At 72.1% G+C, this 44,770-nt stretch carries 39 protein-coding genes, 1 tRNA gene and 1 pseudogene (1 of these 41 running past the window's edge); 21 read left to right on the top strand and 20 right to left on the bottom strand.

Going from position 1 to position 44,770, the window contains the following annotated elements:
* Nucleotides 1-80: 80 nt before the first annotated feature.
* On the bottom strand, nucleotides 81-965 hold the full coding sequence (locus tag OJ962_RS06455; protein ID WP_202956291.1) for a cytochrome d ubiquinol oxidase subunit II: 885 nt from the start codon (nucleotides 963-965) through the stop codon (nucleotides 81-83).
* Between the two features lie 2 nt (nucleotides 966-967).
* Nucleotides 968-2,350, bottom strand: coding sequence for a cytochrome ubiquinol oxidase subunit I (locus tag OJ962_RS06450; RefSeq protein ID WP_202956290.1), 1,383 nt, complete (start codon nucleotides 2,348-2,350; stop codon nucleotides 968-970).
* A 106-nt stretch (nucleotides 2,351-2,456) separates the two neighbouring features.
* Here OJ962_RS06450 and OJ962_RS06445 point away from each other — a divergent pair, with 106 nt between their 5' ends.
* Nucleotides 2,457-3,500 (top strand): sensor histidine kinase, encoded by a 1,044-nt coding sequence (locus tag OJ962_RS06445; RefSeq protein ID WP_202956289.1) that lies wholly within the window; start codon nucleotides 2,457-2,459, stop codon nucleotides 3,498-3,500.
* Entirely contained in the window at nucleotides 3,481-4,062 is a 582-nt protein-coding gene (locus OJ962_RS06440; RefSeq protein WP_202956288.1) for an ANTAR domain-containing response regulator, read from the top strand. The genes OJ962_RS06445 and OJ962_RS06440 overlap by 20 nt, the downstream gene beginning before the upstream one ends.
* Before the next feature lie 15 nt (nucleotides 4,063-4,077).
* On the opposite strand, the gene OJ962_RS06435 is transcribed toward OJ962_RS06440, so the two are convergent.
* Together OJ962_RS06435 and tadA are read right to left on the bottom strand one after the other, a co-directional pair.
* Nucleotides 4,078-4,167 (bottom strand) — tRNA-Ser (locus tag OJ962_RS06435).
* On the bottom strand, nucleotides 4,146-4,658 hold the full coding sequence (tadA, locus tag OJ962_RS06430; protein WP_407697498.1) for a tRNA adenosine(34) deaminase TadA: 513 nt from the start codon (nucleotides 4,656-4,658) through the stop codon (nucleotides 4,146-4,148). The genes OJ962_RS06435 and tadA overlap by 22 nt, the downstream gene beginning before the upstream one ends.
* Before the next feature lie 119 nt (nucleotides 4,659-4,777).
* Here tadA and OJ962_RS06425 point away from each other — a divergent pair, with 119 nt between their 5' ends.
* The gene (locus OJ962_RS06425; protein WP_202956287.1) at nucleotides 4,778-6,118 is read left to right on the top strand and encodes a S8 family serine peptidase; all 1,341 of its coding nucleotides are present in this window, start codon (nucleotides 4,778-4,780) and stop codon (nucleotides 6,116-6,118) included.
* 221 nt (nucleotides 6,119-6,339) lie between these two features.
* On the opposite strand, the gene OJ962_RS06420 is transcribed toward OJ962_RS06425, so the two are convergent.
* From OJ962_RS06420 to OJ962_RS06410, 3 genes are all read right to left on the bottom strand, one after another.
* The gene (locus OJ962_RS06420) at nucleotides 6,340-6,783 is read right to left on the bottom strand and encodes a universal stress protein (RefSeq protein ID WP_202956286.1); all 444 of its coding nucleotides are present in this window, start codon (nucleotides 6,781-6,783) and stop codon (nucleotides 6,340-6,342) included.
* A gap of 158 nt (nucleotides 6,784-6,941) precedes the next feature.
* Nucleotides 6,942-7,385 carry a hypothetical protein gene (locus OJ962_RS06415; RefSeq protein WP_202956285.1) on the bottom strand — a complete coding sequence of 148 codons (444 nt, stop codon included), beginning with the start codon at nucleotides 7,383-7,385 and terminating at the stop codon, nucleotides 6,942-6,944.
* A 61-nt stretch (nucleotides 7,386-7,446) separates the two neighbouring features.
* Nucleotides 7,447-11,025, bottom strand: coding sequence for an OmpL47-type beta-barrel domain-containing protein (locus OJ962_RS06410; RefSeq protein ID WP_270006243.1), 3,579 nt, complete (start codon nucleotides 11,023-11,025; stop codon nucleotides 7,447-7,449).
* A gap of 56 nt (nucleotides 11,026-11,081) precedes the next feature.
* Between OJ962_RS06410 and mobA the strand changes: the two genes are divergently transcribed.
* Nucleotides 11,082-11,687 carry a molybdenum cofactor guanylyltransferase gene (mobA, locus tag OJ962_RS06405; protein WP_202956283.1) on the top strand — a complete coding sequence of 202 codons (606 nt, stop codon included), beginning with the start codon at nucleotides 11,082-11,084 and terminating at the stop codon, nucleotides 11,685-11,687.
* Nucleotides 11,684-12,655 carry an NAD(P)/FAD-dependent oxidoreductase gene (locus OJ962_RS06400; RefSeq protein WP_202956282.1) on the top strand — a complete coding sequence of 324 codons (972 nt, stop codon included), beginning with the start codon at nucleotides 11,684-11,686 and terminating at the stop codon, nucleotides 12,653-12,655. Before mobA ends, OJ962_RS06400 begins: the two co-directional genes overlap by 4 nt.
* Here OJ962_RS06400 and OJ962_RS06395 read toward each other — a convergent pair.
* Nucleotides 12,645-13,367, bottom strand: coding sequence for a hypothetical protein (locus OJ962_RS06395; RefSeq protein WP_202956281.1), 723 nt, complete (start codon nucleotides 13,365-13,367; stop codon nucleotides 12,645-12,647). The two genes, OJ962_RS06400 and OJ962_RS06395, sit on opposite strands and share 11 nt — an antisense overlap.
* 62 nt (nucleotides 13,368-13,429) lie before the next feature.
* Between OJ962_RS06395 and OJ962_RS06390 the strand changes: the two genes are divergently transcribed.
* Both OJ962_RS06390 and OJ962_RS06385 read left to right on the top strand, forming a co-directional pair.
* Complete coding sequence (locus OJ962_RS06390) at nucleotides 13,430-13,786, top strand: DUF188 domain-containing protein (protein ID WP_202956280.1); 357 nt, start codon at nucleotides 13,430-13,432, stop codon at nucleotides 13,784-13,786.
* Nucleotides 13,783-15,153, top strand: a complete 1,371-nt coding sequence (locus OJ962_RS06385) for a UTP--glucose-1-phosphate uridylyltransferase (RefSeq protein WP_202956279.1) — start codon at nucleotides 13,783-13,785, stop codon at nucleotides 15,151-15,153. Before OJ962_RS06390 ends, OJ962_RS06385 begins: the two co-directional genes overlap by 4 nt.
* Here OJ962_RS06385 and OJ962_RS06380 read toward each other — a convergent pair.
* From OJ962_RS06380 to OJ962_RS06370, 3 genes are all read right to left on the bottom strand, one after another.
* Nucleotides 15,143-15,937, bottom strand: a complete 795-nt coding sequence (locus tag OJ962_RS06380; protein ID WP_270006242.1) for a YncE family protein — start codon at nucleotides 15,935-15,937, stop codon at nucleotides 15,143-15,145. The genes OJ962_RS06385 and OJ962_RS06380 overlap by 11 nt on opposite strands.
* A gap of 268 nt (nucleotides 15,938-16,205) precedes the next feature.
* Nucleotides 16,206-16,877 (bottom strand): YceH family protein, encoded by a 672-nt coding sequence (locus tag OJ962_RS06375; RefSeq protein WP_202956277.1) that lies wholly within the window; start codon nucleotides 16,875-16,877, stop codon nucleotides 16,206-16,208.
* Nucleotides 16,877-18,118 (bottom strand): acyl-CoA dehydrogenase family protein, encoded by a 1,242-nt coding sequence (locus OJ962_RS06370; RefSeq protein WP_202956276.1) that lies wholly within the window; start codon nucleotides 18,116-18,118, stop codon nucleotides 16,877-16,879. Before OJ962_RS06370 ends, OJ962_RS06375 begins: the two co-directional genes overlap by 1 nt.
* 12 nt (nucleotides 18,119-18,130) lie before the next feature.
* On the opposite strand from OJ962_RS06370, the gene OJ962_RS06365 reads away from it, so the two are divergent.
* Genes OJ962_RS06365 through OJ962_RS06355 form a run of 3 tightly spaced genes read left to right on the top strand, consistent with a single transcriptional unit; the run spans nucleotide 18,131 to nucleotide 20,936 of the window.
* Entirely contained in the window at nucleotides 18,131-18,919 is a 789-nt protein-coding gene (locus tag OJ962_RS06365) for a DNA-3-methyladenine glycosylase family protein (protein ID WP_202956275.1), read from the top strand.
* Nucleotides 18,920-18,926: 7 nt separating this feature from the next.
* Nucleotides 18,927-19,952: an L-glyceraldehyde 3-phosphate reductase gene (mgrA, locus tag OJ962_RS06360; protein ID WP_202956274.1), complete on the top strand. Its 1,026-nt coding sequence runs from the start codon at nucleotides 18,927-18,929 to the stop codon at nucleotides 19,950-19,952.
* 27 nt (nucleotides 19,953-19,979) lie between these two features.
* Entirely contained in the window at nucleotides 19,980-20,936 is a 957-nt protein-coding gene (locus OJ962_RS06355) for a lipase family alpha/beta hydrolase (protein ID WP_202956273.1), read from the top strand.
* A gap of 75 nt (nucleotides 20,937-21,011) precedes the next feature.
* Here the strand turns inward: OJ962_RS06355 and OJ962_RS34570 are convergent, their stop codons facing one another.
* From OJ962_RS34570 to OJ962_RS06345, 3 genes and pseudogenes are all read right to left on the bottom strand, one after another.
* A complete protein-coding gene (locus tag OJ962_RS34570) occupies nucleotides 21,012-22,499 on the bottom strand; it encodes a ThuA domain-containing protein (RefSeq protein WP_456115350.1) in 1,488 nt (495 codons plus the stop codon).
* Nucleotides 22,497-29,024 (bottom strand): annotated as a pseudogene (locus OJ962_RS06350) (ThuA domain-containing protein); the annotation flags it as partial. The pseudogene OJ962_RS06350 and the gene OJ962_RS34570, both read right to left, overlap by 3 nt.
* A 160-nt stretch (nucleotides 29,025-29,184) precedes the next feature.
* The gene (locus OJ962_RS06345; protein ID WP_270006241.1) at nucleotides 29,185-29,937 is read right to left on the bottom strand and encodes a TetR/AcrR family transcriptional regulator; all 753 of its coding nucleotides are present in this window, start codon (nucleotides 29,935-29,937) and stop codon (nucleotides 29,185-29,187) included.
* A gap of 31 nt (nucleotides 29,938-29,968) precedes the next feature.
* On the opposite strand from OJ962_RS06345, the gene OJ962_RS06340 reads away from it, so the two are divergent.
* Genes OJ962_RS06340 through OJ962_RS06315 form a run of 6 tightly spaced genes read left to right on the top strand, consistent with a single transcriptional unit; the run spans nucleotide 29,969 to nucleotide 34,709 of the window.
* Nucleotides 29,969-30,895, top strand: coding sequence for an ATP-binding cassette domain-containing protein (locus tag OJ962_RS06340; RefSeq protein WP_202956270.1), 927 nt, complete (start codon nucleotides 29,969-29,971; stop codon nucleotides 30,893-30,895).
* Nucleotides 30,892-31,665: an ABC transporter permease gene (locus OJ962_RS06335; RefSeq protein ID WP_202956269.1), complete on the top strand. Its 774-nt coding sequence runs from the start codon at nucleotides 30,892-30,894 to the stop codon at nucleotides 31,663-31,665. Before OJ962_RS06340 ends, OJ962_RS06335 begins: the two co-directional genes overlap by 4 nt.
* Nucleotides 31,662-32,570, top strand: coding sequence for an ADP-ribosylglycohydrolase family protein (locus OJ962_RS06330; protein WP_202956268.1), 909 nt, complete (start codon nucleotides 31,662-31,664; stop codon nucleotides 32,568-32,570). Before OJ962_RS06335 ends, OJ962_RS06330 begins: the two co-directional genes overlap by 4 nt.
* Nucleotides 32,567-33,091, top strand: coding sequence for a GNAT family N-acetyltransferase (locus tag OJ962_RS06325; RefSeq protein ID WP_202956267.1), 525 nt, complete (start codon nucleotides 32,567-32,569; stop codon nucleotides 33,089-33,091). Before OJ962_RS06330 ends, OJ962_RS06325 begins: the two co-directional genes overlap by 4 nt.
* Nucleotides 33,088-33,963: a beta-1,6-N-acetylglucosaminyltransferase gene (locus OJ962_RS06320; protein WP_202956266.1), complete on the top strand. Its 876-nt coding sequence runs from the start codon at nucleotides 33,088-33,090 to the stop codon at nucleotides 33,961-33,963. The genes OJ962_RS06325 and OJ962_RS06320 overlap by 4 nt, the downstream gene beginning before the upstream one ends.
* Nucleotides 33,960-34,709, top strand: coding sequence for an FkbM family methyltransferase (locus OJ962_RS06315; protein WP_202956265.1), 750 nt, complete (start codon nucleotides 33,960-33,962; stop codon nucleotides 34,707-34,709). Before OJ962_RS06320 ends, OJ962_RS06315 begins: the two co-directional genes overlap by 4 nt.
* Here the strand turns inward: OJ962_RS06315 and OJ962_RS06310 are convergent.
* Nucleotides 34,683-35,603 carry a sigma-70 family RNA polymerase sigma factor gene (locus OJ962_RS06310; protein ID WP_202956264.1) on the bottom strand — a complete coding sequence of 307 codons (921 nt, stop codon included), beginning with the start codon at nucleotides 35,601-35,603 and terminating at the stop codon, nucleotides 34,683-34,685. The genes OJ962_RS06315 and OJ962_RS06310 overlap by 27 nt on opposite strands.
* A gap of 91 nt (nucleotides 35,604-35,694) precedes the next feature.
* On the opposite strand from OJ962_RS06310, the gene OJ962_RS06305 reads away from it, so the two are divergent.
* Nucleotides 35,695-37,119, top strand: a complete 1,425-nt coding sequence (locus OJ962_RS06305; protein WP_270006240.1) for an MFS transporter — start codon at nucleotides 35,695-35,697, stop codon at nucleotides 37,117-37,119.
* Here OJ962_RS06305 and OJ962_RS06300 read toward each other — a convergent pair.
* Nucleotides 37,015-37,494: a GNAT family N-acetyltransferase gene (locus tag OJ962_RS06300; RefSeq protein WP_202956262.1), complete on the bottom strand. Its 480-nt coding sequence runs from the start codon at nucleotides 37,492-37,494 to the stop codon at nucleotides 37,015-37,017. The two genes, OJ962_RS06305 and OJ962_RS06300, sit on opposite strands and share 105 nt — an antisense overlap.
* A gap of 31 nt (nucleotides 37,495-37,525) precedes the next feature.
* Here OJ962_RS06300 and OJ962_RS06295 point away from each other — a divergent pair, with 31 nt between their 5' ends.
* Nucleotides 37,526-38,080, top strand: a complete 555-nt coding sequence (locus OJ962_RS06295) for a helix-turn-helix domain-containing protein (RefSeq protein ID WP_202956261.1) — start codon at nucleotides 37,526-37,528, stop codon at nucleotides 38,078-38,080.
* On the opposite strand, the gene OJ962_RS06290 is transcribed toward OJ962_RS06295, so the two are convergent.
* From OJ962_RS06290 to OJ962_RS06280, 3 genes are read right to left on the bottom strand one after another with little or no spacing between them, the layout of a single operon-like run.
* Nucleotides 38,064-38,399, bottom strand: a complete 336-nt coding sequence (locus OJ962_RS06290) for a TraR/DksA family transcriptional regulator (RefSeq protein ID WP_202956260.1) — start codon at nucleotides 38,397-38,399, stop codon at nucleotides 38,064-38,066. The two genes, OJ962_RS06295 and OJ962_RS06290, sit on opposite strands and share 17 nt — an antisense overlap.
* Before the next feature lie 18 nt (nucleotides 38,400-38,417).
* Nucleotides 38,418-40,739, bottom strand: coding sequence for an ATP-dependent helicase (locus OJ962_RS06285; protein ID WP_202956259.1), 2,322 nt, complete (start codon nucleotides 40,737-40,739; stop codon nucleotides 38,418-38,420).
* Nucleotides 40,740-40,759: 20 nt separating this feature from the next.
* Nucleotides 40,760-41,107 carry a VOC family protein gene (locus tag OJ962_RS06280; protein ID WP_202956258.1) on the bottom strand — a complete coding sequence of 116 codons (348 nt, stop codon included), beginning with the start codon at nucleotides 41,105-41,107 and terminating at the stop codon, nucleotides 40,760-40,762.
* A 30-nt stretch (nucleotides 41,108-41,137) separates the two neighbouring features.
* Between OJ962_RS06280 and OJ962_RS06275 the strand changes: the two genes are divergently transcribed.
* The 3 genes from OJ962_RS06275 to OJ962_RS06265 are packed head-to-tail and all read left to right on the top strand — an operon-like array spanning nucleotide 41,138 to nucleotide 43,435.
* A complete protein-coding gene (locus OJ962_RS06275; RefSeq protein WP_202956257.1) occupies nucleotides 41,138-41,662 on the top strand; it encodes a GNAT family N-acetyltransferase in 525 nt (174 codons plus the stop codon).
* Nucleotides 41,663-41,717: 55 nt separating this feature from the next.
* Entirely contained in the window at nucleotides 41,718-42,671 is a 954-nt protein-coding gene (locus OJ962_RS06270) for an ATP-binding cassette domain-containing protein (RefSeq protein ID WP_202956256.1), read from the top strand.
* Nucleotides 42,668-43,435, top strand: a complete 768-nt coding sequence (locus tag OJ962_RS06265; RefSeq protein WP_202956255.1) for an ABC transporter permease — start codon at nucleotides 42,668-42,670, stop codon at nucleotides 43,433-43,435. Before OJ962_RS06270 ends, OJ962_RS06265 begins: the two co-directional genes overlap by 4 nt.
* Here the strand turns inward: OJ962_RS06265 and OJ962_RS06260 are convergent.
* Nucleotides 43,409-44,770, bottom strand: the 3' end of a protein-coding gene (locus OJ962_RS06260) for a BTAD domain-containing putative transcriptional regulator (RefSeq protein ID WP_202956254.1). 1,596 nt of this gene lie beyond the right edge of the window; only the last 1,362 of its 2,958 coding nucleotides appear in the window; the start codon falls outside the window, past its right edge — the gene reads right to left on this strand; its stop codon occupies nucleotides 43,409-43,411. The genes OJ962_RS06265 and OJ962_RS06260 overlap by 27 nt on opposite strands.

Raw genomic sequence — 44,770 nt, 5'->3', positions numbered from 1 at the left:
CCCGCCGCCCTCGCCGCGCTGCCCCGCCGCCTCGCCGCGCCCACCCGCGCCGCGCCGCCCCGCGCCCTCGCCGCGCGCGCTCATCGCAGCTGCTCCATCCCGCGGCGCATCAGCTCGACGAGCGAGCCGGGCTCCCGCTTGAAGCGCGAGTACGCGAACGCGTGCGCCGCGAGGATCAGCGGCAGCACGAGGGCCGCGATCACCGTCATCAGCGTGAGCGTGTAGTCGCCGGACGCCTCAACGCGCAGGTCCACACCCGCGACCCTCGGGGATGCCGCCGCGAGCACCGCCAGCGGCACGATCGCCGCCGCGAGCCCCGCGCCCCAGAGCGCGAGCCGCGGCACGAACGCGAGCACCACCAGCCCGGTCCAGGGCGACTCGAGCGCGATACCCGCGAGCACCGCGAACACCAGCGCGAGCGGGACCGTCCGGCGGCGCGCCTCAGCGCCCACGCCGACCCGGCGCTCCAGGTACGCCGCTCCCGCCACCCGGCACGCGAGCGCGAGCGCCACGCCGGCCAGCACGGTCTGCGCCGAGAGCACGGAGCCGCCGCGCAGCATCCACGCCCACACCATCCCCCAGCCGATCGCGGTCGCCCACGCGGACACGACGATCGCGCGCGACCACCACTCCCCCGCGCGCGCCGACACGTGCCCGATCAGCTCGATCCCCGCGTGCCGGACGATCAATGCCAGCACGATCACGACGACGAGCACGTACAGCTCGCTCAGCCACGCCGCGTACCAGCCCGGGAACGCGCCCAGCGTCGCGGCGACCGCGATCACGAGCCAGACGTCGTTCGTCGCCCACGTCGCGCCGTTGGAGCGCAGCACCGCCGTGCGGTCCTCGAAGCGCCGCGTGAGCATCGAGACGCCCAGGTCCGCGCCGCCGAGCCCCAGATACAGCGCCCAGACGACGCCCAACAGCAGCAGCCACAGCGCCGGAAGTCCCTCGAGGCCGAACATGCTCAGTACCCCAGGGCGAGGTCGGCGGTGGCGCGCGGGGCGGGCCTGGCAGCCGGCAACCCGTGCGACAGCTCGCTGCGCAGCACGCGCGCCGCGGTCCAGAACACCACCGCGTACACGGCCAGGAACGCGCCCAGCGAACCGGCCACGGCCCACACGCTCACGTCGGAGGAGGCGACGTCCGTGCGCAGGAGCCCGTCGACCACCCACGGCTGGCGGCCGCCCTCACGCAGCAGCCAGCCGCCGGCCTGGGCGGCGAACGGGATCGCCATCGCGCACATCGCCGCCCGCAGGAACCAGCGCGAGCGCTCCAGCCGGCCCGTCGCCGCAAGCCGGCAGCCGACCGCGAACAGCGCGATCAGCAGCACGCCGCCACCGACCATCACGCGGAAGCTCCAGTACATGAGCGCGACGAACGGCGTGTAGTCGCCGGGCCCGTAGCGCGCCTCGGCCTCGCGTTGCAGCTGCTCGATCCCGCGCACCTCGCTGCTGAGCGAGAAGTTGTTCAGGAAGCTCAGCGCCGCCGGCACCTTCACGTTCAGGAACGGCGGGACGGACTCCGTCGAAAGCCCGCCGAGCGCGAACAGCGACAAGCCGGCGGGCGCCTCGGTCTCGTAGTGCGCCTCCGCCGCGGCCATCTTCATCGGCTGCTGCTCGAGCGCCAGCACGCCCTGGAAGTGGCCCGCGCCGGCCGCGGCCAGCGCGGCCACGAGCCCGATCACGGTCGCCATCCGCGCGACGGCGCCGAACGCGCTCACCTCGACGCCCCGCTTGAGCTGAACACAAGCGATCCCGAGCACGATCACGGCGCCGGTCATCAGCGAGGTGAAGAGCACGTGCGCGACCGTCAGCCCGATGGTCGCGTTGAACATGACCGCGACTACGTCCGTGAGCTGCGCGCGCCCGTCGACGATCTCGTAGCCGACCGGGTGCTGCATCCACGAGTTCGCGACGAGGATCGAGTAGGCGCTGATCATGGTCGCCGCGCTCACGATCCAGATGCATGCAAGATGGATACGCGGCCGCAGCTTGCCCGCCCCGAAGATCCACAGCCCGAGGAAGACGGACTCCACGAAGAACGCCGCCAGCCCTTCCAGCGCGAGCGGCGCGCCGAAGATGTCGCCGACGTAGCGCGAGAACCCCGCCCAGTTGAGCCCGAACTGGAACGTCTGCAGCAGGCCGGTGACGACGCCGACCGCAAACACGACGATCATCGCCCTGCCGTAGTACTTGGTCAGCCGCAGCCAGCGTTCATCGCCCGTGCGGTGGTAGCGCGTCTGCATCAGCGCGACGAAGAACACGAGGCCGATCGAGACGCCGACGATCGCGAAGTGCAGCAACGTGGTCAGGCCGAACTGCCAGCGGGCCAGATCGAGCGAGGTCACGACGGTGGGTCCTTTCCGTTCGGGCCCCGGGTAGGGGCGAGCCAGGGAACGGGCGTCTGGACCCTCGGCCACCGATCGTGAGCGGCCGCTACACATAGTAGTCGGCATGCGCATCCCGCTCCATGAGACCTGGCGTGCCGGGACTGCGCTCGGATGGACCTCCGTGGCCGCGGTCGTCCTCGCGCTGCTGGTCGGCGTGCCGATCGCGGACGCCGAGCTCGTGTGGGTGCTGACCGGGTTCTCGGCGGTCGCCCACCTCGCGATCTCCCGCCTGCCGTGGGCGACGCTCCTGCCCACCCCGCGGGGACGGCTGCTGATCGACCTGTGGGCGGGCGGCGTGCTGGTGAGCGTGTGCGGGCTGGTGCTGATCGCGGGCGGGCAGTCGCGGCTCGATCTGCTGCTGTTGCTCGTCGTCCCGTTCCTGGCGATCTCCAACGACGACAACCCGCGCGCGCTGGTCGCGTGGATGGTCGTGGCGGCGGGCGCCTTCGCGGTCTGCATCGGCTTCGCGCCCGACCCGCTGCCCACGTCGGAGGCGTTGTTCCACGCGGTGCTGCTGGCCGGCTCGACGCTGCTCGGGCTTCAGCTGGCGCGGGCGGTGCGGGAGGCGACGCGGCGCGCGCAGCTGGAGGGCGCCATGCTCGCCGAGGCCCACCACCGCGTGAAGAACTCGCTGCAGGTCGTCGCGGAGCTGCTGCAGCTGGGCGGGCCGGCGGCGGTGGAGCGGGCGTCGGAGCGGATCCAGTCGATCGCGGCGGTGCACGCGGTGCTGGCACGTCAGGGCGGCGGGCGGGTGCCCGCGCCCGAGTTGCTGGAGGCGGTCGTGGCGGGCTATGACGGGGTGACCGTGTCCGCGGAGCCCCTGGAGCTCCCGTTCCCGGTCGCGCAGAACCTGGGCGTCGTCGTCAACGAGCTGGTGGCGAACGCGCTGCAGCACGGCAAGCCCCCGGTCACGGTGGAGTTGCGGTCCGGCGAGCTCGTCGTGCGCGACGCCGGCGGCGGGCCACCGTCGCTGGACGGCGGCTCCGGTCTCGGGCTGGCGCTGGTGCGCCAGGTCGTCACGAACGGGCTGTTCGGGACCGTCGAGCTGCAGGATGGAGCCGTGCGGATCACCTTCGACCCTTCGCGGGATGCGCGTCCTCGTCGCTGAAGACGACCCGATCATCGCCCTCGGACTGGCGAGCCGCCTGCGAGCGATGGGGCACGAGGTGCTCGGGCCGGTGGCGACGGTCGTCGAGGCGCGCGAGCTCGCCGACGGCGCCGACCTGTACCTGTTCGACGTGGACCTCGCCGACGGCGACGGGATCGAGCTCGCGCGGTCGCTGAGCGAGGACGGGCCCCGCCGGCCGGTCGTGATCTTGACGGGGCTGGACGCGCCCGAGGTCCTCGACCGCTCGATCGCGGCGGGCGTGCTCGCGCACCTGACCAAGCCGGTCGACGACCGTCAGCTGGAGGCGGCGCTGCGCCTCGCGGCCGCGCGCTCGGCCGAGCTGGAGGCGCTGCGGGCGGAGGTCGACTCCACCCGCCAGGCACTCGCGGACCGCAAGGTGGTCGAGCAGGCGAAGGGGCTGCTGATCTCAGGCCTGGGCTTGACGGAGCCCGAGGCGTTCGCGCGCATCCAGACGACGGCGCGCCAGCGCAACCTGCGGCTGGTCGACGTGGCGCGGGCGATCGTCGACCAGCGGGCCCTGTACGAGAAAGGGCGCCCGTAGGCGCCCTTGCTGCAGCGGAGAGGGAGGGATTCGAACCCTCGGAACAGGGGTTACCCGCTCAACGGTTTTCGAGACCGCCCGATTCAACCACTCTCGCACCTCTCCGAGCGTGCGGCGTCTGAGGGTAGCGACCGGCGGCGCTTGGTGGCGAAGAAGTCCTTCAGAAGCTGCGCGCACTCGGGCTGCAGGACGTCCTTGGTGACCTGTGGGCGGTGGTTCAGCCGCGGCTCTGCGAGGACGTCGAGCACGGAGCCGGCGGCGCCCGCCTTGGGGTCGGTCGTGCCGTAGACGACGTGCGGGATGCGGGCGAGGACGATCGCCCCGGCACACATCGCGCACGGCTCCAGGGTCACGTACAGCGTGGTGTCCAGCAGCCGCCAGTGGCCGACGTGCTCGGCGGCCTGGCGAATCGCGAGCATCTCGGCGTGCGCGCTGGGGTCCTGGAGGAGCTCGCGCTCGTTGTGCCCGGCGCCGATGACGGTGCCGTCGCGGTCGAGGATGACCGCGCCGACGGGGACGTCGTCGTGGGTCAGCGCCTTCTCGGCCTCGAGGATGGCGAGCCGCATGGACTTCTCGTGCTCATCTCGGGGCACAATTGGCACAGTTTCGTTACAGACTGGGGGTTGTTCCGGAACTTCCTTCTGCCGATCATGTTGTACGAACCGAGACCGGGCAGATCCCCCGCCGCTCGCGCCGCTCGGTCTTGGACACCCTGATGCCACTTCGCTCCCGCCTTCCCCTGCTGGCCTTCTCCGCGATCTTCGCGGGGGCGGTCGCCGCGCCGGCGGCGTGGGCCGGTGGGGCCTCGAGTGGTGACGCGCGGGCCGCCTCGGCGGCCTTGAAGGCGCGTGCGCAGGAGCCCGCGCAGTACCGCGTGGGCGAGGTCGTGGTGCGCGACCGCTCGGGCGCGCGGGTCGTGCGCGTCAAGGACGTGGCGCGCGGGGCGCGGTCGCTCTCGAGGCGGCCGGGTGTGCGCAGCGCCACCCCGAACTATGTCGCGCGCTTGTCGGGCTGGATCCCGCCCGATCCCGGTCCGCGCGGCGGGGAGATCGGCGGCTGGCAGAAGCTGCAGTGGAACTTCCTGCCCGCGACCGGCGTGGACGCGCCGAACGCGTGGGCGAACCTGGCGCGCGTCGGCCGGCCCGGCGGCAAGGGCGTGGTCGTCGCGGTGCTGGACACGGGCGTCGCGTACGCCAATCGCGGGCCGTTCCATCGCTCGCCGGACTTCTCGCCGCACCGCTTCGTCAAGGGCTGGGACTTCGTCGAGGACGACCCGTACCCGAACGACGACAACGGCCACGGCACCCACGTCGCCAGCACGATCGCCGAGGGCACGGGCAACTCGATCGGCCTCACCGGCCTCGCCTACGGCGTCAAGGTCATGCCCGTCAAGGTCCTCGACAGCGAAGGCGAGGGCGACTCCCAGCAGATCGCCCGCGGCATCCGCTTCGCGGCCAAGAACGGCGCGCACGTCATCAACCTCTCGTTCGAGTTCCCGTCGGAGATCACCCGCTCGCAGATCCCGAACATCCTGGACGCGATCAGCTACGCCCGCCGCCAGGGCACGCTGGTCGTCGGCGCGTCCGGCAACGCGGCCGCGGCGGCCGTCGCCTACCCGGCCCGTTCCAGGGACGTCCTGTCCGTCGGCGCCACCACCCAGCACGGCTGCCAGGCCGACTACTCCAACGAGGGCGCCGACCTCGACCTCGTCGCCCCGGGCGGCGGCGTCGACGCCGCCCTCGAGGGCGACCCCAACTGCGTCGCGGCCCGCCCCGGCATGGACATCTTCCAGATGACCTTCCGCGCGAGCGCCCCGGGCCGCTTCACCATCCCGAGCGAGTACATCGGCACCTCCATGGCCGCCCCGCACGCCGCGGCCACCGCCGCCCTGGTCATCGCGTCGGGCATCCTGGGCCCCGACCCGACCCCGGCCGCCATCGAACGCCGCCTGGAAACCACCGCCGTGGACCTCGGCCCGCCCGGTCTGGACCCGCACTACGGCGCCGGTCGCCTCAATGCGGCCCGCGCGACCGACCCGGCGATCCCGGTCACCTAACCGCGCGGGCGCTCCGCTCCGCGCCGGCGCGCGGCGTCAGTGCGCGCGGACGCGGGCCAGCGTAAGGGGGTGCATAACGCTGGTCCCGCTGAGCGGGACCTACGTTGGGCACCCCCTCGCGCGCCGGGGTCGGGGCTCGCGGTCCGAGCCCGTGCAACCGTCCGGGCCCGAGCGGCCTCGGCGAGTTTCTTGACGCGCGGCCAGTGGGTGTGCTTCGCCGTTTACGTCGTGCGCACGATCAGCACGGAGCAGGGCGCGTGGTGCGAGACCTTGTTGGGCACCGAGCCGAGCAGGAAGCGGCGCGCGCCCGTCATGCCCTTGTTGCCGACCACGATCAGGTCCGCGTCGCGCTCCTCGGCGACGTCGAGGATCGCGTCGGCGGGGTCGCCTTCGCGGGCGAAGGTCTCGACCTCCAAGCCCGCGGCGCGGACGAGTTCGGCGGCTTCGCCCAACGTGGCGTCGACCTCCTCGCGGGGGTTGACCATCCACTGGAGGTCGGCGGGGGTCTGGCGGGCCTCTTCGCGCAGGCGGGCCTTCGGGACGGGCTCGTAGGCGGAGACGATCCAAATCTGGGCGTTCAGCGACTTGGCGAGTTCGATCGCCTTGTCGACCGCCTTCTGCGCGGTGTCGGAACCGTCAGTGCCCACGACGATCGAGCGGAACATGGCGCGATCATACGCACGCGCGACGGGGCGCCATGTCGGTTCGCGTCAGAGCTTGATCAGGGCGATCACGAAGCTGGCGATCACGCAGATCACGATGATCACCTGCATGTAGATCCAGAGGCGGTTCACGGCCATGAGGCTAGTGGCCCGCGCTCAGCTCACGCCATGGAGCGCTCCGCTCGCGACGACGCGATGACCGTGGTGACGGGCAGACCGAGCCCGGCGGCCTTGGCCGGTAGGTCCAGGTGCAGCCACTTGGACACGCGCTGCGGCAGGGTCGAGATGATCAGCTCGTCGAAGCCGTGGATGTTGACGGCGTCCTGAATCGCGGCGAGCGGCTCGGGCACGCCGATCATGCTGTCCACGGGCGCGCCCGCGGCCTCCTCGAGCAGCGGCACCGCCAGCTCGATCACGGTCTCCGCCTCGCTGCGGGCCTGATCCTCGGGGTCGACGAGCTTGTGCAGCCCGTGGGCGGCGTTCGGCACCAGCAGCGTGAACGTCGCCGGCCCGCGCGCGGCCCGCGTGCGCACCGCCTCCAGCAGGGCCGGCGTGGCGGCGGTCTTGTTGGCGACGATGAGAACCCGCGTGGCCTCTTCCGACATGGAGCGCTCCCTTCGGACGATCGCTTGAGACGATTGTCGCAAGCGATCGGGGAACGTCAACCTAAAGGTGCGCGGAGGCGGTGGCGTGCGTGACCCAGCGCTTGCCGGACTTGCGCTTGACGGTCAACGCGACCTTCGCGTCCGCCCCCGCCGCGGCCTTGACCGTGACACGCTTGGAGTAGCCCTTCACGGTCTTCTGGGTCTTGGTGAAGGTCTTGGTCTTCTTGCCGACCGTGACCTTGAGCACGAGCTGGAAGGTGCCGCTGCCGAGCGCCAGCGGGCGCAGGTCGACGGTCGTCGCGGTCGGGGTCGACGACAGCGCCAGCTGGCCGACGAGCCGCTTGGACGCGGAGCCCTTCGCGCTCGAGCCCTTGAGCAGCACGGCCTCGCTCGTGCTGCGCGGCGTGACGCCCTCCTCGTGCTCGTCCTCGTGCCGCTCGGCCAGGCTGACGGGCGCGCTCGCGCCCACGTTGCCGGCGCCGTCGGTTGCGCGGACGACCACCTTGCCCTTGGCCACGGTGAAGCTCGCGCCCGGGGCGATCGGCGTCGGCGCGCCGCCGTTGACCGACCAGGTCACGCCGGCGAGCCCGGACAGCAGGTCCGTGCCGGTCGCGGTGCAGATGTGGTTGAGCGACTTCGGGTCCGGCGTGCAGGCGACGGTGGCCGTCGGCGCGGTGCGGTCGACCTTGACCGTGCCCTGCGCCGTGACCTCGTTGCCCGCGCCGTCGATCGCCTTGAACGTGACGGTGGACGTGCCCTCGGCCTCGACGGTGTACGCGCCACCGGCGACCGCCGTCGCGCCCTCGCCGCCACGCGCCCCGGTGAGCACGGACAGGCCGGAGATCCCGCCGTCGGCGGCGACCTTGCACACGGCCGGCGCGTTGCGCCACACGGCGGCACCGCAGTCCGCAGCCAGCGACGGCGCGCTCTTGTCGATGCCGACACTGTCCGCGCGCCAGCCGGAGTCGTTGCCGGCGACGTCGATCACGCGCGTCCACAGCTTGTAGTTGCCCTCGACCGCGATGGCCACGGCCGGGGACGTCGAGACCGAGCCCGTGTCGAGCTTCCACTCGACACGCGCCACGCCGGACGCCGCGTCCGTGCCGCTGACGGTCGTCGCGAAGTTCGAGCTGCGCCACGGCGAGGCCACGACCGGCGTCGTGTTGACCGGCTTGGTCAGGTCGACCTTGATGGTGTCGTTGCGCCAGGTGGACTCGTTGCCCGCCTTGTCGACGACCCGCGTCTGCAGGATCTGCGCACCGTCGGTGGTGACCACGGCGGCGTTGCCGGACTTGATCTCGCCGCCCCCGACGCGCCATTCGTAGCGGTCCACGCCAGAGCCGACGTCCGTGCCGGTCAGGGCCACCGACAGCGCCGTGGCCTGCCAGGTCGACGGCGCGACCGGGCTCGTGTTGACCGGGACGGCCGTGTCGACCTTCACCGTGTCCGTCTTCCACTCGCTCTGGCGCTCGGCGTTGTCCGTCACGCGGTGGCGGATGACGAACGTGCCGTCACTCGGAAGCGTGAAGCTCGCGTGGTCGGCGTTGACGGTCGTCACCGCGCCGCCGTTGACCTGGTAGGCGACGGAGGCCACACCGGACGTCTCGTCCGTGCCGGTGAGCTCGACGGCGCGCGTCTTGGTCCAGCCGGACGTCAGCGCGGACGTGTCCACGGGACGCGTCTGGTCGATCTGCAGCGTGTGCGGGCGCCACGTGCTCACGTTGCCGGCGGTGTCGATCGCGCGGGTCTCGATCTCGTGCACGCCGTCCGTGGACACGGTGAACCGCAGCCCGCTCGGGCCGGACACGATGTCGCCGTTGAAGCGGTACTGCACCTCGGCCAGCTCGACGTCGTCGTCGGCCGTGACCACGACCTCGTACGGGCCGGGACGCCAGCCCGTCGCGATCGACGTGGTGTCCACCGGGTCGGTGGTGTCCTCGTTGACGGTGGTGACGGTGACGTTGGCGGTCTTCCAGTCGCTCCAGTTGCCCGCGTTGTCCTGCACGCGCGTCTTGAGCACGTGCGCACCGGAGGTGCCGAGGATCGCGGGGCTGGAGGTCTTGATCGCGCCGCCGTCGACCTGCCACTCGACCGCGCCCGACGGGCCCGAGAGCGCGTCCGTCGCGGTGATCGGGATCTTGCGCCCGCGGCCTACCGAGGCCGGGACGGTCGTCGTGTCGGCCGGCTTGACCGTGTCGATGCGGATCGTCTCGTCGCGCCAGACGGACGCGTTGCCCGCGTTGTCGACGACGCGCGTGGACAGCGTGTGGGAGCCGTCGCCGGTGACGAGCGCGGTGAGGACGCCGGGCGCGCCGGACGTCGCGGCGCCGTTGTTGACGCGCCACTCCACGCGGTTGACGCCGGAGAGCTCGTCGGAGCCGTTGACGCGCACGGAGTAGGGGGTCGTGCGCCAGGCGTCGGACCCGGTCGGCGTCGAGTTCGACGGGTTGGTCGGGTCGAGACGGATCGTGTGCGTCTTGAACGCGGAAGCGTTGCCGGCGACGTCGTACACCTGCGTCTCCAGGGTGTGCTCGCCCGTGCCGGTGACGGTCGCGGTGGCGGTGTCGCCGTTGGTGGAGACCTCGGGGCCGCCGTCGAGCTTGTACACGACGCGCGCGACGCCGGAGGTCGCGTCCGTGCCTTGCACGGTCACGTCGAGCGAGTTCTGCGAGAGCCACGCGCTGGTCGCGGTCGTTGCGTCCGTCGGCTGGACGGTGTCGATGCGGACGTGCTGGGTCTTCCAGCCGGAGTCGTGGCCGCGGCCGTCCGTGAGGCGCGTGCTCAGGACATGGTCGCCCTCACCGCTGACGGTCACGGTGACGGGACCGGGGCCGGCGGCCGAGTGCGGGACGCCGTCCAGCTGCCACTCGACGAGCGTGATGCCCTCGCCGCCGCTGTCGGTGCCCTCGACGGTGACGTCGACCGACGGCGTCGTCTGCCAGCCGGCCGGGACCGTCGTGGTGTCCACCGGGTCGGCGGAGTCGACGCGCACGATCGAGTTGCGCGGCGCGGACTGGTTGCCGGCGTTGTCGACGATCCACGTGCGCAGCGTGAACGTGCCGTTCTCGGTGATGTTGAGCGTGTCACCCGGGTTGACCGGTACGCCCGGGTCGCCGTCGAGCTCGTAGACCATGGTCGCGACGCCCGACTGGTCGGGCGTGCCGGCGGTGTCGTGGCCGTTGAAGGTGATGGTGGCGACGTCGTCGTGCCAGGTCGCCGGGACGACCGTCGTGTCCACCGGGTCGGTGACGTCGACCTTGACGGTATCCTCGATCCACGGCGTCTGGTCGCCGGAGGGCGCCTCGATCACGCGGTGGGTGAAGGTGTGCTCGCCCGTGGTGCTGATCGTCGCGCTCGGACCGGTCTGGAGCAGCGGGTCGCAGTCGATCGTCCACTCGAAGCCCTGCACGGCGGTGCCGGCCAGCGTGATGTTCACGGGCGCGCTGTGCCAGCCGCCCTGGCTGGTCGGGCCGGCGGGGACCACCGTCGTGTCGGTGGCGACGGCGGCGACCGGGTTGGACGGCGGCAGCGCGCACATCGACAGCGGGGTCACGGAGTCCCACGGGTTCGCGGACGCGGTCGCGGGCAGCGCCAGCACGGTCGCGAGCATGAGGACGAGGATGCGAATCCGAGGCTTCACGATCACCGTGATCGACCACCTCGGTAAAACCTGTAGCCATCGTGCACAAAGTTGTCGTGGCGGTGTTGGCAGGCGGACGTGGCCGCCGCCTGGGCGGGGAGAAGGCGCTCGTGGAGCTGGGTGGACGACCGTTGCTCGCGCGCCCGCTCGCGGCCGCCCGCGCGGCCGGGCTCGACGCCGTCGTCGTGGCCAAGGCCGGCACCGTCCTGCCGGACGTGCCCACCTGGATCGAGCCGGACGAGCCGACCCACCCACTGCTCGGCCTGGTGACCGCGCTCGGGCACGGCGGCCCGGTGGTCGCGGTCGCGTGCGACCAGCCCTGGATCACGCCGGAGCTGCTGCGCGCGCTGGCCGACCACGAGGGCCCAGCGCTCGCGGTCGAGCGCGAGCCGTTCCCGGGCCGCTACGAGCCGCTGCAGCTACCGGTGCTGCGAGACGCGCTCGCGCGCGAGGACTCGCTGCGCGCGACGCTCGGCCGCCTGCAACCCGCGGTGCTGGGCGCGCCGCGCGAACAGGTGGCGAGCGTGAACACGCGCGAGGACTTGGCGGCGGCGGAGCACGCGCTCGCGGACGGCCCGGACGCCACGGCCGGCCCGGGCCCGGACGGCGACGGCGCAGCTGGTGCGGGCGCGGCCGCCGCGACGCCGAAGGCGCGGCCGTGAGCGCGCCCGACTTCGCCGTCGTCGGCGGCGGCATCGTCGGCTGTGCGCTCGCGGCCTTCCTCGCCGAGGGCGGCGCGAGCGTCACGCTCTACGAGCGCGACGAGATCGCCGCGGGCGCTTCCGGACGCAACTCGGGCGTCGTGCAGGACCCGCTCGACCCTGAACTGACCGGCCTGTACGAGGAGTCGCTGCAGCACTATCGCGAGCTCGAGGGGTTCGACCTGCCCGAGCATCCGTCCGGCCTGTTGCTGATCAGCGACGAGCCGTTCGAGCACGACGGCGCCGAGCCCATCGAGGACCCGCAGAGGATGGAGCCCGCGCTCCAGCCCGGCCTGTTCGCGCGCCGGATCGACACGGGCCGCCCCGTGCCGCCCGCGGCCGCCGCGCACGCATGGGCGCAGCGCGCCCGAAACGCCGGTGCACGCATCGAGCTCGGCGCCGAAGGCCCCACGAGCGGCCCGCGCATCCTCGCCGCCGGCCCGTGGACCAAGGACCTCGTCGACCTCCCGATCACGCCCGTCTGGGGCGTCGTGGTCGACCTCGAGCTCGACAACCCGCCGGGCCACGTCCTCGAGGAGGCCGGCATCGACGCGCTCACAACCGACGACGTCCCGGACGTGCTGTTCAGCGCCGTGACCGCGCGCGGCATCTCCGCGATCGGATCCACGTTCCTGCCCGACCGGCCCGACCCGGACGCGCTGGCGCCGGAGATCCTGGCCAATGCGAAGCGGTTCCTCGCGGATCTCGGGCGCGTGCGCGGCCTGCGGGCGTGCGCGCGGCCGGGCTCGGCCGACGGGCGGCCGATGCTCGGGCAGCTGGAGGACGAGCTCTACGTGGCGAGCGGCCACGGAGCGTGGGGGATCACGCTCGGACCGGCGTCGGCGCGGCTCGTCGCGGATCTGGCACTCGGACGGCCGGCGGCGATCCCGCCGGCCCTGGACGTGCGCCGCTTCGGTTTTACGTCGTAGCGGTGTCGACGAGCTGGCCGCTACCCGGCGTGCCGGTGCCGGTCGACGGCGTGGTCGTCTCGGTGGGCTTGTCGGTCGTCGCCGGCGTCTGGTCCGCCGCTTCGCTCTTCGGACGCAGGCCGATCACCTGACGGTCCTTGCCGGTGCCGTAGATGTGGTACTCGCGACCCTCACGCTTGACCAGCGTGAAGACCTGGCCGTCGCGGACGTTGCCGGACGTGTTCAGGTACAGGCCGTTGCGCGAGCCGGTGAGGATGTCGGCGTAGCCGCGGCCGTCGAGCTGCTTGACGGTCTCGTCGGACGGCGCCTTGCCCGTGGCGGAGGACTTGTCCTTGGAGGACGACTTGTCCGCCGAGGAGGACTTCTCGCCGTCGCCGCCGCTGGAGACGACCGTGCGGTCCTTGCCCGTGCCGTAGATGTGCTGGTCGGGCTTGCCGTTCTCGCCCTTGACCAGGATGAAGGCCTCGCCGTCACGCGCGTTGCCGGACTTGTTGATGTACATGCCCGCGCGCGGACCCGTCAGGATCTCGGCGTAGTTCTCGCCCTCGACCGGCTTGGTCGACTCCTTCTCGGAGGCGGACGTCGCGGTCTTCAGAGCGCTGGAGAAGGTGGTGGACGTCCCCGTCGTCTTGAGCGAGGAGGACTGCTGGGCCTTGGACGCCGCGGTGTTCGCGGCGGAGATGCCCTGGAGGAGAGACGTGTCGAGGCGCATTGGCTTGCTCAACCCATCGGCCATTCGTCCGATCGGCTTTAGCGGGGTAAGGGAAAGGACAGATGCGCCTCTACGTCGACGCCATGAACGTGATCGGCTCGCGCCCGGACGGCTGGTGGCGTGACCGCGAGGGCGCGATGCGGCGCCTGGTCGACGAGATCCGCGCGTGGGCGCAGGACGAGGTCACCGTGGTACTCGACGCCGGCCCCGACGACTTGATCGGGACCGTCGGCCAGGTGACGGTCGTCAGAGCCGCGCGCCGAGGCCGCGACGCCGCCGACGACGAGATCGCCGCGCTGGCGCAACCGGGCGACCACGTGGTCACCTCCGACGCCACGCTCGCCGCCCGCGTGCGGGCCAACGGCGCCACCGTCGAGGGCGCGGGCACGTTCCGCCGACGGCTAGAGTCCTCGCGGTGAGCGAAGACGGGCTGCGCGCCGCGGTCGAGAAGATGCGCGAGGAGGGCGTGGCGGACGCCGCCATCAACGCCTTCGAGCACTACTACCGCCAACTCGAGGCGGGTGAGACGGGCCTCGTCCCGGAGGACACGATCGAGCCGGTCACCGAGCTCCCGCACCTCGACGAGCTCCCCTCGGACCCCGAAGCCGAGCGCGAGGCGCTCCAGAAGGCGATCGTGCTGCGCCTCAACGGCGGCCTGGGCACGAGCATGGGCCTGACGGGCGCGAAGTCGCTGCTGGAGGCCAAGGACGGGCTGAGCTTCCTCGACGTGATCGCGCGCCAGGTCCTGGCCCTGCGCGAAGCGCACGACGCGCGGCTTCCGCTGGTGCTGATGGACTCCTTCTCCACGCGCGAGGACTCGCTGAAGGCGCTCGCCCAGCACCCGGACCTCGACGTCGGCCTCCCGCTCGACTTCATCCAGAACAAGGAGCCCAAGCTCCTGGTCGAGGACCTGACGCCCGCCGAATGGCCCGACAACCCGGCGCTGGAGTGGTGCCCGCCCGGCCACGGCGACCTCTACACGGCGCTCGTGACCTCCGGCATGCTCGAGGACCTGCTCGAGCGCGGCTACGAGTACGCGTTCGTCGCCAACTCCGACAACCTCGGCGCGGTGCTCGAGCCGCGCATCCTCGCCTGGCTGCGCGCGAACGACGTCCCGTTCCTGATGGAGGTCACCGAGCGCACGGAGGCCGACCGCAAGGGCGGGCACCTCGCGAAGCGCAAGCAGGACGGCCGGCTGATCCTGCGCGAGACGGCGCAGACGCCCGAGGAGGACCTCAAGGCGCTGCAGGACCTGAGCAAGCACCGCTTCGCCAACACGAACAACCTGTGGGTGAGCCTGCGCGCGCTGGACGCGGCGATGCGCGAGCGCGACGGCGTGCTCGGGCTGCCGATGATCCGCAACCAGAAGACCGTCGACCCCGGGGACAAGTCCTCCCCGAAGGTGTTCCAGATCGAGACCGCGATGGGCGCGGCGATCGAGGTCTTCGACGGCGCCCGCGCGCTGATCGTCCCGCGCACGCGCTTCGCGCCGGTCAAGACGACGGACGACCTGCTCGCGCTGCGCTCGGACGCCTACCGCCTGACCGAGGACTCACGCGTAGAGCTCGTGCGTGACAGCGTCCCGATCGTCACGCTCGACGCCGACCACTACAAGCTCATGCGCGACTTCGAGGCGCGCTTCCCGAAGGGACCGGTGTCGCTGAAGGAGGCGGACCGCTTCGAGGTCGAGGGCGACGTGACGTTCGGCGCGGACGTCGTCGCGCGCGGTGCGGTGAAGGTCACCGGGCCCGCCACGATCGAGGACGGCACGGTCCTCACGGACTGACGAGCTGCAGCACGCCGTCGTCGCGGCCCGTCACCAGCACGGTGCCGTGATGCACGGCGACGCTGTAGGGCGTCGACACCGTCGGGAACGTGCGCACGACGCGCCCGCCCTCGATCTGCAGCAGCTCGTTGCGGTCCGACAGCGCCACCCACAGGCGGTCGCCGTCGAGCGCGATCCCGTACGGCTGCCCGCCGGTCTCGATGCGCTGCTCGAAGCGCAGGCGCGGGCGCGTGCTGAACACGCTCACACCCCCGCCGCGCGTGTCGGCCACATACAGCCGTCCGTCCTCGCCGGCGACCACGTGCGACGGCCCGTAGCCGGCGTTCTGCGTGCTCAGCCGCTTCAGCGTGCGGCGATCGTAGGTCTCGACGACGTTCGCGCGCACGGACACCACCGCCACGACGTCCCCGGTCACGGCCACGCCGCCCGGCTGCTCCGCGACGCGCACGGAGCGCACCAGCCGCCCGTCGTCCACCACGGACAGCGACGCGGCGAACTCATCCCCCACGAACACCCGCTCACCGTCCCCGGCGGCGTCGTGCGGGTGGGCGCCCGTCTCGACCAGCCGCACCTGACCCTCCGGGGAGACCTCGGCGAGCTGGTTGGCCTCCTCCAGCGGGACGAGGAACGCGCCGCCGGCCACCGACACGTGGCGCGCCGGCGCGGGGAGCTCGACCACGTTCCGCGGCGCACCGCTCGCGGCGTCGACCAGCGCGAGCCCGGCGTCGACCGCGACCGCCGCCACGCCGTCCTCGACGGCGATCCCCTCGGCGCCCGCGCCCACGCGCACGACCCGTCCGGCGGGGTCGGGGGACGCCGGCGCGCGGCCAGGCTCCTGCGCCTGCGGCGGGAAGGGCAGCTTCGGTCCGGCCGGGGCGGGCCGCTGCGACGCCTCCCCGCAGCCGGCGAAGGCGAGCGCGATCAGGCCCGTCGCGCGAGCACGACGACGAGCGCCAGCACCAGGACGGTGATGAGGGCGATCGTGAGCCACTGCTCCATGAGTGCGGGACCCTACGCCCCCGCGGATCACCGGGAACTGGCCGGGGGTCTAGTTACGCACCAAGTTCGGCCCGAAGGGTGGTGAGCTCCTCGCGCAGCGCGCTCAGCTCGGTGCGCAGCGCGAGCACCTCGGCCTCCAGCTTGTCCATGCGCTCGTCGCGCCGCGGCGGCGGCGGGACGGTCGCGACGGCCACGGCCGGCATCTCCGCACCCGCGGGCACGTCGGCCGGGTCCAGGTCGTCCGAGAGGTTGTGCTTGAAGCGCTCCTCCTTCTGGCCCGGGCGGCGGGCCAGCTCGGACACGAAGCCTTTGTCGATCAACCCCGTGAGGCAGTCCTGGAGGCCGGCCATGCCGTCGAAGGCCTGCATGCGCTCCGTGCGCTGCTTGAGCTCGCCGGGCGTCTGCTCGCCGCGCAGCAGCAGCACGGCGAGCACGGCCTGCTCGGCGGCGTCGAGCGGGAGCGCCTCATCCAGCAGGTGCCGGTACTTGGCGGCCCGGCTGCTGTGGCCGGTGGTCAGCCGGGTGTAGCGGCGCCGGCCGAGCTTCTGCAACGCCGCGCGCAGCATCTCCTCGTCGTAGGAGACGATCGGGTTGCGGTTCGTCGTCTGGTTGCAGGCGTTGCGCAGCGCGTTGAGGCTGAGGGGATACTGGTCGGGCGTCGTGCGCTGCTTCTCGATCAGGCAGCCGAGGATGCGCACTTCCACGGGGTCGAGATCGCGGTCCATCAGCGGATCATCATGCCCGAGATCGCCCGGCTGATGACAAGACGTTGGATCTCGCTCGTGCCCTCGAAGATCGTGTAGATCTTCGCGTCGCGGTGCATGCGCTCCACCGGGAACTCGCGGGTGTAGCCGTTGCCGCCCAGGATCTGGATCGCGCGCTCGGTCGCCCACACGGCCACCTCGCTCGCCTTGAGCTTGCTCATCGAGCCCTCGGCGTTCTCGAACTTGCGACCCGTCCGGCCCATCCACGCCGCGCGCCACACGAGCAGCCGCGCGGCGTCGATCTCCAGGGCCATGTCCGCGAGCGCGAACGCGATCGCCTGGTTCTCGATGATCGGCCGGCCGAACTGCGAGCGGTCCTGCGCGTACTGGAGCGAGTACTCGTACGCGGCGCGGGCGATCCCGATCGCCTGCGCACCGACCGTCGGGCGCGTGGCCTCGAACGTCTGCATGGCGGCCTGCTTCTTCGCGCTCGCGCCCTCACGCGCGCGGGCGAGCCGCTCGTCGAGCTTCTCCTTGCCGCCGAGCAGGCAGCGGCTGGGGATGCGGCAGTCGTCGAGGAAGACGTCCGCGGTGTGCGAGGCGCGCAGCCCGTGCTTCTTGACCTTGGTCCCCATCGTCAGCCCGGGCGTGCCGGGCGGGATGATGAAGCCGGCCTGTCCGCGCGAGCCCAGCTCGGGCTCGACGGACGCGATCACGACGTGGATGTTCGCGATGCCCCCGTTGGTCGCCCACGCCTTCTGGCCGTTGAGCACCCACTCGTCGGAGGCCTCGTCGTAGCGGGCGCGCGTGCGCAGCGAGGACACGTCGGAGCCCGCGTCCGGCTCGGACACGCAGAACGCCGCCACCTCCGGCTTCTCGACGCTCCCGTAGCACTGCGGCACCCACTCGCCGAACTGCTCGCCGGTGCCGCTCGAGAAGATCGCGGCGACCGCGAGCGTCGTGCCCATGATCGCCATCCCGATCCCTGCGTCGCCCCAGAACAGCTCCTCGTTGACGATCGGCAGCATCAGGCCCGACTCGTCGGCGTAGAACTGCGCGAGCGCCTCGAACGAGTACAGGCCGATCTTCGCCGCCTCCTGGATCAGCGGCCACGGCGTCTCCTCGCGCTCGTCCCACTCGGCGGCGGCGGGCCGGACGACGTTCGCCGCGAACCCGTGCACCCACTCGCGCACGTCGCGCTGATCCTCGCTGAGCTCCATCGAGAACGCGCCCTGGCTCAGCGCCTCCGTGACTGCTTCCATGCTGCGGAGCCTATGGAAGTCGTCGTGAAGCCGTTGTGGCCATCCGAGCCGCCGTACGGGAACCTGCCCGGCAGCCTGCTGCGCGTCGAGCGCGGCGTGGCGCGCCGGGCGATGGTCATCGACGGCGACCTGCTGCTCGCCGAAGCGGCCTGGCGCGGCGACGTCGTGCACCTGCGCGGCGACGAGCGCGCGATCGAGCGGATGCGCTTCATGCTCGCGCTCGACGACGACCTCGCCCCGTTCCACCGTGCGCACCGTGGCGACCCCCTGCTCGGCCGGGCGATGCGGGCGCAGCCGCGCCTGCGCGTCCAGCGCGTGCCGGATCCGTTCGAGGCGCTGGCCTGGGGCGTGATGTTCCAGCTCATCGACACGGCCCGCGCGGGGCAGATCGCGTGGGCGTTCACGCGCGCGCACGGGACCCGCCACGGGTCCGGCCTGTACGCCGCCCCGCCGCGCGAGGCGTTCACCAACCAGGCCGCGCTCGAGGCGTGCGGCCTGGCGCCCACGCAGGCGCGTACGCTCGCCCGCGTCGCCCGCGTCGGCCTCGAGCGCGCCGCCACCGTGCGCGGGATCGGCGAGTGGACGCTGGCGCAGCTCGACCTGTTCGGGCACGGCCGCTACGACGTGGCGCTGGCCAAGGACGTCGGCATCCGCAACGCCTACGCGCGGATCATCGGCGCGCGCACCGGCAGCGTCACCGAGGAGGAGTTCCGGGCCGTCCTGGACCGCTACGCGCCGTGGCAAGGACTGGCAGCCGCATACATGATCGCCCTGGGGTGGCGCAGCGGCGGCCGCTATTAACCAGGGCATGCCCTTCGTCGCCGCTGAAGACCGTTACGACTCGATGCCCTACCGCCGCTGCGGGCGCAGCGGCGTCAAGCTGCCCCAGATCAGCCTCGGGCTGTGGAACCGCTTCGGCGACGACACGCCGCTCCAGAACCAGCGCGCGATCATCCGCCGCGCGTTCGACCTCGGCATCACGCACATCGACCTGGCCAACAACTATGGCCCGCCCTACGGCTCCGCCGAGATCAACTTCGGCCGCATCCTGCGCGAGGACCTGCGCCCGTACCGCGAAGAGCTGATCATCTCGACCAAGGCCGGCTACGACATGTGGCCCGGCCCGTACGGCGAGTGGGGCTCGCGCAAGTACCTGCTCGCGAGCCTCGACCAGTCGCTCGAGCGCATGGGGCTCGAGTACGTCGACATCTTCTACTCGCACCGCTATGACCCGGAGACGCCGCTGGAGGAGACGATCGGCGCGCTCGACACCGCCGTGCGCTCCGGCCGCGCGCTGTACGCCGGCATCTCCTCCTACTCGGCCGAGCGCACGCGCGAGGCGAACGAGATCGCGCGCTCGCTCGGTACGCCGCTGCTGATCCACCAGCCCTCCTACTCGATGCTCAACCGCTGGATCGAGCCCGGCGTGCTCGACGCCTGCGAGGAGATCGGCGCCGGCATCATCGCCTTCTCGCCGCTCGGCCAGGGCATGCTCACCGACCGCTACCTCGGCGGCATCCCCGAGGACTCGCGCGCGGCCAAGGACTTCTACCTCAAGAAGGACTTCATCAACGAGGAGAACATGGCGCGCGTGCGCGCGTTGAACGAGATCGCGGCCAAGCGCGGCCAGAAGCTCGCGCAGATGGCGATCGCGTGGGTTCTTCGCGACCCTCGGGTTACTAGCGCTCTTATCGGCGCCTCCTCGGTCGAGCAGCTGGAGACGAACGTCGCGGCCCTCGACAACCTCGCGTTCAGCGCCGAGGAGCTCGCGCAGATCGACCAGCACGCGGTCGACTCGGGCATCAACATCTGGGATCAGTCGAGCTTCGCGTGAGCTGAACGCGCCGCTACGGTGTCCGCCATGCCCAGGACCGCTCTCGGCCGGCTGGCGGGCACGGAGCTCGCGGGGCTCTCGCGCGGGATCGGCGACGTCCACTTCGCGATCTCGGGGCGCGTGTTCCGGACGGTCGGGCCGGCGGCACTGCCCGTCCGAGCGCTGCACGACGCGATCGCGCGCGGCACCTACGCAGCCGTGGCCGGCGGCCTGCGGTCCGCGGCGCTGCTACCGCTCAACGCCCGGCCCGAGGTGCTGGGTGCGCTCAACGGGCTGATCGGCGACGAGCTGCACGCTTCCGGGAGCCCGCTCGCGATCGAGATGACCGCGGCGCGCATCAGCGAGCCCCGGCTGCCCGCCGTGCTCGTCTGGGTGCACGGGCTCGGCGAGACCGAGCACGCCTGGGGGCATCCGCACCTACCCGGCTGGACCTCCGTGCACGTCCGCTACAACACCGGCCGCTCGATCGCGGAGAACGGTGCGGAGCTGGCGCGGCTGATCGAAGCGCTCGACTGGGACATCGAGCGGGTCGCGCTCGTCGGGCACTCGATGGGCGGGCTCGTCGCGCGCAGCGCCTGCGCCTGCGACGCTCCGTGGACGGCCCGCGTGAGCCACACGATCTCGCTCGGCACGCCGCACGACGGCGCCCCGCTCGCGCAACTCGTCCATCACCTGGAGAGCGTCCTGCGGAGCGCGCCGGAGACGCGCCCGTTCGCCCAGTTCCTCGGACGCCGCTCGGCCGGCATCCGCGACCTGCGCCGCGGCGTCCGCGACCCGCTGCTCACCACGGCCCGGCACGGCTTCATCTCCGCCACCGTCACGCGCGACGCGCGCCATCTCGCGGGCCGGGTGCTCGGCGACACGCTCGTGCTCTCGGCCAGCGCGTCCGGTGAGGGCGACCTGTTCGCCCTCGGCGGCACGCACCACCTCGCGCTGCTCAATCACCCCAAGGTGTACGAGCAGCTCGAGGCCTGGCTCGCTTAACGCGCCAGGGCCGCCCCGAAGGACGGCCCTGAGCACGAAGGGGCGGTCCCGCAGGACCGCCCCAGCACTACTGCGCTACGGCGTCGTCGCCGACAGCGTGAACGTCAGCACCTTGCCGTAGCCGCCGCGGAGCAGCGTCTCGTTGGCGCCGATGGTCTGGCGGAACTCGACCGTGGCCCTGTGGTTGGTGACCGGGGCCGGGAACGCCAGCAGGCTGCGGCGGGTCCCGCTCACCGGCGCGAACGCCGACGTCGGGTTGGCCGCATCCGTCGCGCGGACCTGCAGTGCCTGGTCCAGCGCGTCCGCTCCGTTGACCAGATGGCCCGGAGCCGTGGAGCTCGGGTCATGCACGGTCAGGGCCGCCGCCGTGGCGGTCGACGTCACCGTGGCGTCGACGCTGGCGTCGTAGTCACGGCCGACACCCGGCTGGAACACGCCGAGGTTGCCCGACTCGCGGATGTCCAGCGCCAGCGTGGCCGGCACGAGGCCGCCGACGCCGACCTGCTCCTGGTTCTCCCCACCGGCCGGCTGGACGTTGACCTGCAGCAGCTGCTCGGTCTTGCCGCCCTTGCCGTCGCGGACCGTCACCTTGGCGAACCAGACGCCGGGCGTGGTGTAGGTGTGCATCGCGTTCTGCGTGTTCGCAGACGCGCCGTCACCGAAGTCCCACTCGTAGGTGAGCGTGTCGCCGTCCGGATCGGTGCCCTCGGCCGTGAAGGCCACCGGGTCGCCCGGAGTGACGTCACCCGACGGGTTCCGCTGCGCGGTCACCGTCGGCGGCCGGTTGCCGGTGCCCTGCTTACCGCAGTCCGCATCCGCGACCGCGCCGGCGGACACCTCGATGCCGCCGAGGATGTGGTCGAGGAAGTCGGCCTCCGAGAAGGACGCCGCGGTGTGGCCCATGCCCGTGTACCACGAGCGGCCACCGTCGAAGCGCTGGCACCACGAGATCGGATGGTCGTCATCCGTCGTGTTGCCGTCCTGCTCGTCGTACGTGGCCTCGTCGACCGTGGCGAGCACGTGGACGTTCGGCCGCGGGCTGAAGTCGCCGTCCGGCACGTTCGGGTCAGCGAACAGCGGCGACTTGTAGTTGTACCACTCGTCCACACGCTGCCACGTGGGCGGAACGTCCTTCGTGGAGTGGTGGTCGGTGTCCTCGACCTTGACCGTGGCCGGCGGGGTCCCGGGCGGGTGGCTCAGGAAGTACGCGCCGACGAGGCGGCCGTACCAGACCCAGTCGTACTCGGTGTCGGCCGCGGCGTGGATGCCGGTGTAGCCGCCGCCCGCCTTGATGTAGCGCTCGAACGCCGCCTGCTGGGCGTCGTTGAGCGGGTCACCGGTGGTGGACAGCCACACGACCGTGTCGTAGCGCGACAGCACGTCGTCGCGGAACAGCGAGGCGTCCTCGGTGGCGTCCACCTGGAAGCCGTGGAGGTTGCCGAGCTGCTTGATGGCCGCGATGCCCTCGTCGATCGAGTCGTGGCGGAAGCCCGTCGTCTTCGAGAACACCAGCACGCGGAAGCGCGCCTGCGGGTCGTCGGCGCCGAACACGGTGACCGACACCGTGCGCGTGCGCTCGTCCTCACCGTCGGACACGGTCACCTCGGCCTCGTACGTGCCGGCCGTGGTGTAGGTGTGCGTCGGGTTCTGGGCGGTCGAGTCCGAGTCGCCGTCGCCGTCGAAGTCCCAGCTGTAGGTGAGGTCGTCGTCGTCCTCGTCAGAGGCCTCGACGTTGAACTGCACGTTCAGCGGGGCGAAGCCGGACGAAGGCGTCGCGGAGGCCGACTCGATGGTCGGCGGTTCGTTCTCGTCCACCGGCGGGCAGCCCGTGCTGTCGCCGTCGACCGAGAAGTACTCGAACGTGACCGTGTCGCCGGACTGCAGCACGCCCTGGGTGTACAGGCCGAACTTCGGCGCCGCCATCGCGTTCGTGACCGGGCCCGAGAAGGCGGTCCAACTGCCGGGCTCGGAGGTCTTGTACTCGGCGGTGTAGCTGTTGCCGGCCTTGGTCAGGCGCAGCCAGAGCGGACCCGCGGCCTGAGCGGCCGTGATCTGCGGGTCGGACGCCGTCGCGCTCACCGTGCCGTTGACCTCGGACCGCAGCTCGAGCCGGTTGACCCGGTTCGCGTTGTTGTCGTCGGAGATCGCGTTGAGCTTGACGTAGTTGTTGTCGTCGCCGTAGACGAGGATGCCGCCCTGGGAGTAGCCACCGTCGAGCGTGTTGGTGAGCTTGGTCTCCAGGACGAAGTCCGAACCGGCGTGGTCCGCGGCCTGCAGGATCAGCGGGCCTCCGCCCGTCGAGCCCTGGTAGATCTCGCCGGCGGTCGTGGTGACCGTCAGCGCGCCGTTGGCGACCGCGTACTTCGTCGGGTCGTCGTGGGCGATGGCGTTCCAGCGGTCCGCGTTCAGCGAGCTGCCGTCGAACGAGTCGCCCGGGCCGTCGCACTGCTCGCACCCGCTCGGGTCAGGCCCGTTGAGGGTGAAGTAGTCGAACGACACCGTGTCCGTGACCTCGCGGTCCTGCGGGCTGAACCCGAACAGACCGAAGTCCGGATCGGCCATCGGATTCGTGACCGGGCTGTTCGGCGCCGCGGTCCAAGCCACGCCGTCGAACGAGTACTCGCCCTTGTAGCTGTTGCCTTCCTTGGTGAGACGCAGCCAGAACGGCCCGTTCGCCTGGGCGGCGGTGACGGTCGCGTTGGACTGCGGCTCCTGGATGACGCCGGCGATCTCCGAGCGGAGCTCGATCCGGTTCACCACCGTGTTGTTCGGGTCGGTGATGACGTCGAACTTCACGTAGTTGTCGCCGTCCTGGTAGGCCAGCAGGCCGCCCTGGGCGTAGCCGCCGTCGAACGTGTAGCCGTCGACCTTGGTCTCGATCACCCAGTCCTCGTCGGCGTGCGACGCATCCTGCAGCAGGAAGTTGTTCGGCGGCGGGTTGGTGTCACCCGTGTAGATGTCGCCCGCGCTCAGCGTGTAGTTGAGCTTGCCACCGGCCAGGGAGTACTCGGCCGGGGTGTCGCGGACGATGGCGTTCCAGCGCTCCTTGTCAAGCGTGGCGCCGTCGAACTGATCGTCGTAGCTGGGACCGGACGGCTGACCGCCACCGCCACCGCCGCCGACCTCGTCGCCGGTGAGGGCGAAGGAGTCGAAGGAGGCGACCGGGTTGCCCGTGCCGTCGTTGGAGAACGCGAACAGGCCGATCTTCGCGTTCGCCGGCAGCACCGCCGAACGCCCGACGGCGGTCCAGGTGGAGCCGTCGGTCGAGTAGTGGCCCACCACGTTCGTGCCGTCCGACGTGAGTCGGAGGTAGTAGTCGTTCGGGAAGGTCGCCGCCAGGTTGGCGGAGGAGTCCTCCGCCGCGTTGCGCGCGACCGCGTTCACCTCGTTGATGAACTCGAACTTCTCGGTGCCGGTCGTCGTATGCACGATACGACCGAACTTCGTGAAGTTGTTGTCATCGCCGTAGACCATGATCCCGGCCTGGTGGTACTGCGCGGTGCCCTTGAAGTTGATCTTCGTCACCGCCTGCCAGGCCCCGTCGGGCGCGTCGCGCACGATGAGGTTCTTAGCGTCGTTGCGGGTCTGGTAGATGTCGCCGGTCTGAGCCGGGATCTGCAGCGTCCCGCTGCCGACCACGGCGGACTGGTCGCCGCGGATGCGCTCCCAGGCCCCGTCGAGGGCGTTGCCGTCGAAGTTGTCGACGATGCCCTCCGAGCCGCCGCCACCCGAGCCGTCCGGATCGAAGCGGACCCAGTCGAAGCGGGCCACCGGCACGGTCGTCGCCGTCTCACCGGATAGCGCCACCGGGCCGACCTTGGCGTCGGTGAACGTGGCCAGCGACACCGGGCGGCCGACGGGCTGGAACGTGGACCCGTCGTACGAGTACGCGGCCGTCAGGTTCTCGCCGTCGTACATCAGCCGCACGTAGTAGTCGAGCGGGGCGTCGGCGGGGATGCCGCCGAGCTTGTCGGCGCCCTCGTTGCGCGGAGCGCCGTCGACCTCGGTGATGAACTCGAAGTCGCGGCCCGAGCCGGCGTAGATCATGTGCACGGACGCCCAGTTGTCGTCGCCCGCGTACACGCGCAGACCGGCCTGGTGGTAGTTCTCGGTGAGCGCGCTCGCCGAGATCTTGGCCGTGGCCATCCACTCGCCGTCCGGCATGTCCTGGACGACGATGTTCTTCGCCGAGGTGCCGGTGCCGTAGATCGAGCCCTGCGAGATGGGCAGGACCAGCGACCCGTTGGACACGCTCAGCGGGTTGGCCGTGTCCGGCCGCAGCACGGTCCACTTCGGATCGAGCGTGGTGCCGTCGAACTCGTCCGAGCGGACGGGGCCCGTCGGGCACTCGTCGAGCGGCCGCGTCACGCGGACCTCGACCGTGTCCGAGGCCCTGCCGCCGGACGCGTCGGTCACCGTCACGCTCGCCGTGTAGTTGCCCGGCGTCGTGTAGGTGTAGTTCGGCGCCTTCTCCGTGGACTTGTCGGCGTCCGTGCCGGGCACGCCGAAGTCCCACGCGTACGTCATGGCCTCGTTCTCGGCGTCCGTCGCGTCAGCGTTGAAGGCGACGTTGAGCGGCGCCTCACCGCTGATCGGCTCAGCCGTGGCGTTGACCTCGGGCGGCGCCGTGACGGCCGCGCCCTTGCCCGTGAACTTGAACCAGTTCAGGTTCATCAGGCCGCCGGTGTTCGTCGGGTGGCGGAACACCACGAACAGGCGATGCGTCCCCTGCGGGATGGTCGCCGGCAGGTTCGACGTGACGTCCGCCCAGGTCTGCCAGCCGCCCGTCGCCGGGAACGTGGTCGAGGAGACCAGCGGCCCGTCCGGGGCGTCGTAGCGGAGCTCGATGGTCGCTCCGGTGCTCTCGGAGGCGACGCGGAAGGTGACCTTCGAGAGGTCCTCGAGGTTGTACGGGTTGAACGAGATCCAGTCGCCGTCCTCGATGAACGCCGCGGAGTTGCCGCCGCCGACGTCCGTGGTGGCCTCGAGCGCGACGCCCGGGTCACCGCCCGCCGCGCGGCTGTCCGCGGTGCGACCGGTCGTCGAGAAGAACTCGGCCTGCTTGAGCTTCGGCTGCAGGATCGCCTCGGCCTCGCCCGTCACCGGAGCGGCCGGGCCGTTGCCCTCGTCCGTGTAGGACGCGGTCACGACCGTGAAGATGTTCAGCTCGGTGCTGTGGCCCTCCACGCCCGTGATCGTGTACTCGCCCTGGCAGCCCGTCATCGACTCCAGGTCGTGCGCGTGCGAGTCGTGGCCGAGCTTGAACTTGACGACGACGTCGTCGCAGTCGATCGTGCCGGCGCCGGTCGAGCCGCCGTCCGGGTCCACGACTGAGACCTTGTACGGGATCCGGTCGCCGAAGTTGGCGACCCGGCCGTTCTCGGGGATCTCGATCGTCACGACCGGCCGCTGGTTGCCGACGACCACGCGCACGGTGTCAACGGCCGTGTCGCCCGACTCGTCCCTCACCGTCAGCGTGACGTTGTAGGTGCCGGCCTGCGTGAACGTGTGCGTCGGGTTGGCCGCCGTCGACGTCGGCGTGCCGTCGTTGAAGTCCCACAGGTAGCTGATCGGGGTGCCGTCCGGATCGCTCGATCCGGCCGACGAGAACTGGACCGTGGTGCCGACCGGCACCGCGTCGTTGTTGACGTTCGCGACCGCGATCGGCGAGCGCGCGCCCTGGATGTAGTCGATCCGGTAGACGCCGGAGTCGGCGTTGTTGGACCCGAAGCCCTGCCCCCACTCGACCACGTAGAGCGAGCCGTTGGGGCCGAACTCGATGTCCATCGGGCTCTGGTAGCCCTGGCAGATGGCGAAGCAGGCGATGCCCGTGATCAGGCCGTCGTCGTTGAGGTTCGCGGTCTTGATCCAGTCGTTGTTCCACTCACCCATGAACCAGTGGCCGTCGTAGAACGGCGGGAACTTGGTGTTCGACGGGTTGTCCGCGTCGAAGTAGTAGCGCGGGCCACCCATCGGCGCGCCGCCGGCACCGAGGTCCGGGAACCGCTGGTCGAACGTGCTGTAGGTCTGCCACGTCGACGCCGGGATGGCCGGCGGCAGGTTCGTCAGGCCGTTGTTGTTCGGCGAGTCGTTGACCGGCGCGGCGCAGTTGTGGGTGTCGGGGGTGTCGTAGGTGTACTGGCCGCCAACGCCGCCCTCGTCGCTCTGGTAGACGATGTCGCGGTACGGGAGGTTGGGCCCGATGCAGTACGGCCAGCCGTAGAAGCCGGGCTCCTTGACGACGTTGAACTCGACGTGGCCCGCGGGACCACGGGCGGCGTTCGCCGCGCCCGCGTCAGGACCGTAGTCGCCGAGCAGCACCCAGCCCGTCTTCTGGTCGACGTGGATCCGGAACGGGTTCCGGAAGCCCATCGCGTAGATCTCGGGCAGGGTCTTGTTCTGGGTGTCCTGGGACTCGGGGAACATGTTCCCCTCAGGAATGGTGTACGTCGTCCCGATGCCCGGCACGCCGGTGGCGTTCGGGATCGGCTTGATCCGCAGGATCTTGCCGTTCGGGTTGTTCGTGTTGGCGGACGTGCGCTGTGCGTCCCACGGCTCGCGGCCGGGCCGCTCGTCCGCCGGGTTGTAGTTGTGGGCGAACGGGTTCGAGTTGTCGCCCGTCGAGATGTAGAGGCTCCCGTCGGGACCGAAGTCGAGCGAGCCGCCGTTGTGGCAGCACTGCAGGCGCTGCTGCTGCCAGGTGTAGATCCGCTGCTCGCTGCCGAGCGTGTTGCCGTTCAGCGTAAAGCGCGACAGCACGTTGGTGCCGGACGCGTCCGGGAGCGCCGAGTAGGCGATGTAGATGTGGTTGGTCGTCTCGAAGTCCGGCGCGAGCTGGATGCCCAGGTTGCCGTTCTCGTGGCTGTTGGTGACCGGGAGGTCGGCGATCAGCTGCGAGGTCTGCGAGGTGGGCGACCACATGTAGACGCGGCCGTCGCGCTCGAGGTAGAAGGCGCGCCCGTCCTCCGCGATGTCGATCTCGACCGGAGCCTGAGTGTCGTCGCTGAGCGTGACCTTCTCGAAGTCCGCCGCGGTCGGCGGCACGTCTCGCTCGCGGCCGCAGTCACCGGCGACGCCGGCCGCGGTGCGCAGACCGCCGAGCAGGTGCTGCCGGAACTGGGCGTCGTTGAACGACGCCTGCGTGTGGCCCATGGCCGTGTACCACGAGCGGCCGCCGTCGAAGTCCGAACACCACGCGATCGGGTGATCGTCGTCGACCGCGTTGCCGTCCTGCTCGTCGTACGTCGATTCGTCGACCGTGGCGAGGACCTTCACGTGGCGGGCCCGCGGGCTGAAGTCGGCGACGGTGCCGTTGCCGTTGACGACCGGGGTCGTCGGGTGCTGGAAGTTGTACCACTCGTCCGTGCGCTGCCAGCGGGTCGGGAGGCCGGTCGTGGAGGGCTCGTCGCCGTCCTCGATGTCGACCGCCGCGGCGGGCGTTCCGGGCGGGTGGCTGCGGAAGTAGCCGCCGACGAGCTCGCCGAACCACGGCCAGCTGTACTCGGTGTCCGAGGCCGCGTGGACGCCGGCGAAGCCGCCGCCGCCCTGGATGTAGCGCTCGAAGGCGGCCTGCTGGGTGTCGTTGAGGATCTCGCCCGTGGTGGAGAGGAACACGACGACGTCGAACGTCGCGAGGTTCGCGTCGGTGAACTGGGCCGCGTCCTCGGTGGCGACCACCGTGAAGTTGTTGGCGGTGCCGAGCGCCTGGATCGCCGCGATGCCCTGCGGGATCGAGTCGTGGCGGAAACCGCCGGTCTTCGAGAAAACCAGCACGCGGTCGAGGTTCGCGGCCTGGACCGTGATCGACCCGGTCATCCCGGGGTGCCGGTCACACAAGAAGGTGTAGGTGCCGGGCGTGTTGAACGTCCGGGTGATCGGCTCGCCGTTCGGAGCGCGTTCCTCATCGATGGGCTGAGCCCAGTTGGTCCCCTGCGACGTGACGTCGTGGGTGGTTTGGGCCTGGTCGAACTCCCACCGGACCGTGTCGCCGACCTCGACGCTCACGTTGGCGGGGCTGAAGGCCGAAGCGGGCGAATCGACTGCGTCGATAACGACCGTTTGTGCCGCTCGGGCTGGTGACGCAGCCATCGCCCATGCGATGGCAGCGACGACCGCGAGCAGCGCGTACCGCATCCTGCGCATTAACGGCTCTCCTCCGTTGGACTCCACTCTCCTGAGAGAGGGACTTATTTCAAATGAGCGGAAATAAGTCCAGCGGGTTCGGTAAATGTTGCGAGAACATTCGAATTCAGCCGTCGGAAGCTCGGTTCCGTATGAGGAAATCGACGCCGTCGAGCACCCGCTGTAACCCGAACGTGAACGCGTGCTCAGGTGCGTAGGCGGCGTTGTGGGCCTCGCCTGCGGCCGTCCCGACACGGCTCGCGGTGGGGAAGCGGCCCGGCTGGATCACCCGCTCGAGGAACGGCGCGCGGGCGGCCCACCACTGCTCGTCGGTCATGCCGGTGCGCTGCTCCGCGCGCGCCGCCTCGAGGGCGCGGCGGGCGGCGGATTCCGTGTGGGCGTTGAGCAGGGTAAGGGTCGAATCCATCTCGACGTCCGAGAGGCCGATCCCGTCCAGCGCCAGCAGCTCGTGGTCGTAGCGGGCGATCGTGTTCGGCCCGAGGACCGGCCGCGTCGGTGTGATCTCCAGCAGCCACGGATGCCGGTGGAAGCGGTCCCAGTTCTCGCGCGCCACACGCTCGAGACGGGCGCGCCAGTGCGCCACGTCATGCGGGGTTGACGGCTCGATCGCGGCGTCGAGCATCAGGTCCAGCAGCTCCGGCTTGCCCGGGACGTAGGTGTAGAGCGACATCGTTCCGACTTTCAGCCGTTCGGCGACCCTTCGCATCGACAGCGCGTCCAGGCCCTCCTCGTCGGCCACCGCGATCGCCGCGCTGACGATCTGGTCGAGGTCGAGCCTTTGTTTGGGGCCGCGCTTGGGCGTCGTGTGGACCCGCCACAGCAGCTCGAGCCCGCGGATGGGATCGCCGGGTTCCGTCACGAGCAACACCGTATGCTGTACGCTACTCCGTATGGCGTACGGAGAGAAGATGGCGATCGTCGCCGAAGGGCTGCGCAAGTCCTACGGCGAGACGGAGGCGCTGGCGGGCCTCTCGCTGGAGGTGCCGCGCGGCGCCGTGTACGGGCTGCTGGGCCCGAACGGAGCGGGCAAGACGACGACGGTCGGCGTGCTGACGACGCTCGTGCGCCCGGACGGCGGGCGGGCCGTCGTCGCCGGGTGCGACGTGGCGGCGGACCCGGGCGGCGTGCGCGCGCGGATCGGCCTGGTCGGGCAGCACGCCGCGCTGGACGAGGTCCTCACCGGCCGCCAGAACCTCGTGTTGTTCGGGCGCCTGCAGCATCTCGGGGTCGCGCGTGCGCGGGCGCGTGCGCAGGAGTTGCTGAAGCGCTTTGGGCTCGAGGACGCCGCCGACCGCCCGGCGGGCGGCTACTCGGGCGGGATGCGGCGTCGGTTGGATCTCGCCGCCGGGCTGATCCGCTCGCCCGAGGTGCTGTTCCTCGACGAGCCGACGACGGGGCTCGACCCGCGCTCGCGCTCGGAGGTGTGGGACAGCGTGCGGGAGCTCGCGGCGGACGGGGTGACCGTGCTGCTGACGACGCAGTACCTGGAGGAGGCCGACCGGCTCGCGGACCGGATCGCGGTGGTGGACGGCGGGCGGGTCGTGGCCGAGGGCACGCCGGCCGAGCTCAAGGACGCGCTGGCGGGCGACTGGATCGAGGTCGTCCTGCGCGAGCGCGACGACGTGGCGACGGCGGTCGCGCTGCTCGGGCGGGTGAGCGGCGCTGAGCCCGAGGTCGACGAGGCCGGGCTGCGCGTGAGCGCGCCGGTGCGTGACCGGATGGGCGCGCTGGCCGCGGTCGTCGGCGAGCTGGACGCAGAGGACGTCGCGCTGCGGCGCCCGACGCTGGACGAGGTCTTCCTGGAGCTGACGCGATGAGCGTGCGCTGGCTGGTGGCCGACACCTGGACGCTGACGCTGCGCGCCTTCTCGCACTGGGCGCGGCAGCCGTTCGTGCTGGCGGTCGGCGTGCTGTTCCCGGTGCTGGTGCTGCTGATGTTCGCGTACCTGCTGCGCGGCGGCTACGGCGACGACTACCCGTCGATCCTCGTTCCGGGCCTGCTGGCGCTGACGTGCGTGTTCGGGCTGGAGACGACGATGACCGCCGTCGTCACCGATGCCTCGCGCGGGATCACGGCGCGGTTCCGCTCGCTGCCGATGAGCGGCGCGGCGGTGGTCGGCGGGCGCGCGGTCGCGGACCTGGTCAACTCGCTGGCCGGGCTGGCCGTGCTAATGGCGTGCGGGTGGGCGATCGGGTGGCGGATCGAGTCCGGCCCGGCGGACGCGCTGGCGGCGGTCGGGCTGCTGATGCTCCTGCGCTTCTCGCTGATCTGGATGGGGATCTACCTCGGCCTGGTCGCCGGGCGGCCGGAGGCCGTGGCGTCCGTGCAGATCCTCGTGTGGCCGCTCGGGTTCCTGTCCAACGCGTTCACCGATCCGGACTCGATGCCGGCGTGGCTCGCGGCGATCGCGGAATGGAACCCGCTGTCGGCGACCGCGGCGGCCGCCCGCGAGCTGTTCGGCAACCCCGGCTGGGGCGGTGACTCGTGGGCCGCGACGCACGCGGTCGAGCTGGCGCTCGCGTGGCCCATCCTGATCTGCGCGGTGTTCCTCCCACTGGCGGTGGCGAAGTACCGTTCTCGCGCGTGAATCGCTTCCGTGGAAGTCTGCTCGGGCTGGCGGTCGGGGACGCCGTCGGCACCACCGTCGAGTTCTCCCCGCCCGGGTCGTTTCCGCCCGTGACGGACATGGTCGGCGGCGGCCCGTTCGAACTCCCGGTGGGCGCGTGGACGGACGACACGTCGATGGCGCTGTGCCTGGCCGAGAGTGTGCTCGAGACGGCCGGGTTCGATCCGGTGGACCAGCTTCAGCGCTATGTGCGGTGGTGGCGCGAAGGGCACTGGTCGTCGACCGGGACGTGCTTCGACATCGGGCGGGCGACGCGGCAGGCGCTGCAGCGCTTCCGCAAGACCGGCGAGCCCTTCCCGGGCGATGCGGCGCGGGACGCCGCGGGCAACGGCCCGCTGATGAAGCTCGCGCCGATCCCGATGGCGTGGGCGCACGACCTCGACACGGCCGTGCGCTTCGCGGGTGACAGCGCGCGAACCACGCACGGGGCGCCGGAGGCCGTCGACGCGACCCGGCACTTCGCGCTCCTGCTCGTGGAGGCGCTCAACGGGGCGGCGAAGGAGGACGTGCTGCGCCGCCGCGAGCTGCCGGACCTGCACCCGAAGGTCGCGGCGGTCGCGGCCGGCTCGTTCCTGGACAAGGCGCCGCCGGAGATCCGCGGCAACGGCTACATCGTGCTCGCGCTGGAGGCGGCGCTGTGGGCGGTGGCCTCCACCGACGACTACGAGTCGTGCGTGCTGGCCGCGGTCAACCTCGGCGACGACGCCGACACCACCGCCGCGATCGCCGGCCAACTCGCCGGCGCGCTGTACGGGCTCGAGGGCATTCCCGCCCGCTGGCTGGAGCGGGTACACCTGCGCGACGAGCTGCTCGGCTTCGCCGACCGGCTCCAGGCGCTGCGTCCCCTACCCTCGTCCACGCTGTGATCCGGACCCTTCACACCTGCGCGCTCGACAACGCCACGCTGCGCGCCGCCCGCGCGTTGCTCGAGGACGCGTTCGACGGCGAGCTCACGCCCGAGGACTGGGAGCACTGCCTCGGCGGGATGCACGCGCTCGCGTGGGACGGCGACGAGCTCGTCGGCCACGCGGCGGTCGTCCAGCGCTCGATCGCCCACAACGGCCGCCCGCTTCGCGCGGGCTACGTCGAGGGCGTCGCGGTGCGCGCCGACCGGCGCCGCCAGGGGATCGCGGGGGAGCTCATGGGCGAGCTCGAGGAGATCATCCGGCGCGCCCACGACTTCGGCGCGCTCGGCTCCAGCGACGAAGGCCTGCCGTTCTACACCGCCCGCGGCTGGAAGCCGTGGCGCGGAGCGCTGCGGATCCTCACGCCGGACGGCGTCGAGGACACGCCCGACGAGCTCGGCTGGATCCTCGTGTTCGGCGGCGAGCTGGACCTCGACGGCGAGCTGCTGTGCGCCGACTGGCGCGACGGCGACGTCTGGTGACCACGGTCTACGTCGTCCTGTCGCACCAGTACCCCGACCAGGTGCTGCGGCTCGTCCGGACGCTCCGCCGCGGAAGCCCGGCGTGCACGATCGTCCTGCACCACGACGACCGCCGCACGCGCGTGGACGAGGCCGCGCTGCGGGCGCTCGGCGTCGAGCGCGTGCTGCCGGCGACGCCCGTGGGCTGGGGCGGCCCGACGCAGCTGCAGGCGCTCCGGCGCAGCCTGCGCCAGGCGCTGCGCGGCCGGTTCGAGTGGCTGACCGTGATCTCCGGGCAGGACTATCCGCTCCGGCCACTGGCCGACATCGAGCGCCGCTGGCGCGAGAGCGGGTTCGACGCGTTCGTCGAGGGCGCGCCGGTCGCGCCGCCGGCCTGGACGCGCGGCGAGACCGACGAGTTCGGGCGCCGCTACTTCTACCGCTACCGCCAGGTCCGCCCGCCGGGCCGCGCGGTGCGGCGCGCCGTCGCCGCGGCGCGCCCGCTGCTCACGCTGCGCGACATGCCGTGGGGCACCGCGATCGGGCTGCGGCGCCGCGGGCCCGGCGTCACCGTCCGGCGCGGGACGGACTGGCTGACGCTCTCGCGGCGAGCGGCCGAGCTCGTGGCCGAGCCGCCCGCCGCGCTCCTGCGCTACTACGAGCGGGCGATCGTGCCGACCGAGTCGCTCCCCCACACCGCGCTGTACGCGTCCGGACTGCGGCTGAGCGGTGACCCGCTCCGCTTCTCGACCTGGTCCCCAGGGGCCGCGCACCCGGCGGTCCTCGGCCGCGAGGATCTCGACGCGATGCTCGCCTCCGGCGCCGACTTCGCGCGCAAGTTCGAGCCCGGCGCCCCGGTGCTGGACGAGCTGGACCGGGTGGTGCTCGGATGAAGGCGCTCGTCCAGCGCGGCCTCAAACGGCTCGGCTACACGCTCTACCGCGACGTCCCGCGCGACACCGCGAACCCGCTGCCGGTCGAGCAGGCCGCGCACGCCGCGCTCCTGCGCGCCGTGATCGAGCGCGCGCACGTGAACTGCGTGCTCGACGTCGGCGCGCACCGCGGCGGCTTCCACCATCTGCTGCGCGCCAACGGCTACCGCGGCGAGATCGTCTCCTTCGAGCCGGTCTCCACGTCCTTCGCGGCGCTCGGCGTGGACGGCGATCCGGCGTGGCGCGCGCACCGCCTGGCGCTCGGCCGTGAGGCCGGCGTGGCGACCATCAACGTCGCGCGCGAGAGCAACTTCACGTCGTTCCTGGAGCCGAACCGCTTCTCGGTCGAGCACTTCGGCGGCAGCGAGGTTGACCGTCAGGAGGAGGTCGAGGTCCAGCGCCTCGACGCGCTCTTCGCCGACGTCACCGCCCACGTCCCCGCGGCCCGCGTGCTGCTCAAGACGGACACGCAGGGCTGGGACCTGGAAGTGATCGAAGGCGCCGCGGGCTGCCTGCAGCACGTGGTCGCGCTGCAGGTCGAGCTGTCCGTGCGCGCGATCTACGACGGCGCGCCCGGCTGGCTGGAGACGCTGGACCGGCTGCGCGCGCTCGGGTTCCGGCCCGCGCAGCTCACGAGCGTCGGACGTGACGCCGGGCTCGGGCTGCTCGAGCTCGACTGCCTACTCGTACGGGAGGGTGCGGGGTAGCCCGAAGCGCGCGATCACGCTCGTGTCGTGGAAGGCGGTGATGGCGCTCACGCGCTCGCCGGCCACCGTGAGGACGAGAATGCCGACCGCGCGGCGGGACAGGTAGAGCCCGAACGCGGGCTGGCCGTTGGCGCGGGTCGGCACGAGGCGGAAGCGGCGCACGTCACCGCCCGCGGGGACGGTCCGCAGGAAGCGCCCGATCAGCTCCGCGCCCCGGTACTCGTGCGGCGCCGGCGGCATCGTCAGCCACGCGTCGTCAGTCAGCAGGGCGACGATCGTGTCGACGTCGCCGGCCTGGAAGGCGTCGGCGAAGCGATCGACCACGACGCGTTCGGCCGCCGAGCGCGGGGCGGGCGCGCGGTCGGCCGGCGGGACGCGCGTCTCCAGCGTCGCGCGAGCGCGCTGCAGCGCGCTGTTGACCGCCGCGGCGGACGTGTCGAGCATCTCCGCCACCTCGGCCGCCTGGAAGCCGAGCACGTCGCGCAGGACGAGCACCGCCCGCTGCGTGGGCGGCAGGTGCTGGAGACCGGAGACGAACGCGAGCCCGACCGCCTCCCGCGCCTCGTAGATCTCGTCCGGCAGCGGCTGCAGCCACGGCGCGTCGCCCCACCGCGTCGGCTCCGGCGGCTCGGCCGGGAACTCGTGCTCGTCGGGCCGGCGCGCGGCGTCGCGCAGCGCGTTCAGGCAGCGGTTGGTCGCGATCCGGTACAGCCACGTGCGCAGCGACGACCGGCCCTCGAAGGCGTCGAATCCGCGCCAGGCGGCCAGGAACGTCTCCTGCACGAGGTCCTCGGCGTCCTGGACGGAGCCGAGCATCCGGTAGCAGTGGAGCTCCAGCTCGCGGCGCAGCGGTTCGGTCTCGGCACGGAAGACGGCTTCGGCGGTCGCGCTCATATCCGTACGGACACCGCCGAGGGCGCGAACTCATCGGCCGATCCGCGGCCGGGCCGGTGTCTACCCCGGCATGAGACACGATTCGAGATGGGTGCTGGCGCTCGCGTCGGCCGCCTCCCTGATGGTCGCGCTCGACACGCTCGTCGTGTCCACCGCGCTGTCGACGATCCGCGTGGAGCTGAACGCGTCGCTCGCGGCGCTCGAGTGGACCGTCAACGCCTACAACCTCAGCTTCGCCGTGCTGCTGATGACGGGCGCCGCGCTCGGCGACCGGTTCGGACGCCGGCGCGGGTTCACGGTCGGGCTAGCGATCTTCGTCGCCGGGTCGGCCGCGTGCGCGCTGGCGCCTTCGGTGGACGCGCTGATCGCGGCGCGCGCGGTGCAGGGTGCGGGCGCCGCGCTGGTGATGCCGCTCGGCATGGCGCTCGTCAGCTCCGCGTTCGCGCCGGACAAGCGCGGCCAGGCGCTCGGCGTGTACTTCGGCGTCACCGGGCTGGCGGTGGCGAGCGGGCCGGTCGTCGGCGGCGCGATCACCGAAGGGCTCGCCTGGGAATGGATCTTCTGGCTCAACGTGCCGCTCGGGCTTGCGCTGCTGGCGCTCATCCCGCGCCGCATGCAGGAGTCGCACGGACCGGACGGCGCGCTCGACCTCGTCGGGCTGGGGCTCGTCGGCGTCGCGGCGTTCGGCGTCGTGTGGGGCCTCGTGCGCGGGAACCTCGCGGGCTGGGGCAGCGCCGAGGTGGTGTTCGCGTTCGCGGCCGGCGTCGCCTGCCTGGCGCTGTTCATCGCGTGGGAGCGGCGTGTCGCCGACCCGATGCTGCCGCTGCGCTTCTTCCGCTCGCGCGCGTTCGCGGCGGGCAACGCGGCTGTGTTCTTCGCCGTCGCCTCGCTGTTCGGCGCCGTCTTCTTCCTCGCCCAGTTCCTGCAGACCGGGCTCGGTTACGGGCCGCTGGACGCCGGCCTGCGCCTGCTGCCGTGGACGCTGACGCTGTTCTTCGTGGCGCCGCTCGCGGGCGCGCTGGTCGACCGCCACGGGGAGCGTCCGTTCATGGTCGCCGGGCTGGCGCTGCAGGGGACCGGGATGGGATGGATCGCGCTGATCGCCGAGCCGGGCATCGCGTACGCGTCCATGATCGCGCCGCTGATCATCGCCGGCTGCGGCGTGTCGATGACGTTCCCGGCCGGGCAGAACTCGGTGGTCGGCGCGGTGCCGCCGGAGGCGGTCGGCAAGGCCGCGGGCACGAACTCGACGCTGCGTGAGCTCGGCGGCGTGTTCGGGATCGCGCTGCTGGTGGCGGTGTTCGCGGGCGCCGGCGGCTACGGCTCCCCCGCCCAGTTCGTCGACGGGTTCGCGCCTGCGCTCGGCGTCACCGCCGGGCTGTCGTTCGCGGGGGCGCTGGTGGGGCTGGCGCTACCGAAGCATCAGCTGCGTCCACGCGACGTCGTGCCAGGCGTCGAACTTGAAGCCGACCCGCCGGTAGGTCCCGACGGGCTCGAAGCCCAGCGCGCGGTGTAGGCCCTCGCTACCGGGGTTGGGGAGCGTCATGCCGGCGATTGCAGTCGTGAAGCCCCGCTCGCGCAGCAGCGGGAGCAGGACCGCGTAGAGGGCGCGGCCGCCGCCGCGGCGCTCGAAGCCGCGCTCCAGGTAGACGCTCGTCTCGCACGCGAAGCGGTAGGCGGCGCGCGGGTGGAACGTGCCCGCGTACGCGTAGCCGACGACGCGGCCTTCGTCCTCGAGCACGAGCCACGCGTGCGCGGCGGCGATCCGCCGCGCCATCTCGTGCGCGTCGGGCGGCTCGAGCTCGAACGACACCGCCGTGTCGGTCACGTACGGGGCGTAGATGGCCGCGCAGGCGGGGGCGTCGTCCGCGGTGGCTTGCCGTACTTCCATGTCGCCGATAGTAGCGGTACTGTCCACTATCGTGTCAAGTGATCTCACGGCGTCCATCGCCGAGACGGTGCGCTCCGCGCGCGAGGCCCGCGGGCTGTCGGCGAACGCCCTGGCGGAGCGCTCCGGCGTGTCGCGGGCGATGATCGCGAAGGTCGAGCGGGCCGAGGCGCAGCCGACAGCGGCGCTGCTCGGCCGGCTGTCGGCGGCGCTCGGGCTCACGCTGTCCGAGCTGGTGGCGCGCGCGGAGCGCTCGGACCGGCGGCTGGTGCGCGCGGGCGAGCAGCCGACGTGGACCGATCCCGACACGGGCTACCGCCGGCGCGCGCTCTCGCCCGTGGCCGGCGGCCCGCTCGAGCTGGTCGAGGTCGAGCTGCCCGCCGGGGCCGAGATCGCGTACCCGGCCGACGCCTACGCGTTCATCCACCAGCAGATCTGGATGCTCGACGGCTCGTTGACGATCCGCGAGGACGGGTCGGCGCACGACCTGGAGCCCGGCGACTGCATCGAGTTCCCGGTGCCGTCGGCGCGCACGTTCCTCGCGCGCGGCGCGTGCCGTTACCTGGTCGCGCTCACGCGCCGCGCTTAGCGCAGTCGATGCAGAGGACCACGTCGGGCATCGCGCGCAGGCGCTTCTCCGCGATCGGTTGTCCGCAGTTGTCGCAGCAGCCGTAGGTGCCCTCGTCGAGCTTCGCGAGCGCGCGCTCGGTGCGTGCGAGCCCGGTCTCCAGCGCGGTGCCGACGCCGATGTCGTTGAAGCGGGAGATCGCTTCGACCGTGCCGTCGCCGATCCGCTTGCCGAAGCCCTGCGACGCGCCGCGCTCCGGGCGTTTGGCCAGCACCGCCACACGCGCGCGGGTGTCGTCGCGGCGGGCTTCGAGCGTCGCGCGGACGGCATCGAGATCCATCCGGCGAAGGTACCCGGATCAGCGCCTCGCCATGACCCGCAGCGTCGCGGCGAGCGAGCGGCGCGTGCGCGCGGGCAGGTCCTGCACCCGTTGCCGGGCATCGAGGCCGGGAACCGCGCGGAACAGGCGCCGGCGCTCCGCCTCCGTGAGCGCGCCGACGAGCTCGCCGACGGTGCCTTCCGCCTCGCCCGTGAGCGCGTGCGCCGCGTGTTCGAGGGCCTTGCCGTGGTCGGTGGTCGCGGCGCCGTGCAGGGTCGGCGGCTGCCACGTGGAGGCGCGGACCGGTGGCGAGTCCGGCTCCGGCTTCGGGGCGGGCGGCGCCTCGATCAGGCCGGCCTCGTGCAGGAACCGGCTCGGGCGGCCCTCGGTATGCAGGATCGACAGCTCCTCCATCGCGCGCGTGAAGGCGACGTAGGCGATCCGGCGCTCGGCCTCCGCGCCCTCGCCCGGCGTGTCGTCCTCGAGCGCGTTGCGGTGCGGGAGCACGCCTTCGTCGCAGGCCACGAGCACGACCCGCGGCCACTGGCGGCCCTTTGCGCGGTGGACGGTGGTGAGCTCGATGCCGCTGTGGTCGTCGCGGGCGCGGCGCAGTGACAGCCGGCGGGTCTCGAGCAGCGCGGCGTACTCGGTGACCGAGTGCCCGCGCGCTTCCTGCTCGGCCTCGTCGAGGACCTTGCGGTCGTCGCGGTCCGGGCGGGCGGACGCGCGCGCGACCTCGTCGAAGTGGCGGTCCAGGCCGTCCTTGCGCAGGCGGCGGATGACGGTCGCGGCGTCGCGGGCGCTGGTGAGCGCGGAGAGTTGCTCGGCGGCGCGGTCCAGCCGCCAGCCCTCGACGCCCGGCAGCCGCTCGACCGCTTGCGGGAGCGACGCGCCGCGCGCGAGGGCATCCGCGAGCCGCTGAGCGGCGTCGACCGGCAGGCCGCGGCCCGGGCGGCGCAGCAGCACGCGCAGGTCCGCCTCGGTCGCGGTGCGGGGTGAGCTGAGCACGGCGAAGTACGCCTCGAGCGTCTCCTGCGCGCCCGTTGCCTCGAACAGCTCCTGCGGCCCGGAGATCCGCACGCCCGCGTCCGCGGCGGCGAGCGCGAACGGGCGCAGCGCGTTGATCGTGCGGCCGAGCACGGCGATGTCGGGCCGGGTGTAGGCGGCGAGCTTGCGCGCGAGCAGCCGCGGCGCGCCGCCGGCGGCGACGCGGATCGCGCGCTCGCCGCCCGGCGTGCGGTCCGGAGCCGAGCGGATCGGCTTGGCGAAGCGCCGGGCGTTGTGGCCGATCAGGGTCGCGCTCGCGCGGACCACCTCCGGCGTGCAGCGGTAGTTGTGCTCGAGCGCGACGCGGTGCAGCGTCGGGTACGCCTTCTGGAGATCGAGCATCGTGCGGACGCTCGCTCGCCGCCAGCCGTACAGCGTCTGGTCCTCGTCGCCGACCACGAACAGATCGTCGTGCGGCGCGGCCAGCATGCGGACGAGCAGCTCCTGCGCGGGCTCGATGTCCTGATACTCGTCGACCAGCACGTGGTGGAACGCGGACTGCCACTGCGCGCGGGCGGTGGGGTCGGCGCGCAGCAGCCGGACGGCGTGCACGATCATGTCGTCGAAGTCGTAGAGCCGGCGGCGCGCCTTCTCCCGCTCGACCAGGCGGTAGACGCGCGCGACGGTGCGGTCCTCCTCCGGGCAGCGCGGCTCCCACTCGTCCGGGCTCGCGAGCTCGCCGAGGCGGATCGCGCTGATCGCGGCCGGCAGCTCGGCGGGGTCGGGCGGCTGCGTGCCGAGCTCCGCCGCGGCCTGGCGGGCGAAGCGCGCCCACTGCGCGACGGTCCACTCGTGCTGGAGCTCGCGGCCCTCGAGCCGCGCGGCGATGATGCGCCGCCCGACCGAGTGGAACGTGCGCGCCGCGACGCTTCCGGCGCCCGCCGTGCGCAGCCGTGTGCGCAGCTCGGCCGCGGCCGCCTCGTTGAACGTCATGCACAGGACGCGGTCCGGCTGCGCGCCGCGCGCGAGCAGCTCGCGGACCCGCTCGACGAGCACCGTCGTCTTCCCGGAGCCCGCGGGTGCGATCACCTGCACGACGCCTCCGGGCGCCTTCGCCGCCGCGAGCTGCTCGGCGTCCAGCGGGCGGTGCGGGGCGAGGTCGGTCGGCGCGGCGAAGCGCGGCTGCTCGTGCGCGCACAGCCAGCGCAGCCGCTCGAGCGTGTACGCGTACTCGAAGCCCGGCTCGACGAAGCGCGCGTCGTCGAGCTCCCCCAGCTCGACGGGCACGACGACGCCGGCCCGTCGCCTGCGGACCAGCGTCTCGTGCAGGCGCCGGAGGTCGTCCAGCGTCTCCAGTGCGGGTGCGCGCTCCACGGGGCGCGCGACGATAGCTCCTACTGCGGCGGCTGGAAGAGCTGCAGGTCGTTCCCGTCGGGGTCCTTGAACGTGACGATCCGCCCCCACGGCTGATCGGCGATCCCGTCCGGGAACTCCACGCCCTCGCCCTTCAGGCGCTCGACCTCCTCCTCGATGTCGCCGCCGGGCTGGAAGGCGATCGCCGCCCCGCCGTCCCCGGCCGGCGATTCGCTGCTGTTGAGCCCGATCTTGAGCCCGTTCGCGTCGACCTCGCTCCAGTCGCCGTCGTGCTCGGTCACGTTCAGCCCCAGCGTGTCGCCATAGAACTGCACGGCACGGGTCATGTCGGTCACAGGCACCCACACGGCCGCAACGCCCTTGATCATCGGAACCTCCCAGGGTCGAGTTGTCTGCTCATGCGGCGCTACCCAGGCGCCGAGTTCACGCGCGCCGAGCTCGTACGCTGCGACGCGATGCTCCGCCCGGCCACGCCCGCCGACCGCGACGCGCTCGTCGCGCTCGCGCAGCACCCCGAGATCGCCGCGACGCTTGCCACCACCGCGGCCGAATCCTTGCGCGAAGACACCGGTGAGCTGCTCGTGATCGAGCACGAGCACCAGCTGGTCGGCGGCGTCCGCTGGGTGCTCGTCAACCGCCGCAGCCGGATCGCGGACATCCGCACGCTGATGATCGACCCGGCACACGGCGGCCGCGGCCTCGCCACCCAAGCCATCAAGCAGCTCGCGCGCCACCTCGTCGCCGACCACGACATCCACCGCGTGGAAGCCGAGGTCTACGGCTTCAACACCGCCGCGCAGCGCGTGTTCGCCAACGCCGGGTTCACCGAAGAGGGCCGCCGGCGGCAGGCGTACGACCGCGCCGGCGCCTGGCAGGACGGTGTCCGCTACGGCCTGCTCGCAGAGGAGCTCGCAGCCGTGTGAGCCGGTGTGAGCGATCTGCGCGCGCCGTGTGAGCGGCGCGGCCGAAGCTCCCGGCATGGACTACGCCATCGAAGCCGAAGGACTGCGCAAGCGCTTCGGAGACACGCAGGCGCTCGACGGGGTGGACCTCGCCGCGCGCCGGGGGACGGTGCTCGGCGTGCTCGGCCCGAACGGGGCCGGCAAGACGACCGCCGTCCGGATCCTCGCCACCCTCATCCAGGCCGACGCGGGCAGCGCGCGCATCAACGGGATCGACGTCGCGCGCGAGCCGGCCAAGGTCCGCGAGACGATCGGCCTGACCGGCCAGTACGCGTCCGTGGACGAGCTGCTCACCGGCGAGCAGAACCTGACGATGATCGGGCAGCTGCTCAACCTGTCCGGCAAGCGGGCCAAGGCCCGCGCGCACGAGCTGCTCGAGTGGTTCGACCTCACGGACGCGGCCAAGCGCCCCGCCAAGACGTACTCGGGCGGCATGCGGCGCCGGCTCGACCTCGCGGCGTCCCTCGTCGGGCGCCCGTCCGTGATCTTCCTCGACGAGCCGACGACCGGGCTGGACCCGAGCAAGCGCGAGGACATGTGGGGCGTCGTGCGCTCGCTCGTCCACGACGGGTCGACCGTCCTGCTCACCACGCAGTATCTGGAGGAGGCCGACGCGCTCGCGGACGAGATCACCGTCATCAACCACGGCAGCGTCATCGCTCACGACACGCCGAGCGGGCTCAAGCGCGTCGTCGGGGGGCAGCGGCTCACGGTCCGCCCCGTGGATCCGGACCGCCTCGACGAGACCGCCACGATCATCGGCGATCTCGCCGGGACCCGCGCCGAGCACACCGGCCGCGGCGTGGTCAGCGTCCCCGTCGCCGGCGACGAGGTGCTCGGCGACGCGATCTACCGGCTCAACGAGGCGAACATCGCCGTCACTGAGCTGTCCCTGCACCTGCCGAGCCTCGACGAGGTCTTCTTCACCCTCACGGGCCGCACCGAGAACCCCCAGGAGGTGCTCGCATGAGCGCGCTCGCTCTCCCGCGGCACAGCCTCGTGCTGGCCAAGCGCAACCTGATCGGCGTCACCCGCAACCCGGAGGCGCTGCTGGACGTCACGTTCCAGCCGGTCATCTTCCTCGCGCTGTTCACCTACATCTTCGGCGGCGCGCTCGCCGGCGGCTCCCAGCAGGACTACCTGCAGTTCCTGCTCCCGGGCGTGCTCGCGCAGATGGTCGCATTCGCGTCCGTGTCGATCGGCGTGAACCTCAACACCGACATCGAGAAGGGCGTCTTCGACCGCTTCCGCAGCCTCCCCATCTCCCGCGCCGCACCGCTGGTCGGCGCCGTGTTCGCCGACATCGTCCGCTACGTGCTGATGTGCGCCGTGACGATCGGGTTCGGCTACGCGATCGGCTTCCGCGCCGAGACGAGCCCGCTCGAGGTGCTCGCCGCGGCCGGCATCGTGATCGCGTTCGCGCTGTGCCTGAGCTGGGCGTCCGTCTTCATCGGCACCATCGCGCGCACGCCGGGCGCGGTGCAGGGGATCGTGCTGCTGACGATGTTCCCGCTGACGTTCGGCACCAGCACGTTCGTCCCGACCAGCACGATGCCGGACTGGCTGCAGACGTTCACCGACGTGAACCCGCTCACGCACCTGATCGGCGTGCTGCGCGCGCTGATGCTGGGCGACCCGATGGGCAACCACCTGCTCTGGACGCTGGTGTCGATGGCGGTGCTGCTGGTGGTCTTCGTCCCGCTCGCGCTACGGAGCTATGGGCGCCGCGCGTGAGCCGGCCGCCTCGAGCGCCGCGAGCGCGTCCGCGCGTGTGACCGGCGGCGCGATCCCGACGTCCAGCCGGGTGATCTCCGGGTTGGTGGGATCCTCGGCGCCGCGGATCGCCGTCGCCGCCGCCAGCAACTCGGCCGCCGCCACGCGCTCGCCGCGCGCGGCGGCCACCGTCGCGCCCGCCACGGCGACGGCGGCGAGCATCGGCATGTCCTTGGTGCCGGCGCCCGCCGCGTAGGCAGCGGCGAAGTGGCGGTCGGCGGCTTCGAAGTCGCCGCGCTCGGCCGCGACCGACGCGCTGATGGAGTGCAGGAGCGCGTGCCCGTGCTGCGCCTGCGGCATCGTCAGCGGCGCCCGGCCGAGCCGCTCCAGCGCGTCCTCGAGCACCGCGGCCGCCGCGTCGATGTCACCCGCCAGCCACTCGATCCGCGCCTCCATGGACTGGATGAACGCCAGGTCGTCGCGGCCGACGTCCCGCCGCTCGCGGGCGCGCGTGATGTGGAAGCGCGCGCCGTCAAGGTCGCCGCGACGGGTGCGGATGTCGGCGATCCGGATGTCCAGCATGCCCGTGATGGCGTCCGGGCTGAGCGCCGAGAGCGCTTCGCGCACCTCCTCGAGGACCGCCTCGGCGCCCTCGAGGTCGGCGATCAGGATCAAGCGGCCGGACTCGAAGAACAGCGCCATGCCGAGCGCCCAGCGGTCGCCGAGCGCCTCCAGCTGCTCACGCGCCGCGGTCAGCTGCTCGCCCATCAGCGCGATGTCGCCCTCGTTCTCGGCCCGGACCGAGAGGAACAGCCGCACGGTCGCCCGCACCCACGGGTCGGGATGCGCGAGGGCCGCCGCCTCACAGGCGCGCTCCTCGGGCGCGGCGAACATCTCGAGCATCACCTTGGCGAGCGCGACGAGCGGCCGCCGCCGATCGTCGAGCGGCAGCGCCCGCTCGTGCAGCGCCTTCAGGGTCGCCTCGGCCCCCGGTTGGTCGGGGTGATCCTCGAGCGCGGCGATGGCGAGCATCCCTTCGAGGATCGCCCGGTCCTCGGGATCGGCGTCACCGGGCACCGCGGCCGCGAAGCGCGTCCACGTCAGCGCCTCCTGCTGGCTGCCGGACAGCACCCACACCCACAGCAGATCGACGGCCAGCGCGACCGCGGCGCGCGCGTCGGGCAGCTCGCCGAAGTGCCGGAGCGCCGTGAGCACGTGCTCGCGCTCAGCATCCACGAGCGCGAACCAGCGCGCCTGCTCGGGCCCGCGCAGTCGCGGCTCGGCCTCCGCCACCAGCTTGGCGAAGTAGCGCGCGTGCGCGCCGCGCGTCGATTCCAGCTCGCCCGCCGCCTCGAG

Origin of the sequence: Solirubrobacter deserti (assembly GCF_027587175.1) — a bacterium.
GTDB lineage: Bacteria > Actinomycetota > Thermoleophilia > Solirubrobacterales > Solirubrobacteraceae > Solirubrobacter > Solirubrobacter deserti.
Note: the sequence above shows the minus strand (reverse complement) of the source record. Positions and strands in the feature narration are given on the sequence as shown.

Coding starts and splice junctions, on each gene's coding strand:
- OJ962_RS06365 (WP_202956275.1), top strand. CDS start 18,131: ATGGAAGTCGTCGTGAAGCCGTTGTGGCCATCCGAGCCGCCGTACGGG.
- OJ962_RS06390 (WP_202956280.1), top strand. CDS start 13,430: ATGCGCCTCTACGTCGACGCCATGAACGTGATCGGCTCGCGCCCGGAC.
- OJ962_RS06280 (WP_202956258.1), bottom strand. CDS start 41,107: ATGATCAAGGGCGTTGCGGCCGTGTGGGTGCCTGTGACCGACATGACC.
- OJ962_RS06270 (WP_202956256.1), top strand. CDS start 41,718: ATGGACTACGCCATCGAAGCCGAAGGACTGCGCAAGCGCTTCGGAGAC.
- OJ962_RS06375 (WP_202956277.1), bottom strand. CDS start 16,877: ATGGACCGCGATCTCGACCCCGTGGAAGTGCGCATCCTCGGCTGCCTG.
- OJ962_RS06355 (WP_202956273.1), top strand. CDS start 19,980: ATGCCCAGGACCGCTCTCGGCCGGCTGGCGGGCACGGAGCTCGCGGGG.
- OJ962_RS06300 (WP_202956262.1), bottom strand. CDS start 37,494: ATGGAAGTACGGCAAGCCACCGCGGACGACGCCCCCGCCTGCGCGGCC.
- OJ962_RS06420 (WP_202956286.1), bottom strand. CDS start 6,783: ATGTTCCGCTCGATCGTCGTGGGCACTGACGGTTCCGACACCGCGCAG.
- OJ962_RS06425 (WP_202956287.1), top strand. CDS start 4,778: ATGCCACTTCGCTCCCGCCTTCCCCTGCTGGCCTTCTCCGCGATCTTC.
- OJ962_RS06275 (WP_202956257.1), top strand. CDS start 41,138: ATGCGGCGCTACCCAGGCGCCGAGTTCACGCGCGCCGAGCTCGTACGC.
- OJ962_RS06370 (WP_202956276.1), bottom strand. CDS start 18,118: ATGGAAGCAGTCACGGAGGCGCTGAGCCAGGGCGCGTTCTCGATGGAG.
- OJ962_RS06335 (WP_202956269.1), top strand. CDS start 30,892: ATGAGCGTGCGCTGGCTGGTGGCCGACACCTGGACGCTGACGCTGCGC.
- OJ962_RS06310 (WP_202956264.1), bottom strand. CDS start 35,603: ATGAGCGCGACCGCCGAAGCCGTCTTCCGTGCCGAGACCGAACCGCTG.
- mgrA (WP_202956274.1), top strand. CDS start 18,927: ATGCCCTTCGTCGCCGCTGAAGACCGTTACGACTCGATGCCCTACCGC.
- OJ962_RS06290 (WP_202956260.1), bottom strand. CDS start 38,399: ATGGATCTCGATGCCGTCCGCGCGACGCTCGAAGCCCGCCGCGACGAC.
- OJ962_RS06415 (WP_202956285.1), bottom strand. CDS start 7,385: ATGTCGGAAGAGGCCACGCGGGTTCTCATCGTCGCCAACAAGACCGCC.
- OJ962_RS06440 (WP_202956288.1), top strand. CDS start 3,481: ATGCGCGTCCTCGTCGCTGAAGACGACCCGATCATCGCCCTCGGACTG.
- OJ962_RS06265 (WP_202956255.1), top strand. CDS start 42,668: ATGAGCGCGCTCGCTCTCCCGCGGCACAGCCTCGTGCTGGCCAAGCGC.
- OJ962_RS06315 (WP_202956265.1), top strand. CDS start 33,960: ATGAAGGCGCTCGTCCAGCGCGGCCTCAAACGGCTCGGCTACACGCTC.
- OJ962_RS06445 (WP_202956289.1), top strand. CDS start 2,457: ATGCGCATCCCGCTCCATGAGACCTGGCGTGCCGGGACTGCGCTCGGA.
- OJ962_RS06455 (WP_202956291.1), bottom strand. CDS start 965: ATGTTCGGCCTCGAGGGACTTCCGGCGCTGTGGCTGCTGCTGTTGGGC.
- OJ962_RS06395 (WP_202956281.1), bottom strand. CDS start 13,367: ATGCGCCTCGACACGTCTCTCCTCCAGGGCATCTCCGCCGCGAACACC.
- OJ962_RS06340 (WP_202956270.1), top strand. CDS start 29,969: ATGGCGTACGGAGAGAAGATGGCGATCGTCGCCGAAGGGCTGCGCAAG.